Genomic DNA, 57,671 nt, shown 5'->3' on the forward strand with positions numbered 1-57,671 from the left:
ACCCGTCCCTATGTCTATACATGTATAGACATAGGGACGGGTTGTATTTTTTTACCCTAAAATAACTGATGGAGGGTATATAAACCATGAACATACAGGAAATGATTTTAGCGCTTCAAAAACACTGGTCTGAACAAAATTGTATTATTATGCAGGCATATGATGTTGAAAAAGGGGCCGGGACTATGTCACCAATGACTTTGTTACGTAGTTTAGGTCCGGAACCCTGGAATGTGGCCTATGTAGAACCATCTAGAAGACCTGATGATGGGCGTTATGGTGAAAATCCAAACCGCTTGTACCAGCATCATCAGTTCCAGGTAATCATGAAACCATCTCCTGACAATATTCAGGAATTATATCTGGAATCATTGAAAAAACTTGGAATTGATCCACTAAAACATGATATTCGTTTTGTTGAAGATAATTGGGAAAATCCAACATTAGGTGCAGCCGGTCTGGGTTGGGAAGTGTGGCTTGATGGTATGGAAATCACTCAATTTACATATTTTCAGCAAATTGGGGGCTTGGAAGCGAGTCCTGTGGCTGTAGAGTTAACTTATGGTATCGAGCGACTTGCTTCATATATTCAGGATAAGGATAATGTATTTGATTTGGAGTGGACAGACGAGGTAACAGTACACGATATATTTTTCCAACCTGAATTGGAACACTCGACATATACATTTGAGGAATCCAATACAGATATGCTTTTTCAATTATTTACAATGTATGAACAAGAAGCAAAGTCCGCGATGGAAAAGGGTTTGGTATTCCCAGCTTATGATTATGTTTTGAAATGTTCTCACACATTTAATTTACTTGATGCAAAAGGAGTAATTTCGGTAACTGAAAGAACTGGATATATTTCAAGAATGCGAAATCTCGCAAGAAGTATTGCTAAGGCTTATGTTGATGGGAGAGAGAAACTGGGCTTCCCAATGCTGAAGGAGGAGAAATAAATGGCTAAAGACGTTATTTATGAAATTGGATTAGAAGAATTGCCTGCACGTTTTATAGATGATGCTGAGAAACAACTGGCTGAAAAGACAGAAGTATGGTTAAAAGAATTGCGAATTTCCTATGACAGTATTATTTCTTTTTCCACACCGAGACGACTTGCGGTTTTAATAAAGGAAGTATCAGAAGAACAAACCACCATTGAAGAGGAAGCAAAAGGACCAGCAGAAAAAATAGCTAAAGATGCTGACGGAAACTGGACCAAAGCGGCAATTGGATTTACAAAGGGCCAGGGCAAAACAGTCGATGATATTTTTACGAAAGAAATAAAAGGTACAACATATATTTTTGTGAAAAAACGTATCGAAGGTAAATCTTCAATAGATTTGCTGCCTGACTTTAAAGTGATTATTGAGTCGATTCAATTTGGAAAAAACATGCGCTGGGCTACGCAAACACTCAGGTACGCCAGGCCAATCAGATGGCTTACAGCTCTATATGGTGAAGAAGTTATTCCATTTGAAGTGGCAGGTGTTAAAACGGGTAATGTAACATATGGCCATCGTTTTTTAGGTAAAAAAATAATTTTAAAAAATCCCGGGGAATATCAATCTTCATTATTTGAAAATTACGTTGTAGCCGATTCCAAAGAACGGGAAGGTCTAATTCTTGAAGGAATAAAACAGTTGGAAGAAAAGGAAGGATATCAAATACCGATTGATCAGGAACTTTTAAACGAGGTACGGAATTTAGTAGAGTTTCCTACTGTGTTCGCCGGTTCTTTCGAAGAGCGATTCCTGCAGCTGCCTTCAGAAGTATTAATCACATCCATGAAAGAACATCAGCGCTATTTTCCTGTAAGAGCTATTGATGGGGAACTTTTGCCTTACTTTGTTGGGGTGAGGAATGGGAATTCATATGCACTGGATACTGTTATAAAAGGAAATGAAAAAGTACTTCATGCCCGATTATCAGATGCTCAGTTTTTCTATGAGGAAGATCAAAAGCAACCAATCAATCATTATATAAAAAAATTAGAACGGGTTGTTTTTCAGGAGAAATTAGGAACAATCAGTGAAAAGGTAAAACGGGTTGTTAATATAACAGAACAATTAACTAAAGAGTTGAACATGGATACAGAAGATGCTGCCCATGCTGTTAGATCTGCAGAGGTATGTAAGTTTGATTTAATGACTAATATGGTAAATGAATTTACAGAGCTGCAGGGGATAATCGGGGAAAAATATGCTTTGCGCTATGGTGAGGATCAAACTGTTGCAAAAGCTATTCGTGAACACTATTTACCAAAACAGGCAAATGGTAATTTACCGCAGTCTGTTGCAGGGTCAATTGTAAGTATTGCAGATAAGCTGGATACGATTGTTGGTTGTATTTCTGTAGGACTAACACCGACGGGGTCGCAGGATCCATATGGACTAAGACGTCAGGCTACAGGGATTTTACGAATTTTAAAGGATAGACAATGGAATATTTCGATTGAAAAACTTTTGGACATTACCGAAAGCTTATATGTTACGCTGGATATTGAACAGGGAAATCGTGAACAAGTTACAAAAGAGCTTCAGGAATTTTTCAAATTACGTGCTGCTTATTTATTAAAAGAAATGACTATTGAACAAGATGTAATCCAGGCAGTATTGTCTAAAGAAATTGGATTGATAGGATATTCACAAGCCAAAGCTGGTTGTTTATCAGAGAAACGGAATGATGATAAATTTAAATTTGTCCAGGAAGCATTGGTTCGTATTTTGAATCTCGCAAACAAAACAAATCAAACAAAAATTGATCCATCCTATTTTGAAACGGCTTCAGAGAAAGCTTTATATGAAAAATTTCAGACGGTATCAATGAAATATAAAGAAGCTGTTCAAAGCAAAGATGCTCCACAGGCATTAGCGATTTTAAGTGAACTGGCAGAGTCCATCCATGAATTTTTCGAGAAAAATATGGTTATGGCAGAAAATGAAGAGCTTAGAAATAATCGACTTTCATTAGTAAACAATATTGCACAATTAATAATGGACTATGCTGATCTAACTGATATTGAATGGAAGCAGACATTTTAATTAGAGTATATACTAATATTCCATTTTCACTCCAAATAGTCTATAATATTTAGAAGTAGTATGTCATATTGATCGTTGGGTGGTGAAAAGATGGAATTATCGAATAGGCAAGAACAAATCATTGAAATTGTAAAAGGAAATGGCCCGATAACTGGTGAAAAGATTGCTGATCAGTTGGGTTTGACAAGAGCAACCTTACGACCGGATTTGGCAATTTTAACGATGGCAGGTTTTCTTGATGCAAGACCACGTGTTGGTTATTTTTATACAGGTAAAACCGGTTCTGAATTATTAACAGAAAAAATAAAGCAATATAAAGTGCAGGAATTTCAGCATATACCCATCGTAGTGAAAGAAGAAGTATCCGTATATGATGCTATTTCCACTATGTTTTTAGAGGATGTAGGAACGTTATTCGTAGTGGACGACAATTCATGTTTAACTGGTGTGCTCTCACGAAAGGATTTATTAAGAGCAAGTATTGGTCAGCAGGATTTAAATGCTGTTCCTGTACATATCATTATGACAAGAATGCCAAACATTACAGTGTGCAGGAAAGAGGATTTAATTATTGATGTGGCACAGAAATTAATAAATAAACAAATCGATGGAATACCTGTAGTTAAAGACAAAAATGAAGGTCTGGAAGTAGTTGGTCGCGTTACAAAAACGACAATAACAAAAGTGTTTGTTGAATTAATTACAGATGATCAGATATAAAAGAACATCCACTATATATAGAGATATCGGATGAGAGGAGTTTAAAGATGGGTGCTAAGCCAATTGTGTACGTTTTATCTGATTCTGTTGGAGAAACAGCAGAGTTAGTAATAAAAGCAGGATTAAGTCAGTTCAATAATGGGGAATTTAAAATACATCGCATTCCATATGTTGATGATAAAGGGACTATCGATGAATCCATACAATTAGCAAAAGCGGAAAATGGGATTATCGGATTTACGCTAGTTGATCCTGTTCTTAGAAACTACGTAAATGATAAAGCAAAACAAATGAATATTGAGTCAATTGATATTATGGGTCCAATGCTAAGTGCAATGGAAAAGGTTTTCGACGATGCTCCACGTCTTGAGCCAGGTTTGGTTCATAAACTTGATGAAGATTACTTTAAAAGAGTTGAAGCTATTGAGTTTGCTGTAAAATATGATGATGGTCGTGATTCGAGAGGAATTGCTCGGGCAGATATTGTCTTAGTTGGTGTCTCCCGTACTTCCAAGACTCCTTTATCCCAGTATTTAGCACATAAGCGATTTAAGGTTGCAAATGTTCCCATTGTGCCGGAGGTAGACCCGCCTGAAGAATTATATGGTGTTGATTCCGCAAAATGTATTGGTTTAAGAATCAGCCCGGAAAAACTAAATGAAATTAGAAGGGAACGATTAAAAGCATTGGGATTGGGAGACCAGGCTACATATGCCAACCTAGATAGAATCCATCAGGAACTGGAATATTTCGATAAGGTAGTTAATAAAATTGGATGCAAAGTTATTGATGTTTCCAATAAAGCGGTGGAAGAGACAGCAAATAATATTTTACAAATAATCCGCAACTAATGAAAACAAAAGATAAAAAACATTCTACAAGCCAATTGTAGAATGTTTTTTAAAGTTTTATTAAAAAAATATGAAATAAGAAGCGATATTATTAGCATTTTTATTAAAATTGTATTATAATCATTTTTTGTGTAAAGATATAAGTAACGAACAGAACTGGTATTACTATTGGCATATTCTGAAAAATAAAACATTCAAAATTAAGAAGGATTCCAGTAGTATTATGTAGAACTAGATAGATAAGGCTGTTTTAGAAACTGTTTGGAATTTATACAGACAGCTGGGTTTACGTATCATCCGTGAGAGGAACAATAGCTAAGTATACTATAAGAAAATTATCAACAGGAATTATCCTTCGAATCGAATTATATAAGACAGAAGGAAATTTTTTTCGAGTTTTGAAAAAAACTTGTCGAAAAATGAAGGATTTTCTTAAAGAGAAACGAATAATATAGTATGGTGGTGTATATGGCCAATCAAATACCTGAAGAGGTAATCGAAGAAATTCGAAAAGCTAATGATATTGTGGATGTTATTGGCGAATATGTACAATTGAAGAAGCAAGGAAGGAATTTCTTTGGTCTATGCCCATTCCATGGTGAGAAAACTCCATCTTTTTCAGTTACACAGGAAAAGCAAATTTTTCATTGTTTTGGCTGTGGGAAAGGTGGAAATGTAGTTACCTTTCTGATGGAAATGGAAAGCTTCTCATTTTACGAGGCTTTAAAGTTTCTTTCAGAACGTAGTGGTATTGACTTACCTGACTCAGGAGTGAAGCATGAAACTTCCATGTCACTGGAAAACCAAAATATATTATCCGCTTATGAGTGGCTTACGAAGCTTTATCATCATTTGCTAAGATTTACAAAGGATGGAAAAGAGGGATATAGCTATTTTAAAGATAGAGGGGTAATGGACGAATCCATTGATGAATTTCAACTTGGCTTTGCACCAAATGTAAAAGATTTCACTGCGGAATTTCTTGTTAAAAAGGGATTCCACCAACAATTACTCATCAAGGCGGGTTTAGTAACATTAAAAGATGACAATAGTGTAACAGACCGCTTTAGAGGAAGAGTTATATTTCCAATACGAAATCATTTAGGGAAAACAGTCGCTTTTGGAGCCCGTTCTATTACAGATCAAGGTCCCAAATATTTAAATAGCTCTGAAACTGAATTATTTCAAAAAGGAAAACTGCTATTTAACTTTGATTTAGCGAAAAGATATATACGAAAAGAAAGTGAAGCTGTTCTTTTCGAAGGGTATATGGATGTTATATCAGCATATCAGGCGGGTGTGAAAAATGTTGTTGCCACAATGGGGACTGCATTAACAGAATCGCAAGCAAAACTGCTTAAACGCTATGTGGATACCGTAATACTCTGTTATGACGGAGATCGGGCAGGACTTGAAGCAACTTATAAAGCTGCAAATTTATTACGTAGTGTTGGTTGTATTGTTAAAATTGCAAAATTAAATGAAGATATGGATCCAGATAGCTTTATTAAAGAAAATGGAGCCGAAGCTTTTCAAAATGAGGTTATTAAAGCAAGTGATACATTTATCAGCTTCTATATGCGGTTTATGAAACAGGATTATAACTTAAGTGTTGAGGGAGATCGCATAAATTATATAGCAACTATTCTTAATCAACTTGCGATGATTGATAGTCCAGTTGAACGGGAATATTATGTAAAAGAGCTGAGTAATGAATTTGATTTTTCAATGGATACATTGACTGATGAAATCCAAACAATCAGGCAAAAGAAGGGTATTCATAAGGATAAGAGAGAAAAGAACAGATATACTAATAAAACAGCAAGATTTATTCAAAACAAAAAATTACTACCGGCTTTTCATAATGCTGAAAGAAAGCTTATTTCATATATGCTGCAAGATGCTTACATTACGGATAAAGTTCAGACTGAGATTGGTGCAGGCTTTAACTTGGATGAGCATAAAATAATAGCAACCTATTTGTATGCATATTATGAAGAGGGACATCCTGCTGATGTTAGTCTGTTTATTGAAAAGCTGACAGACGAAAGAGTAAAACATTTGGTTATAGAAATAGCTATGAATCCATTACACAATGATATCAGTGATAAAGAAATTGATGATTATATTAAAATTATACATGCTGAGAATGGTGATAAGCATAGTATAAAAACACTGCAAGAACAAAGCAAATTAGCTGAACAGCAAAATGATCCTATAAAAGCTGCGCAAATACTGAAGCAAATAATTGAAATACAGAAACAAATGAAGAACACAAATTGAATGATTAAGTAGTCTGGAAGGAGGGGGACTCATGGCAGAAAAGAAGCCTTCACAAACAAAAGAAAATGAAACAGAGCTAACACTCGAACAAGCAAAGGAACAATTGCTTGAAATGGGAAAAAAACGTGGTGTATTAGCTTATGAAGAGGTTGCGGATCGCCTGTCCAATTTTGTGATTGAATCTGATCAAATGGACGAGTTTTATGAGTACCTGGGAGAACAAGGTGTAGAAATAATTGGTGAATCTGAGGATGATCCAAATATGCAGCAGATTTCTAAAGAAGAAGAATTTAATACGAATGATTTAAGTGTTCCACTTGGCATCAAAATAAATGACCCGGTCCGTATGTATTTGAAGGAAATAGGCCGTGTTGATTTATTATCTGCTGCTCAGGAAATCGAGCTTGCAACCCGTATAGAAAAAGGTGATGAAGAAGCCAAGCGCCGTCTGGCAGAAGCAAACTTGCGACTTGTTGTAAGTATTGCAAAACGTTATGTTGGCCGTGGCATGCTATTTCTTGATCTAATCCAGGAAGGTAACATGGGTTTAATTAAAGCTGTGGAAAAATTTGATTACCGAAAAGGGTTTAAATTCAGTACGTATGCAACATGGTGGATCCGTCAGGCAATTACGCGTGCTATTGCCGATCAGGCAAGAACAATACGTATACCCGTTCATATGGTGGAAACGATCAATAAGTTAATTCGTGTACAACGTCAATTATTGCAGGATCTCGGACGTGAACCAACGCCTGAGGAAATTGGTGAAGAAATGGAATTAACACCGGATAAAGTCCGTGATATTCTTAAAATAGCCCAGGAACCTGTCTCGTTGGAAACACCAATTGGTGAAGAAGATGATTCCCACTTAGGTGATTTTATCGAGGATCAGGAAGCAGTCTCCCCCTCAGATCATGCGGCATACGAACTTCTTAAAGAACAGTTGGAAGATGTACTGGACACTCTTACTGATCGAGAAGAGAATGTTTTACGTCTGCGTTTTGGACTGGACGATGGACGGACCAGAACATTGGAAGAGGTTGGAAAAGTATTTGGTGTAACTAGGGAAAGAATCCGTCAAATTGAAGCTAAAGCATTAAGAAAACTAAGGCATCCAAGTCGTAGTAAACGACTAAAGGACTTTTTGGATTAATAAGCGGCTTCAGTCATTGTACACATATTCTGTGCACAATGACTTTTCTGTGCCTTCTATCTATTGATAGTGAAAAAAATAGTAAGTTTCAGCATACCAGCTGCCGGCGGAGTGAAATCTATGTCAGATAACCGAATCACTACAATTGTTAAGGAAATAAACTACTGGAAGCAACATAATCTGCTTCCTGAAGTTTATTGTGATTTTCTCCTGGCATTATATACGAAAGGGGAAAATGAAGAAGTTCCTGAACCATCGTATACAAAAGCTGGAAAAATTATGTTAATCATTCAACTTATACTTTTGCTACTGTTGTTACCGTTTTCATTTCTTGTTTTATATTTTACGCAATTTCATCTGATATTGCAAATTAGTATATTATTTCTTTTTTTATGCTATTCTTTTTGGATCTATGTATATTTTAAAAAAAGTGAAAATGGATTTTATCACATAGCCCTGATTACAAATCTGATTATAATTTTAATGGCAACCGTTTATCTATGTAAATTATATTTTGATTTAATAAACCTATTATATATTGTCATCATGTTAAATTTTATCTTCTGGCTGTTAGTAAGCTATAAAAATAAGATAAAGTATCTTATGGTATGTAGTGTTTTAGGTATACTATTTACTGTTTCTTATATTGTTTTATAAAAATTCACATCTAAACACTTTAAACTATTTTGTTTTTCGAGTAAAATGAATATAGTCTTTTAACAAATAAGAATATGGGGATTACATAAGGAGGAAACTAAGGTGAAGAACAATGCAGCTGTCCCATATGCAATAATAGCTATTCTTGGGATACTTACAGTAATTGTAATTTCGTTTATTGGTTTAAATCAGCGTGAAGACATTCAGCAGGCTGAAGAAGGCGGCGGTGAACAAACAGAAGAGTCACAAGAAGGAGAAACTACAGGAAATCCTGAAGAAATATTCTCTTCCAACTGTGCAAGCTGTCATGGTGCTGATCTATCCGGTGGAGTAGGTCCAGACTTAACTCAAGTAGGAAGTGATCTTTCAAAAGAAGATATTCAGAATATCATTATTAATGGTCAAGGATCAATGCCTCCTGGACTGGCTACAGATGCTGAAGCAGAGGTACTAGCAAGCTGGTTATCTGAAAAACAGTAATGTATAATGAAATATATTAAAAAGTTAAGCTTTCTGCTATGAACAGAAGGCTTTTCTTTTTCTCTTAAAGGCATTGTAAGTTTTCTGTTCTCGGGCAGATGTTCTTGCTCTTGGGCTGATGAAGACAGCTAATCCACTAAGACAAGCCCTGCGCTAAATGAAGTAAAACTACAGGTTAAAAGTATAGGAAAGTAGAGATATTTATGACGAATTCGATAAAACTATCAAAAAGATTAAGTAAAGTAGCCTCATATCTTCCAGAAGGGGCTTTATTTGCAGATATTGGTTCAGACCATGCATATTTACCGTGCTATGTTTGCTTGCATGATAATACGGCAAAAGCTATTGCAGGAGAATTGAATGTTGGACCATATAATAGTGCTGTTGATACTGTCAATCAACATGAATTATCAAAAGTAATAGAAGTTCGATTGGGAAATGGGCTGCAAATATTAAACAAAGGAGAAGTACGTCAGTTGGTAATTGCCGGAATAGGCGGACCTTTGATCAAAACGATATTAGATGAGGGCATTCAAAAGCTGGATGGGGTTGAACGAATCATTGCCCAACCAAATATTGATGCCGGAAATGTTAGAAAGTGGTTTTACGAAAATGGGTTTACAATTACGAACGAGGCGATACTGGAAGAAAGTGGTCATATTTATGAAATAGTCGTCGCAGATAAAAATGCAGCTGCCAACCCCTTTGAAGCAGATGATTTAGAAAAGCAATTATTATTCGGACCATTACTATTAAAAGAAAAAACAGAAGTATTTTTTTACAAATGGAAAACTGAATATGAAAAATTACAACGTGTAATTGATCAAATGAATAAAGCGACTATAAAAAATGATAAAAAGATACAGCAGTTTCAGAAAGAGTTGAAATGGATGAAGGAGGTTTTAATGAATGAAAAATAAACAAACTAATTCAGATATTTTTAATCTCATGGAAAACTGGGCGCCCAAGAATCTTGCATATGACTGGGACAATGTTGGATTACAGGTAGGCACCTATAATAAACAGGTGAAAAAAGTTATGATAACATTGGACGTCCTAGAGACAGTTGTAGATGAAGCAATTGATAAAGGGGTTGACTTGATCATTGCACATCACCCACTTTTATTTAAGCCACTGAAACAGGTGAATATTGAATCTGTTCAAGGACGCATTATCCACAAACTAATTCAGCACAATATAACTGTATATGCATCACATACAAATTTAGATACAGCTAATGGCGGTGTGAATGATATACTTTGTGATTTGCTGGGAATAGGAAGCAGCAAGGTTCTAGTTCATACTGCTACGGAAAAGCTTTATAAAATTGCTGTTTTTGTTCCAAAATCACATATGCATAATATTCGGGAAGCATTAAGTGAAGGTGGTGCGGGACATATTGGTAATTATAGTCACTGCACGTTCCAATCTGAAGGCCAGGGGACTTTTAAACCTCTTGAGGGGACAAACCCATACATTGGATCCCAGGATGAGTTAGAGCTGGTTGATGAAGTCAAAATCGAAACAATTGTACAGGAGAAAAAGCTTTCCAATGTGATTCGTGCTATGATAAAGGCACATCCATATGAAGAAGTTGCCTATGATATTTTTCCATTACAAAATAAAGGCGAAGCGTTTGGAATTGGCCGTATTGGTAAATTAGATTCTCCGATGTTTATGGAGGAATTTTGCGAACATATAAAAGAAGTTTTGGATGTACCAACCGTTCGCTTCACAGGTAATTTAACAAAAAAAGTGGACAAGGTTGCAATATTGGGTGGAAGTGGAGAAAAATACATCCATACAGCTAAGCAGCAGGGAGCAGATGTCTATATTACCGGGGATATGAGTTTTCATATGGCACAAGATGCTTGGCAGATGGGGCTATCTGTAATTGATCCAGGCCACTATATCGAAAAAGTAATGAAAAAGGCAACAAAACAGTATTTGGATAAAATACTTAAAAAAGATAATGTTGAGGTCATTTTATCAGAAGTTAATACAGAGCCATTTTTATTTATTTAATAATTAATTTAACCAGGCTATATTCTAAAAGGCTGGGACTTTGCACTCAATCGTCCCACCAAAAATTGTATAGCAGTCGTATAAAAACGATAAATTAGATGAAAACAGTCTTACCTAAAAAGGAGTACTATTATATGAAAATAAACAGCTTCAATGATTTTTCATTTGACCAGGAATTAATGGATGTCATAAACCGGTTGAAATTTCGGGAACCAACAGAAGTTCAAAAACAAGTAATTCCTGCAATTTTACAAGGAACAAGTGTTATCGGACAATCACGTACAGGATCCGGAAAGACACATGCATTTTTGCTTCCATTATTTAACCAGATGGATGTAAACAAACGTCAGGTTCAATTTGTCATTACTGCCCCCACAAGGGAATTGGCAACGCAATTACATGAGGAAGTAAAAAAGATCATCCATTATGCAGGCAAAGAGCAGCAGTGGATTTCAAAATTGCTTGTTGGTGGAACAGATAAGCAAAAAATGGTGGACAAGCTTAAAGATCCCCCACATATCATTGTAGGTACACCAGGAAGAATTCTGGATCTTGTGAAAGAGGAAGCAGTTTCTATTTATTCAGCCGCTTCATTTGTCATAGATGAAGCTGACTTAATGCTTGATTTAGGGTTTATTAATGATGTGGATCAATTATTGCTTCGTTGTAAAAAGGAGATCCAATTACTTGTATTTTCGGCAACTATTCCACAACGATTGCAACATTTTTTTAAGAAATATTTAGAAAATCCATTATATGTTAAAGTGGATGATCACTTTTCACCTGAAACAATGGAACACAGATTGATTGATCTAAGACATCGTAATGAAGCAGATATTATTATTGAAATATCAAAAACAATTCAGCCTTATTTGGCCATTATATTTACGAATGGAAAAGAAATAGCCAACAAACTTGCAGCTTCTCTGCAGGAAAAAGGTCTGGACGTTGGTTTGATACATGGCGGATTAACTCCCAGGGAGCGTAAGCGTGTTTTAAAAGATATTCAAAATCTCCGTTATCAATATATCGTCGCAACAGATTTGGCAGCAAGAGGTATTGATATAAAAGGTGTCAGCCATGTAATTAATGCTCAAATTCCAAAAGAAGAAGATTTCTACATTCACCGTGTTGGCAGAACGGCTAGAGCAGGTCTGGAAGGTACAGCTATAAGTATTTATCAGGAACATGATATTAAACTAATTGAAAAGCTTGAACAAAAAGGATTAAGTTTTACTTATACAGATATTAAAAACGGTGAATGGCGCGATGCAAAACCATGGAATGAACGTAATTTACGGACAAAAACAGATACAGATATTGAGAAGGAAGCCTGGAAACGTGTACGGAAATCGAATAAGGTAAAACCAGGCTATAAGAAAAAAATGAAAACACAGCAGGAATTCATTAAAAGGCAGTTATCAAAGAAAAATAAATATAACAAATAGATATTTTTATATAGATGCAATTTTTATAGGGAAAAGGGAGAGATTTATTCATGTTAAAAATCGGATCACATGTTTCGATGAGTGGTAAGAAAATGCTATTAGGTTCAAGTGAAGAAGCTGCTTCCTATGGCGCAAATACTTTTATGATCTATACAGGAGCACCACAAAACACAAGAAGAAAACCCATCGAAGAATTAAACATCAAGGCAGGTAGTGAACATATGGCTGAAAATGGTATGTCAGATATTGTTGTACATGCACCATATATAATTAATATTGCAAATACAACCAAGCCGGAAACCTTTGATTTAGGTGTGAGATTTTTACGAAGTGAAATAGACCGAACCGAGGCATTAGGTGCGAAGCAAATTGTTCTTCACCCTGGAGCACATGTTGGAGCAGGGGTGGAAGAAGGAACGAAAAAAATCATCGAAGGTTTAAATGAGGTACTGGAAAAAGACAAAGATGTCCAGATTGCACTGGAAACAATGGCTGGAAAAGGTACAGAAATAGGAAGAACCTTCGATGAATTAGCCCATATTTTTGATGGCGTAACGCATAATGAAAAATTATCCGTCTGCATGGATACGTGTCATATCCATGATGGGGGATATGATGTTGTAAATGACTTCGATGGTGTATTAAATGAATTTGATAAAATAATTGGTTTAGATCGTCTGAAAGTAATTCATGTAAATGATAGTAAAAATGTACGTGGGGCTCATAAGGATCGACATGAGAATATAGGCTTTGGATATATAGGGTTTGAAGCATTGCATGGTGTTATTCATCATCCACAGTTAAAACATTTACCAAAAATATTAGAAACACCTTATGTTGGTGAAGATAAAAAAAATAAAAAACCGCCATACAAATTTGAAATAGATATGATAAAAGACGGTTCATTTATCTCAGATCTAAAAGAAAAAATTGTTAATGGTTAAACTGGAAGAGGCTGTACAGAATACAGCCTCTTTCTTTTTTTAGTTAAACAGATGCTCTAAACCATAAGTTTTAATTAACTCATAAAATAAGTTCTGCGCTTTTTTTGCTGTTTCTGTATTGGTGATGCCAGCTAGTTGTTTAAACATTTTTTCCTGACTATTTTTATTGAAAGGATCAACGGGATTTCTTCTGACATATGTTGAAATACTTTGTGCTTCTGTTTCTGTAACGGAAAAACCGTATTGCTTCCCATAATAAAGTATTTCTTCAGGTGAAAGCTGTTTTAGTTTGTTTTTTATCATTTCTTTAATAAATATGGACATAATCATACTCCTTTGAAATGGAAACTATTGTAATATATGCAGAGTAAATTAAATCAGATACATAATTAACACCATAAAATCGACTAACATTTTAGAGTTACCAGAAATTAGCATAATTATATGTTTGATTTATCCATAAACTATAACAGCACCTCAACTAGAAGAAAGGGAGGTCTTGTTTATGGATGAATTTCAAAGGTACAAAAATAAAGAAATAGAAGAACCACCAAATCATGGAGAACAAAAAAGAAACAAGGATTTCGTTGGTGTAGAGCCGGACAGCTCCAGAAATGAAGAATTCGCTGCAGAGTTAACGGCAGACGATTATGATGAAGTACTAAATCAGGAAGATACTGATGTCAACAGCACATTTGGTTGGATTGGTTTAGCTTTATCCGTTGTTTCATTTTTCATGATGCCGATTATTCTTGGAGCTGCAGGGATCATCCTTGGTTTTGTTTCCAGAAGTCGTGGAGCAGATACGTTAGGTAATATTGCTATTGCCGCAGGGGCAATCTCTATTATCATAAGACTGTTTATATTACCCTTTGTATAGACTGTGGGAGGCTGTTATTGCAGCCTCTTTCTTTTATTTCATTGTATAGACGGGAAAATAATAAAAAGAGCCTTCTTTAAGGTTATATGGATCTTTTATTTGAGGATTTGCTATGTTGAAATCAGTTAAAATCTGTTCCATATCAAGTAGCTGTATGCTATCATTATTTATTTTTTCAACAATCGAAAGAACCGTTTCCCCTGGTTCGACTTTCATTTGAAGTACAGAAAGTTTTAGTTCAACAGGCATGTTATTTTTTATTTCATCCGGGGTTTCAGGTGTCAAGTCTTTATATATACTTATGATAAAAAGTAGGATAAGACCATAAATAAATAATTTTTTTAAGAAATTCATATTATTTACCCCTTTTTAAATGAAACATTTTATAATGGTAATACGTACATTAAGTAAGTGGGGAGGAGGAAATGATATGGATATATTTAATAACGATTGGATAGGGTTTGTGATCACAGGATTTGCTACATTATTTTTAATTGGAGAGGTCCTGATTAATGCACGTGGAATCTTTGGATTATTAGGGATTGGATTTATTACAGTATACTTTGGTGTCTATGTTGGAACAGGCTCTTTTCTTCTTATGCTTATTATATATTTTGTAGGATTATTACTTATTATTATTGATGGAAAAATAATAAATGATGGAACCCTTGCCACATTGGGGACAGCAGCAATGTTAACATCGGTTGCACTGGCAGCACCCAATTTAACTGCAGGCATGTATGCTGTCATTGGTGTTCTATTAGGGGGAGCAGCTTCTTTCTTCTTCTTAAAGGTATTTAAGAAAAGGGACATGTGGTCAAAAATAACATTAAAAGACCAATTAACAACAGAAGCAGGCTACAGTTCAATGAATCAGGGTTATGAAAAGTTAATTAATCAGGAAGCAGTAACTTTAAATGATTTAAGACCTGTTGGTACAATCAGAATAGATAATAAAGATTATAGTGCTATATCAAATGGACAGTGGATTGCTAAAAATAGTGCAGTTCGGATTGTTCAGGTGGATGGAACAAAGATTCTTGTTGAAAAAATTAATAAGTAAAAGCGGTTGCACCATAATGAAAAAGATAATTCTCTGGAACTTTAATAAGTCCATGGGTATTATCTTTTTTATATTTATAAGAATGAGATTTGTACATATAGGGTAGTTAATAATAGAGAGTAAATTAATTCGAATGTAAATTTAATGTAAATTATTTTTAAAACCCTTTACAAATGATTAATAATGATTTAATAATGGAAAAGGTATGTGACAAATTTCGAGCATTAACGAAGGGATGGTAGTAGTATTGGATATCGATATACAGACACTTATTTTTGAATTTATCGGGGGTCTGGGTATATTTCTTCTGGGTATAAAATATATGGGAGACGGACTTCAGAAATCAGCAGGTGACCGCTTGCGGGACATTCTTGATAAATTTACAAGTAATCCCTTTTTAGGTGTATTAGCAGGTATTATTGTAACGATACTTATACAAAGTAGTTCAGGTACAACAGTATTAACAGTAGGTTTAGTAAACGCAGGTTTTATGACATTAAGACAAGCAATTGGTGTAATTATGGGTGCCAATATTGGGACGACTGTTACTGCATTTATAATCGGTATTGATATTGGAGAATATGCACTTCCAATTATTGCAGTTGGTTGTTTCTTAATATTCTTTTTCAAAAATCAAAAGGTAACTGCAGTTGGACAAACTATCTTTGGTTTTGGAGCGCTTTTCTTTGGTTTGGAATTAATGAGCAGTGGTATGTCACCATTGAGAAGCTTGGAATCCTTTCATGATTTAACAGTAAGTATGAGTGATAATCCTATTCTAGGAGTAGTCATAGGCACTGTATTTACATTAATTGTTCAAAGCTCTAGTGCTACAATAGGTATTCTTCAAGGTTTATTTTCAGAGGGTGCAATTGAACTGAAAGCTGCCATACCTGTGTTATTTGGTGATAATATCGGGACTACAATTACCGCTATTTTAGCATCTTTGGGAGCATCTGTTGCAGCAAAGAGAGCAGCATATACACATGTTATTTTTAATTTAGTTGGTGCCACTCTATTCCTTGTATTATTGGGTATATTTACACAATTCATTTCTTTATTACAAACGCAGTTAGGTTTGAATCCTGAAATGACTTTAGCCTTCGCACATGGTAGTTTTAATATTACAAACACGATCATTCAGTTCCCTTTCATTGGCGCATTAGCGTGGATGGTTACTAAGATAGTTCCGGGTGAAGATACAATTGTGGAATATAAACCAAAACATTTAGATCCTATTTTTATTCAACAATCATCAACTTTAGCTTTAGACCAGGCAAAATCAGAGATAATTAGAATGGGCGAATACGCTTCAAATGGTCTTGAGGAAACAAATCAATATTTAAATACACAACATCAAAAGCATTCTGAAATGGCTATGCAAATTGAGGGTGCATTAAACAATTTAGACCGTAAAATAACGGATTATCTCATAGATATATCTGCAGGTTCATTATCGGAGTTAGAGAGTGCCAAGCATACAGCATTAATGGATACTGTACGTGACATCGAACGTATCGGGGACCACTTTGAAAATATTATTGAACTTATTGATTATAAAATATCGAATAAAGTTCATTTGACAGAACAGGCACAGCAAGACCTTAATGATATGTTTGAACTGACTATCCTAACTGTCAAACAAGCCGTAAAAGCTCTGGAAGCTACAGATCGAGAAGAAGCACTTGCCGTAGTACAAAAAGAGGATCAAATCGACAAAATGGAAAGAACCTATCGTAAAAAGCATATTATACGAATGAATGAGGGGCTTTGCAGTGGTTCCGCTGGTATTGTTTTCGTAGATATTATCAGTAATCTTGAACGTATTGGGGATCATGCTGTTAACATCGCAGAGGAAGTATTGGGAGAATAATCAGATAGGGAGAGGGGAGAAACCCTTCTCTCTTTTATTTTTTTGGTGTTGTTTCATCAGTATTGTACATGTTTATACAATTATTTAACAAAAGTATTGAAATCTAATTTTGAAAATGCTATTATATATATTGTCGCTTAAAGAGCTTACATATTATTCGTTTTCAAATGGTGAAAAAAAGATATTGACAGATTCTGTCGGACATGGTAAATTATATTTCGTGCTCATGCTTTTTAAGGTTTAGATTATTCCACTGCATCTAGCCGTAAGCATCAGAATCGTTCATGTGCAAAAGTGCTAACATCACCGAAAACACTTGCAACACGACGAGCACAGACATGTTAGATTATACTGCCTTGATTAACTTATATTAGATTATTCCACAGTAGCTCAGTGGTAGAGCAATCGGCTGTTAACCGATCGGTCGTAGGTTCGAATCCTACCTGTGGAGCCAATGTGGCGGCGTAGCTCAGCTGGCGAGAGCGTACGGTTCATACCCGTGAGGTCGTGGGTTCGATCCCCTCCGCCGCTACCATAAACAATATATTACGGCGGTCGTGGCGAAGTGGTAAACGCACCGGATTGTGGCTCCGGCATACGTGGGTTCGATCCCCACCGGTCGCCCCATAAATCTCTAATAACTAAATAATATTATTTGAAGGACCCTTAGCTCAGTTGGTTAGAGCTATCGGCTCATAACCGATCGGTCGCAGGTTCGAGTCCTGCAGGGTCCACCATTAATAATCATTAACCATTAAACTTCTCGGAGGTATACCCAAGTCCGGCTGAAGGGATCGGTCTTGAAAACCGACAGGCGGGTCAAACCGCGCGGGGGTTCGAATCCCTCTACCTCCTCCATACATATTTAATGCGTTTCAATGGTTAAGCTAATAGTAAGAAGAACACGACGAACAGAAAACATCTTTGATTAAACATCGAAATAATTTAAACTGCGAGAACAGCATTTAATTTTATACTAATTTATGGCTCGGTAGCTCAGTCGGTAGAGCAAGGGACTGAAAATCCCTGTGTCGGCGGTTCGATTCCGTCCCGAGCCACTTTTAATTTTACAAGCTATAGGCTTGTTTTTTTATGGAAAGATATATAGAACATTAATGGATATCCTAGTCAAAAGATGTTTTAAACTAAAAAATCAGGGAAATAGTATCCAAGTAGGGTTTAAGTTAGCAAAACCATGTTTGGGCATATCATTTGCAAGTGGGATAAAGCTTTGATAACCTTACTTTTAAAGGGTGAATTTTCAGGTCCCTTTTAATAATAAGATTATTAGAGGAGGAATTTTAGTTATGGCAAAATTTGAACTACCAGAATTACCTTATGCATATGATGCACTGGAACCAACAATCGATAAAGAAACGATGAACATTCACCATACGAAGCATCACAACACATATGTTACGAAATTAAACGGTGCTTTGGAAGGACAGGCGGATCTACAAGCAAAATCAATTGAAGATTTAGTTAGTAATCTGGATGCTGTTCCAGAAAGTGCACGTACTGCTGTTCGCAACAACGGTGGAGGACATGCTAACCACAGCCTTTTCTGGAAAGTACTTTCACCAAATGGTGGTGGAGAGCCTTCAGGAGAATTAGCTGATAAAATTAAATCTAAATTTGGCAGTTTTGATGAATTCAAAAAAGAATTCGAAACTGCAGCAGCAACTCGCTTTGGTTCCGGTTGGGCATGGCTTGTATCTAACAATGGAGAGCTTGAAGTAACTAGTACTCCAAACCAGGACAGTCCTTTAATGGAAGGTAAAACACCATTACTTGGCCTTGATGTTTGGGAACATGCATATTACCTTAAATATCAAAACAAACGCCCTGATTACGCTTCAGCATTCTGGAACGTAGTAAACTGGGATGAAGTAACAAAAAATTATAACGAAGCAAAATAAATAGTACTTTGAAAAATGCACACAGACCGTCTGTGTGCATTTTTGTATGTAATATATTCTTTAAAGATAGAGCTTTTTTGTATATATGATACCCATTTGTTTACACTATAAAGGAGACAAAAGGAGTATTTATTTATGCGAAAAAGCTTGCAATTTTATCAGGATAAAATAGACGTAAGTAAGGATTTACTTTTCTTGTTAGTTATAGGAGGTCTCTATTCATTAGGGATTTTTTTATCTAATACATTTGTAAATATTTATTTATGGAAACAGTCCGGTGACTATATTACAATTGCGATGTACAATTTGGCAATATGCTTATTTCAGCCAATCACCTTTATCATAGCCGGTAAACTCGCAAAAAAAGTAGATCGGGTAATTGTTTTAAGACTAGGGGTAATTTTTTTATCTCTATTTTTTTTGAGTGTGTTAATTATAGGTGAAAAATCATCTACCTATAACTTCATGTTGGGGAGCCTGTTAGGTATTGGTTACGGATTTTACTGGCTGGCATTTAATGTATTAACATTTGAGATCACCGAACCGGAAACCAGAGACTTTTTCAATGGCTTTTTAGGTGTCCTGCAATCCTTTGGAGGAATGATTGGTCCATTATTAGCAGGGGTAATCATAGCCAAAATGGAAGCAAACATAGGATACACTACCATTTTTACGATATCTTTTATTTTATTTATCAGTGCTGTTGCCTTCAGTTTCTTTTTAAAGAGACGCCAGGCGGAAGGAAGTTTTTATTTTAGAAGAATACTTAAAGAAAGAAAGCATAATAAAAACTGGGGCAGAATATTATATGCACATATTTTTCAGGGCTTAAGAGAAGGAATATTTTTATTTGTCATATCAATTTGGGTCTTTTTAGTAACAAAAAGTGAATTTGCTTTAGGTATGTTTAATGTATTTTTATCTGGACTGTCAATTGTTTTTTATTTTATTGCTACGAAATTTATTAAACCTCCGTTAAGAAAGAAGGCTATTTTGCTTGGGGGATTAATACTTTTCTTCTCTATCTTTATAATATTATTCGACATAAGTTACATGCTGTTGATGATCTATGCAGTTGTTATTGGGATTGCATATCCAATTATAAGTGTACCTTATGTTTCCATGACTTATGATGTAATTGGAAAGGCTTGGAAGGCAAAGGAAATGCGCGTGGAATACATTGTAGTGAGGGAAGTGTTTGTTAATCTAGGAAGAGTAATTTCCATACTGGTTTTTCTTATCGCAGTCTCCTTCTTAAATCCGGAAAAGATAATTCCGATTTTATTGGTTATATTTGGTTCAGGTCATGTATTTATTTATTTCTTTGTTAAAAATGTTCACCTGGGATCTCAGCCGAAAAAAGAAGTTTTAATAAAAGAACAGATACCGGATGAAAAAAATAGGTAAACCCCCTTAGAATCTTTCTAGATAAATGCTATAATAGAAAAGATATTCGTGAAATTGCATGTAAATGGGGGAGAATAAATGAAAACAAAGAAAAAGAAAAAAGCACAGCTTCCCTTTCGCTTAAATATTTTATTTTTTGTTGTATTTTTATTGTTTTCTGTTCTAATCTTCCAATTAGGGGTTGTACAGATTTTAAATGGTGAAGATTTTCAAAAAGAAATTGATCGAACCATTCAGGATACAACGAAAATCCCTGTTCCAAGAGGAAAAATATATGATCGAAACCATGATGTTATTGTAGATAATAAACCACTATATTCCATTACGTATACGCCGCCAAAAGGAACACAGGCAAAAGAAAGATTGGAAGTGGCTAAAGATCTGGCTAAATATATTTCCATGGACAGTGAAGAGATATTGGACGGTATTACTGATCGAAATAGAAGAGAGTATTGGTATCTGGAAAATAAAGAAGAAGCTGTCGATAGGTTATCCGATGAAGCGAAAGAAAAACTGGATGACACAAAAGAGTATAGTGAGACATTAAAGCTAATAACGGATGAGGAAATTGATGGTTTTTCAAAAGAAGTTCTTGAAGTAATAGCAATTAAAAAAGAACTCGACAAAGCATACTCGTTAACACCACAAACTGTAAAAAATGAAGATGTAACACCAGAAGAGTATGCAAGAGTTGCTGAACATCTTGATGAATTGCCAGGGATCAATGCAACTACAGATTGGAATAGGGAACATCCCTATGAAAGTACATTCAAAAGCCTGCTTGGTTCAATATCGACACAGGAGGAAGGGATTCCTGCTGAAAAGGAAGAATATTATTTAACAAGAGGATACAGTCGAAATGACCGGGTTGGAAAAAGTGGTTTGGAAGAACAATACGAAGAGATTTTGCGTGGAAGAAAGGAACAAATTCAATATACCACTGATAAGAGTGGAAAAGTTATCGATGCTAAAACTGTTGTCCAAGGTGAACGAGGGAAAGATTTAGTTCTGACAATTGATATGGAATTCCAGGAGGAAGTTGATAAAATTGTCCGGGAGGAATTGCTAACAGCACTTGGCAATTATTCAAATCCGTATTTGGAAGATGCGCTTGCAGTTGTTATCAACCCACAAACAGGTGAACTACTGGCGGTATCGGGACAGCATTATGATAGGGAAAATAACGAATATGAAAATGCAGCATATAAAACTTTGTATGATTCGCATCTTCCTGGTTCAATCGTAAAAGGGGCAACAGTACTTGCAGGATATGAATCCGGTGTTATTACACCATGGCAGACTTTTTACGATAGACCTATAATAATAAAAGATTCAGACCCAAAAGGATCCTGGAGAAACCTTGGAACTGTAGACGATCTTGATGCATTAAGAATGTCTTCAAACGTATATATGTTTTATATTGCTATGCGAATGGGGGGGCATTATAATTTCCAGCAACATGATTCTTTAGTATTTACGAATGATAATTATTTCCAGGAAATGCGGAATTATTTCAGACAATTCGGGCTTGGTGTTAAGACAGGTATCGATTTCCCATATGAAGCAACGGGCTTTGTTGGCGAATCAACGGCTGGACAGTTACTGGACTATGCAATTGGCCAGTATGATACTTTTACGACAATGCAAATGGCACAATATGTAGCAACCATTGCCAATGATGGGTACCGTGTTCGACCACATTTTTTAAAGGAAATCAGAGAACCGAATAATGCTGAGGGTGAATTGGGTCCTGTTCGCAAAAGTGTCAGTACAGAGGTATTAAATCGAATCCAAATGAGCAATAGTCATATAGAAAGAGTTCAGGAAGGATTTCGTCAGGCTTTTCAAAGTCCTGGTGGAACAGGGTACAGCTATTGGGCTGATAAGGATTATAACCCTGCTGGTAAAACAGGTACAGCGGAAAATGAGTTTTATGAGAATAGTGTTCAGATAAAAACTGAAAATCTGACACTCGTAGGATATGCTCCCTTTGATGAACCAGAAATTGCGTTTGCAGTAGTTGTTCCCAGACTGGGAACTCAATCACAGCAGCATTCAATTAACCATGCGATTGGTGAGAGAATTATGGATACGTACTTTGATATGAAAGAAGACAGAGATGAAGAGGAGCAAGAGGATACAGAAGAATGATATCGAAAAATATTACCACCCCTGAACTAAAGTTATTTAATTCAGGGGTCTTTTTTTATTCTCAAATTTTTACATAAATTTTACAATAGGTTAATAGGCTATTAACACAACTCGGCTATGATTAATGTAAATGACATTTCAAATTATGTTAATGAAAAGACTGGGGTGGAGAAATGGCAACACGTGACCAATTTCAAAGTGAAATGGAAGAAATTAATGAAGATATTATTGCACTTGCAAACTTATCAGGGAAAGCTTTAAGTGAATCAATCGAAGCACTTTACCATCAGGATATGGAACTGGCCAATCAAATTATCGCTAAAGACATAGAAATAGACAGAAAAGAAATGGAGATCAATGATAAAACTATCCTGCTTATCGCAAAACAGCAGCCTGTTGCAACAGACTTACGAAGATTGATTATTGCAGTCAGAATTGTTACAGACATTGAGCGGATGGCGGATAATGCAAAAAATATTGCGAAATCAACAATTTATTTAGGACAGGATAATAAAGCCCTTATCCCAGAGGGGCTTCAAACAATGCATGATCTTTCCATAGAGATGCTTCAGACAGCGCTTAATGCTTTTAAATATGAGGATATCACAATTGCAGGAAAGCTTTCTGGGATGGATGATAAAGTAGATAAACTATATAAGCTCATTATTAGTGAAATGCTGGGAGAAACAGCAACCAATGCTGATAAAATTCAATATGTTATGCAAATTGCATTCTGTGCAAGATACCTTGAACGATTTGCGGATCATATAACAAATATTGGTGAAAGTATTTTGTTTTTAGTAAAAGGAGAAAACTATAATTTAAATTAAAAAGCTATATGGCAGCATGATTCATTGCTGCCATATAGCTTATTTTGTTATGATTTCAGCTATTTCATAAAAGCTCAAATCGCTCGTTAATTCATATTCGCCAATTTGAATTTTTAAACCGTAGTCCTGGTCATTCAGGTATTGATTAAATTCGTTTGAGTCCTCAATTATCTGATTATCTTCCAAGAGAGAACTTACAGTAGTGGAGGCCATCCCGGACGCTATTGTTAATGTATATGTGATAACTTCATCTTCCTCAGTAGTTTCTTCTTCGGATGTGTCTTCCTCAGTCGAAGCATCCTCTTCTGAAGTATTATCATCTTCCGCGTTATTTTCAGTGTCATTAACTTCTTCTTCTGATTCATCGGCAGCTGTATCTTCCTCTTCAGTATTATTAGCTGCATTATTCTCATCACCCTTAACAGATAATGAAATATATTCCTCCTCGGTTATAACCCGAAATCCCTCTTGTTCAACTAATGGAATCATGTCTTCAACGGTTTTCCCTTCTGCTTCCGGTTCATCTACAAAGTAAAAAGTAACCAGCATTATAATTCCTGCAGTAAGTAGACCAATTGCAAATGAGCGTACTGTTTTTTTCATATTCTTCTCCTTCTCATGATAAGGTTCTTTTCAGATCCTTTAATTCTCTTTTGATGTGAGATCCTGGGGTAGCAATTCTTCTTCCAGTATTTTTATTTTTTTCTTCATTTGATATGTATCCTGCATTGTTGTTATTGATAATTGTTCTAATTGACTCTCCAATTCTTCAAACTTATCATTCATGAAATAGGATAATACAAATAGGACTACCGCAACAGCAATTATGGAAAATATTACATAAATCAACTTAATTCCCTCCAATTCGTGTTCACTATTAGTTATAACATAGAATTGGATAGGAGAAAACAATAATTTTTTACCATAAGAATCTTGATAGTTTTAATAATATCTGCTATTATAATTAAGTCTGAAATGAAATGATACAAGGTTTCTATTAGAAAACTTGGCTTGTCGCCAAGCCTTAATGGCGAAAGCCTTAGTTACACTTATACTGATTTCCTAAAAAAGTTATACTTTCCTATCAGTATAAAGTAAGTTTTTAAAAGTTTGGAGGGAAAATCATGCGCGTTAACATCACTTTAGCTTGTACTGAAACAGGAGAACGTAATTACATCACTACAAAAAATAAACGTACAAATCCTGAGCGTATTGAGCTTATGAAATATTGTCCACGTCTTAAAAAACAAACATTACATCGTGAAACAAAATAATTAAATTTGAATTAGAGAAACTCTTATCATCCTTGATAAGAGTTTATTTTTTTATTTTTGCCAAAAATTGCGTTATACTTCTACTAATAGAGAGTTTGCTTTCGAAGGGGGAAACGGAATTGGATAAACAACAATTACGACAATCTGCAATCAAGACACTTAAAAATTTTTCGGAAGCTGAAAAACAAAATATTGAACGTAAATTAACGGAAAATCTTCTATCATCTGAATTATGGACATATGCAAAATGTATTGGAATTACAATGGCTCAGGGGTTTGAATGGAATACCAAAGCGATTATAGAAGCAGCCTGGAAGCAAAATAAAACGATTGCCGTTCCAAAATGTTCACCAAAAGAAAAAAAACTTACATTTTATAGATTGGAATCCTATGATCAATTGGAAGTTGTTTATTATAATTTGCTGGAACCCAAACCTGTCGAATCAAATGTAGTTGAAAAGGCAAATATTGATTTGTTGGTTGTTCCAGGACTGTTGTTTGATAAAAAAGGATACCGTATCGGTTTTGGTGGCGGATATTATGACCGGTTTTTAATGGGTTATTCTAACGAAACAGTTTCGATCCTTCATTCCAGTCAATTAGTAGAAAACGTACCAGCAGAGCCATTTGATATCCCTGTTCAGCATATGATTACTGAAAAAGAAGTGTATATGAAGGTGAAGTAAGGGGGAGTTTTTAATGGAACAAAATAGATATTCCCGGCAAATATTATTTAACCCTATTAGTGAAGCAGGGCAAGATAAAATAAAAAAAAGCTCTGTACTTGTAGTGGGAGCAGGTGCATTAGGGACAGTTATTTGTAACCACCTGGTTCGTTCAGGTATTGGAAAACTACGGATCATAGATCGTGATTATGTCGAACTAAGCAATCTCCAAAGACAAATGCTCTTTGATGAGGAAGATGTTAAAGAGGCAGTGCCAAAAGCTATTGCAGCCAAAAACAAACTGAAGAAAATTAATAGTACAATTACCGTTGAAGCTGTAATCGGAAATGCTACATATGAAAATATAGAAGAATTAGTTGAGGATGTTGATGTAGTACTGGATGGAACAGATAATTTTGCTACCCGCTATCTTTTGAACGATATCTGTTTCAAGAAAAATATACCCTTTTCCTATGGCGGTGTTGTCAGTTCAAGGGGAATGTCTGCATTCTTTATTCCAGGTGAAACTCCCTGTCTCAGATGTATCACAAAAGAGGGTGGTGATACCGGTCAAACCTGTGATACTGTCGGAGTTATAAATCCAGCTGTTGATATTGTTTCCTCCATGCAGGTGACTGAAACACTCAAGTATCTGACGGGAAATAAAGATCATTTGAGAAAAACGCTGAGAACCTTTGATATTTGGTTTAATAATCAATATGATATGAAATTTCCTAAGCCCAACCCAACATGTCCTACCTGTCAGCAAAAAAAGTTCCCTGCATTACAAAAAACTGCAAAAGCTAACGAAACGGTACTTTGTGGAAGGAACACTGTCCAAATTCATCAGAAATCTCAATTGGATCTTACAAAATGGGAAAAACGGCTTTCTTCTGTAGCGGCAGTTAAACGAACCCCATTTTTAGTAAAGGCACAATTTGATGATGAAATGAATTTTGTTCTATTTCCCGATGGCCGGGTCCTTATCCAAGGTACAGAGGATCAGGTTAAAGCACGAACCTGGTATGATCGATATATCGGATCCTAATGTATAAAATTTATCTATTGGAAGATAACTAATAACACACTAAAAGTAGAAAAAGAGGGTGTTATGATGCGAATATTGGTAGTAATTACTTTTATAATTACTGCAGTTTCACTTATATATAAATGGCGATACCGGGTTATGAACACGATCCTCGCTGTAAGTTTCCTGCGAAGAGCCGCAGTTGCTTTATCGATGAACATGCCAACAATACGAACAAAGATTTTTCCGGGTTTGTTTACAGGAAATGGAAACCAATCCATAAACTGATTATATAGGTAAAAAAAGAAGTTGTTTATGACAGCTTCTTTTTTATTAGACTTTGTAACTTTTTAATTCTCGGAGTTGATGTAAACTGCGACGTAAAATCAATGGTAATAGGTTTAATCCATCGCTCCGGAAATACACTACGCTTTCCGCGGGCGGCTAATGAGCCTCCTCGAGCTGTCGCTCTCCGGGGTCTCATCTAGGCCTCTGCTCCCGCAGGAGTCTCCGTGTATTTCCTCCGCTATAATTGCAAGTATTGGCAATGAACCATATGAACTAATTGATACAAAGCATTGAACACTCCACCAGTTCGGGTGAGCGAAGGGCGGTGACCCCTGCTCAGAATAGCACGTGTCCGAAGACCCCGCAGAGTGGTTTTCTCGAGGAGGCTAAGGCCGTGCCCGCGGAAAGCTTCCGCCCGGAGCGATCCCGGACGGCAGCAATAGCACATATCATGGGAATTTAATCTTAATTTACTTCGCAGTATATATTTTTTTATGACAAAACACAAACTCTTTTTGGTAGGCTGGCACTATGCAGTCTCAATCTTTTAGAAAAGAGTTTTCTTTTAAGAAGAAAAACCCCAATAAATTTGGTATGATTATGTCCTGGGGGAGGATAATGTATGTATTTAGAGGAACAGTTTACGATGTATAAAATTGCTAACCATTTGGTACAAAACAGCCAATATGAAGTGCTTCATATAAATGATAAAGATGAGGAAATCTGGCTGGAGAAATATGAGAACAAAACATCCAGGCTGATTCGAATTGCACATCAGGGATTTGATTGGAAAAATCACTTAAAAAAAGATATAGCACATGTATTTCAGAAGGCAAAGGCTATGAGCCGCTTGCTTATAGGAAAAAACATCGAATTACATAATGTTTATATTGCTGCACATCCTCCTGTGGACGACTGGGAAGTATTAAAAAAACCGATGCAGCTAAAAGAGAAAAATCCAATTAAAATGAAAATATATTATTTAGCAGAAGATGAATTTACAGAAGAAGAGACAAGGTTTTATGAGGCTGTAGGGTCAACATCCCCTAAAACTGCAGAAGATGTTCCTGAAAGTGTTATGGAAGAAAAAGTTCAATTCTATAAAAAATCATTAACTGAAGCACAGCAAAGCAAACAAAAAGAAGTGGAAAACATTTTTTCGTTCGGAAAGCCTTTTTTAATCTATCTTTTATTAATCGTAAATGTTTTCATGTTCTTTTTGCTGGAAAGAAATGGCGACAGTCAGTCTATCGAAAATTTAATTGAATTTGGGGCTAAGTATAACCCGGCGATAATTGAAAGAGGGGAATGGTGGCGGGTTATCAGTTCCATGTTTCTGCATATAGGCTTCTTGCATTTATTTATGAATATGCTGGCAGTATATTATTTAGGATCATTAGTAGAACGGATTTATGGGTCCTGGCGTTTTCTCATCATATACTTTTTAGCCGGAATAGGTGGGGGTTTAGCCAGCTTTGCCTTTTCCTCTCATGTATCTGCAGGAGCATCCGGAGCATTATTTGGATTGTTCGGTGCATTGTTATTTTTCGGAGTAATTCATAAGAAAGTATTTTTTCAAACAATGGGTAAAAATATCCTCTTGTTAATCGGGATTAATATTGTTTTTGGATTTACTATTCCACAAATTGACATGGGTGCCCATCTTGGCGGATTGATTGCAGGCTTTATTGCTTCAGCAATCATTCACCTTCCATCAAATAAAGATTTACCGAAGCAATTAATCGCATTTGCGGTTTATCTTGTAATGATCGTGGGATTAGTGATATTTGGCATAGAAAACAACATGAATAGCCAGGCATATAATCTGATGAAAATTGAAGAACTCAATCAAGAGAATAAGTATGAAGAGGTAGTGGATATTGCTACAACTGCATTGGACAAACGAGGTGACCTGGAAGGACCATTGTTATTTCAACGCTCATATGCCTATATCGAACTGGATCAAATTGACTTAGCAATTGAGGATTTAGAAAAAAGTATTCAATCTGACAATGAGATACCTGAAGCTTATTATAATTTAGCTCTGCTTTATTTTAATACCGGTGAAACAGTAAAAGCAGAGGAAGCCATCATAAAAGCATATGAGATGAAACCTGAGGATGAAGGTTTCATAAATTTATATGAACAAATTACTGGAGAAGAAGTTCAATAATAATGTTAAAACGTGTCCAATCAACTGACTGGGCACGTTTTAATTTGCGTATTGCTGTATCAATTTGTATTTTTTGGCGTTTAATTCAAACAGTACGAGCAAATGCTGATTTTGTTTATCGAATAAAATAATTGGTATATAACTTTGAAGCTGATTATTCTCTGTATTTACTGCTGGAATAATATAGTTTTTATATAAACCTTCCCATAGCTGCCCCATGATCTTGTTCGTCTCATCTCGAGTCATAGTTGGAAGGGGCTCATTATTATATTTATGCAGTGAAGTGAGTGGGACTGATAAATAGGACTCACCGGAAATGTCGAAATATGTAAACAGTCGATTCCAATGATAAAGCAATTGCTGCTTTGTTGTTCGATTTAGAAGGTTCTTCCATTCTGATTCAAACTCGTTTTCAGGTGTTTTAAAGGCATCAAGTGATGTATTTGGAGAATCAATTACATATAAGTGGTCGGCAGACATCTGACGAATACTTTTGATTTGTTCATTCGGATAATGAATTTCCCCATGATGAAAAGAGATTACCTGAAAGAAGCTGCTATCTTCACTAACAAGCTTTTCTTCTATTTGAATATGATCTGTGTCCTGTACCCATTTACTGCGAACACCCCTTAACCTTCCGTTATCAAATAATAATGAAGCATCCTGACGTAAATACATTTCCTTATCACTCCTGGAATCCGTTGTCCATGCAAGCTGATAAGAGTCATTCCCTTTTGGCAGAAAAAGTTCCAGATTGGAATTTGCAGAAGTAAAAGAGCTATCTTCATCATCTGGGAAATATGTAATTGCCGGAGCGGTATTGATGCCTAATATAAAAAATATACTAAAACCCAATATAATAACACTCAAAGAAATAAATAAGCCCTTATTCATGAATTTTGTCATCCTTTAATCAGCCTGTCTTTTTAAAAATATATGATGATTGGTTCCTATTTATGTTTCCTCAAGGATTGTTGCATAAAATTGTTCACCCTGCTAAAACTAATAATTATTATTATAGAAAATTCAGGTGACTAAATGGAAAATAATAAACAGACTTTATATTCTTCTTTTAATAAAAATGTAGACTATGTAAAAGAGAGATTAGGTGTAGAGGAGAGCTTTGACTTAATACATCTGGATCTGGAATATGCAGGAAGAAAGATGGCTTTATTTGTCATTGATGGTTTTGCAAAAGACGATATTTTACACCTCTTAATGAAATTCCTTGCAAAGATTGAGCCTGAGGATTTAGAACCGGATCCGTTAACCAAGTTATTAAAAACGTATATTCCGTATATTGAGATAGATCAGGTGGATGATCTGAATGAAGCATCAGATCTTGTACTTGGTGGACCTGCAGCTTTAATTGTAGAAGGAATCGACAAAGTAATTATTATTGATGCACGAACATATCCCGTAAGAGCACCTGCAGAACCGGATTTGGAGCGTGTGGTAAGAGGTTCAAGAGATGGATATGTTGAAACAATTGTGTTTAATACATCATTAACACGGAGAAGAGTGCGTGATCGTTCGTTAAGAATGGCATATCTTCAAATTGGCAGAAGGTCCAAAACAGATATTGCTATTTGTTATCTGGCTGATATTGCAGATATGGAACGAGTAGACCATTTAAAACATGTATTAAAAAAGATTGATACAGATGGTCTCCCAATGGCAGAAAAAACGATAGAGGAGTATATCAGTGGACGTCATTGGAATCCATATCCAACCGTCCGTTATACAGAAAGACCCGATACTGCCGCAGCACATTTATATGAAGGGCATGTACTGATAATTATTGATGGTTCTCCGAGTGTTATGATAACACCAGCGACTTATTGGCATCATCTGCAACATGCAGAGGAATACCGGCAAAAGCCATTAGTAGGTGCGTATTTACGGATGGTTCGTTTTTTCGCGGTAATTGCATCTATATTTATTTTGCCACTATATTTCCTGCTTTCTGCGAATCCTGATCTCCTGCCGAAGGGATTAGAGTTTATTGGTCCAAATGAAATGGGAGCAATTCCGTTGATAGTACAGTTTCTGCTTGCGGAAATAGGTATAGACATGCTGAGACTGGCCGCAATACACACCCCTTCTTCTTTAGCAACTGCACTTGGATTGGTTGCAGCAATCATGATTGGTCAGGTTTCAGTAGAGGTGGGTTGGTTTTCCAATGAAGTAGTTCTTTATCTGGCAATAGCTGCTATTGGATCATATGCTACACCTAGTTATGAGCTCAGTCTTGCAAACCGGTTAGTGAGGATATTCCTGCTATTAACAACAGCTTCATTTGGAATTATTGGTTATGTTGCAGGGATAACGCTTTGGATTCTTTATATAACAAGTATGAAATCCTTTAATATTGCTTACTTTTGGCCCTTTTTACCCTTTTCCTACCGTGCATTCCGTGATATCTTAATTAGATCACCTATCCCATTAAAAAATAGAAGACCGACATTTTTAAACCCACAGGACCCAGATCGTTGATAGACGATCTGGGTTTTATATAGGTTGCTAAAAAAGTGTAGGAGATTTAATGTTATAATTTATTATTAATATAAGTCTGGTCCCGCTCGACGTGGATTAGTTTAGGAGCTATAATTACCTGATCAGCATAACATTTGCTATAATATAGATTGGTGATTTTATGAAAACTATTTACGATGTTCAACAATTATTGAAAAAATATGGGACCTTTATCTATACTGGTGACAGAATTGGGGACCTGGAGCTTATGAACATGGAGATTAATGAATTATTTCAATTAAAATTCATTCATAAAGAAGACTACATACAGGCTAAATTACTTCTAAGAAAAGAAATAACACGATTGAGTAATGAAAAAAAGGGGCGCATTTCTCATGAATAAAATGATAATTGGTATTGATGTTGGCGGAACTACAGTAAAAATAGGACTATTAAGTAAAGACGGAGAAATAATAAAAAAATGGGAGATCCCGACAGATACGTCCAATTACGGACTTTCTATCGTAGATGATATATGGAAATCGATAAAAACTGAATTAGAAGAGTCAAAAATTAAAAAAGATAATATAATGGGAATCGGTATGGGTGCACCTGGTTTTATTGATGGAGAGACCGGCTATGTATATGAAGCTGTAAATATTGGCTGGAAAGAATATGGATTATCCAAGGAACTAAAAGCCAGATCCGGTTTACCGGTATTTGTTGGAAATGATGCAAATATAGCAGTGCTTGGCGAAAACTGGCGTGGTGCAGGTAAAAATGTCAGAAACCTTATTGCAATTACTTTAGGTACAGGAGTTGGCGGTGGAATCATAGCAAATGGGGATATTTTAGATGGTGAAAATGGGATGGCAGGAGAAATTGGTCATATTACCATTGATCCAGGTGGCTATAGATGTAATTGTGGTCGGAATGGATGTTTGGAAACCATTGCATCTGCAACCGGTATTGTGCGTCAGGCAATGGATATAATTGAAAGAGACCAGGAAAGCATGCTAGCTGAACATTTTCAGGAGACGGGGTCAATTACAGCAAAGGATATTTTTGATTTAGCTAAAGAAGGGGACTTAGTTAGTGAAAACATCATAAAATATACTACAGATATTCTTGGTTTAGTTATAGCGAATATGGGTGTTTCCATTAATCCGTCCAAAGTATTGATTGGGGGAGGGGTATCAAAAGCGGGAGATCAGTTACTCCTTGCAATTCAACAAGCTTTTGGAAAATATGCGATACCCAGAGTTAAAGAAATTTGCGAGATACGGCTAGCCCAATTAGGAAACGATGCCGGCATTATTGGTGGCGCATTTCTTGTAAGACAAAAGATAGAGAGTATTACATTCTAGTATATGCTAGTGAAAAAAATAATAATCTATGAAACTTTTAACTAAGATAAAACGTCATATAGTATAACGGCAAATTTTACAGGAAATACACTTTGTGTTTACATGACCATAATAACGGGAATTTAAAAATGAGAATATAAATGAATGATGATGAATAAATTATTTAATTAGTCATGATCTATTTGCTGTAAAATGGATAGGAAATATCAGGAGGAAATGATTATGCGGAATTTAAATCAAGGTAAAATACCGTTATATATTATTGCGACTTTATTATTTGGAGTTAAAACATATATCGTGTATCGATTTATGTTTCATATTGATTTGGAAAACTCAATGCAGGAGTTAATCTTATTTATAAATCCTTTCGTGTCAGCTTTTCTAATCTTTGCATTAGCTGTATGGTTTAAAAAGCACTCACGTCAAATGAAATTTTTAAGGTATACCGCATTAATTGGGACACTGATTGTGTTTGCTAATTTAGTGTTTTATCGTTCGTTTACAGATTTTATTACAATACCACAACTGTTCCAGGCAAGTAATGCAGCAGATCTTGGAACAAGTATTTTAACATTGATCAAGCCATATGATGTGTTGTTATTTGCAGATGTTATTATTATTTGGTATCTAAGCAAGAAGAAACAGAAAGTGATGATAACTGATTACCCTCGAAGTGGAAAGGTCTTTGCGTTAGCAATGTCCTTTGTGTTGCTTGCAGGTAACTTTTTTCTCGCTGAAATGGAAAGACCGCAACTATTTACACGTGCATTTGACCGTGAGTATTTAGTGAAAAATATTGGATTATTTAATTACCATGCTTACGATATTGTGATTAACACAAAAGCAAAAACTCAAAAAGTATTTGCAGATGGAAATGAATTACCTGAAATTCAGGATTATATTGATGATCAGGTTAGAAGCAGTGAGCAATCAGAATTGTTTGGTGTTGCAGAAGATAAAAACATTATCTTTATCAGTGCAGAATCCATCCAGAGTTTTGTTATTAATAATAATGTAAACGGACAAGAGATTACACCATTCCTGAACAGTTTGACAGAAGACGAGGACACGTATTATTTTGAAAACTTCTACCATCAAACAGAGCAGGGGAAGACATCTGATTCTGAATTTTTAGTGGAAAATTCGCTTTATCCATTATCAAGGGGTGCAGTGTTTTTTACCCAGGGTCAAAATAAATTCAATGCAATGCCGGAAATTCTAAAAGAAAAGGATTATTATTCAGCAGTATTTCATGCAAATAATAAGAGCTTCTGGAACAGAGATCAAATGTATGAAAGCCTGAATTTTGATCATTTTTACGGAGAAGAGGCATATGAGGTAAATGATACAAATTCGATTGGCTGGGGATTAAAAGATAAACCATTCTTTGAACAATCGATTAAATACCTCCAAACACTGGAACAACCATTTTATTCAAAACTTATCACGTTAACAAATCATTTTCCATTTGAGCTGGATGAAGAAGATAAATCTATCGAACCTTATGATTCTAATTCAAATACACTGAATAATTTCTTTCCAACAGTGAGATATATGGATGAAGCGATTGAACAATTCTTTAATCAGCTAAAAGATGCCGGGCTGTATAAAGATTCCATCATTGTGATTATGGGTGATCATTATGGAATCAGTCAAAACCACAATAAGGCGATGAGTATGTATTTAAATAAAGAAGAAATTACACCATATGATCATGTCCAACTGCAGCGAGTACCTTTCTTTGTTCATATACCTGGTCATGGAGATGGTGAAGTGAAATCCAAAGTCTCAGGTCAGATTGATGTGAAGCCGACATTGCTGCACATGGCGGGAATCAAAACAGATCAAGACATTTACTTTGGTAATGATTTATTCCATGATGACAGAAAAGGATATATTGCTCTTAGAAATGGTGATTTTATAAGTGATGAATATATTTCTACAAGAGGAATATGTTATGATCGACAAACAGGTGAACCAATAGAGGTTGATGAGGAAGAGGATCAATCAGATTCAAATACAGCGTTAAAAAATGCCTGTGATCCAATTACCGAAAAAGTAGAAAAAGAACTTGGATACTCTGATGATTTGATTTATGGAGATTTATTCCGATTTGTAGACTTTGATAAATTAAATAAATAAAAAGGAAAGAAGCTGCCTCAATTAATGGGGCAGCTTTTTTATGGAAAATATTAGAAAACTTGGTTGTCACCAAGCCCTTAGGTGACGGCCTTAGTTGCACTTATGCAGTAAGGAAGTATTTTATACTTCCTTAACTGCTAAAAAACCAACCTTATAAATAAAAAGTTGGTTTTATGGTAGATTATAAATAATTTTATTATTATCCGGAAATCTCAGAAATTAAAGTTGCAATAGCGAAAAAACCAAATGTTAAGGCTGTAACCGCTGAGAATCCTAGGGCAAAAATATTTTTGAATTTTAATTGACGAATTACTGATACAACCGCAACCAGTGCTACTAGCAAGAATAGAATCGCTAATATGATATGCATGATTTCATCCTCCTTGTGTTCTTTCCCAATCTGTTCTGATTGATTTAAAAATTACATTTGTATTATTATGTAACTAAGCCTTTATATTATTTATTTTATAGTATCAAATGGCTTTTGTCGAGATATATCATAGTTATTTTGGAGGTTTTTAAGAATGAATATTAAAAGTATGTCTTTAGGTCCATTAGGTACAAATTGTTATATTGTTTATAATGATCAAACTGCTTTGATTGTTGATCCTGGTGGAGAGTCGAATTTAATTATCGACTTTCTGGATGAAAGAAGATTATCTGCAGCGGCAATTTTATTAACACATGCTCATTTCGATCATATAGGTGCTGTTGATAAACTCCGCACATTTTATGATATAGAAGTCTACTTACATGAAAAAGAAGCTTCATGGCTTGAAAATCCAAGTTTAAATAGATCTGTATTTTTCACAGGAGATGAAATTAAAACAAAGTCACCTGAACACATTTTAAAGCCGGGATGGATGGAAGTAGGTCCATTTGCATTTGAAGTAATTCATACCCCCGGGCATTCGCCAGGGAGTGTAAGTTTTGTATTCGCTGAAGATTTGTATGTCATTAGTGGTGATGTGTTGTTTCAACAGGGAATAGGGCGTACTGATTTACCCGGTGGGGATATGAAGCAGTTGGAATTAAGTATTAGAAACCATTTATACAAGTTGGATGATTCGTTTGCAGTTTATCCAGGCCATGGTCCGAAAACCAATATAGCATTTGAAAAGCAGCATAATCCTTTTTTTAAAGAACAATAAAAAACCCTTCTTTTGAAAGAAGGGTTTTAGGGGGGATGTGCTCTACTTTTGTTGGTTAGGGATATAAGTTAAGCTACACTTTATACTATAAATGGTGTTTAGCAACATGTCAATAGTGTTAACTTAAAAATCTAATAATTTATAAAAGATAAAAAAGAACTCTGCATTATTTTTATGTAAGCAGAGTTCTTTTTTGTCTTAATGTCCGAAACCAGGTACCAGTATAAATTCGGAATACCATGTAAAGCCAATCATAAAGACTGTACAATACGCTCCAAATAAATACATATACATACGTTCAGATAATTTCAAATAACCAACTGTAAGGAAAAACGCCGTTTGAACCAGGAATAATAGTGCTGTTTTTTGCATATCTCCAACATAAAACATTACTGTAAATATACCCGTCCAAAAGGCTAGCATACGAAACACACGATCCATGCATTTCCCCCTCCTTTTTAGGTAAGCTTATCATTGTTATTATAAACCAGGAATAACATCTTGTAAATGAATCTTGCTAAACAACTGAAAGTTTTGCGACATAAATGCAGCTTTCACAGCCTTGAAACATGTTTTCTTCCTCTATTAAATCAACATTTGTAAATAGAACCTCAAACATTCCTTTTAAAAACGCATTGTGCATATTGCAAACCATTGTGTGATTGTTTGTAGCGATTTCTTTAAAAGGGCAATTATTAATTTTGAACTTAATACTTTTATTTTCCGGGTTGTACTCGAACTTTGGATACATTCCCAACATTGTTCCGGCATCTTCAAGAATATGGATTTTTTGTTCAATGGTTAGATCCTGAGAAACAGGAATTGCCTGATAATGTTCCATTACTTTCATTCCATATTTTTTACCAGTATTATATAATGCGATTTTACCTGGTTCGCCTAATTCTACAAAGGATTCGAGTGCGATAGTAGAGAGGAGCTTGTAATCACGATGTGGAAAGTTAAGTTCAATTACTTCATTGGAAAGGCGATATATTCTGCTTGGTCTCCCACCCTTTCCAGTTTTTTTGGAATAGGAAACAACCATTTTAATGTCCTCTAACTTTGATAAATGCAATCTTGCAACATTTGGATGAATCTCAAACTGTTTTGCGATTTCTATTACATTTACTTCCCGGTGTTCTTGGATAATATACTGGTAAATATTATATCTGGTTGGATCACTTAACACATTTGTAACCTTTAGTGTCTGTTCCACCTTCATTCACCTCTGTTATATTTATTACCTTAATTATAATAAATATCCATATATAAATGTGTGAAAAGTGATGTTTGTTGGAAATTATACACATCTTACTCTATTACAGGTATTTCATTCTCTGCAATTAAATAATTTGTAATTAAATAATTGGAATCGTTATTTGTTTCCAGGAAGAAATCCAGTTTAGATCTCCCGTTTGTTTCGGAAGCTATTTTGATTTCTACAGTTCCTTCAGGAAATATATAGGTAACTTTTTCAATTGGGGTTTGCTCTTTTTTCAATTCCTCCAGTAATGATGTGCGCCCCATTTGGAACAATGTTTCTATTTTCAATTGTTCCATGTGACTTTCTGTTATATGGATATCATTCCTGTAGCTATTAATATTGGTTGTGATAATAATAAAAACCAGTGATATGATAAACAGGACATAGGGCAGAAAAAATCCTTGTTCATTACTTATAGAAAATAATTGTTTTTTCATAAATTTCCCCTTGTTGTGATATAACGGTTGTACGTATTCCGTTGGGCACTTCTTCAAATTTCAAATCCTGTATATTCTGTAAATATAGATCGTGCCCTTTCCAATCTATCCGTCTGCGAACTTGAACCCCTTTATATGTTTCAATTGTAGCTGTTTTATTATTTTCCAAATCAAGATATAGTATTGTGGGACTTACCCTGTAGTCAGTTGCAATCATCACGTCATCCCGCAAAAATTTAAAAAACTGCTGAATGGATAATTCATCATAATTAGAATCGTAGCTGGCTGATTTAATTAAAATGGCAGCAAAGGGTAGTGAAACGGCTAAGACTGTAATAATCAATAGCATGGATATAAATGTAAACGCCCGTTCATTTTTGAGGGAGACCATATAGACAAAATGATTCATCTTTCTTTTTGACATTTTCCCATGTTACACATCCTTTGATATAGTCATTTTCTTTTGTAAAATGAAATGTTGCATTTTTATTTTGTATCGTTTCATGAAAAAGAGAAGGGGAAGAAAGGTTTTCTTCCCATATATATGGCTGCAATTCATCATGCAGCCGGTATGCGAGTACTCGGCGGTCACTTAAAATCTGCTGTTCCTCGTTTAGTAAAACAATAATAGGAACAATAACAGATACTGCAACCATAAGAATACTTGTTGCAACCAGAACCTCAATTAAAGTAAACCCATTATTCTTCAGCAATATAAAACCTGCCTTTTCCAGGTTGAAAAACAGCGATATACTTCTTGTCTTTTACCAAAAATTCCAGTGTACCTGCTTCACGTATTGTGCCACTTTGTGTAAAGGACATTTTTCTATTAAATTTCTTTTCGATTATTTCCAATCCAGGAGGAAATGCTCTTTCAATAGAACCTTTGTGAGGTCCCTGTAAAATTTCATATTTGTCCTGACGAAATCTGATTATATAAAAATCCTCCGTTGTGGTTGATGCCAGCGATTGGATAAATAAAAAATCTGATTCCAATGTTTCAAAAAAATGATTTACCCGCTGTTTTTCAAGATTGGATATATTTAGTGATGCACTAAGCAGCAATAATATGGATAAAATGCTTAGTACAAAGAGCAGTTCAATTAAAGTAAATCCGTTTTTATCATTCATCTTCAGGATTTGGGTTATTTACTATTCCCTCCGACTCAAAAGTTATTGCATCTCCACTAGGACATTCTTTTTGCTCGTTAGAAATATAATCTTTTTCCACCAAATCGTCTATAGTTGCAGGGTAACTGCCTTCATCCAAATAATACAAATCCACCTGTGCCTGGACCACTTTAACCAATGCATCACAGCCCGTTTCATGGACACCTTTACTTTTTCCACTAAGATTAGGAACAATAAGTATGATCAATACAGAGATGATCATTAGAACAATTAACATTTCTATCAGGGTAAAACCTTTATTATTTTTAAACATAGAAATTCTCTCCTCTAAATAGTATTAATTAACTCAAACATTGGCCACATCAATGTTATATAAATGAAAATAATGAAACTTGCCAGAATTAGAAAAAACACTGGTTGAATATATGTGAATAGTCGAATAATTTTCCGCTGTATTTCCTCCATTAATAACTCTGCATACACCGAGAGGTCTTTTTCGAGTGCATCTGTATCTGTATTCTTTTGGAAAATAGCTGCTAATTGTTTTTCAAAGAGAGTGAATTGTGATAGCAGGTATGTTATATGGAGTCCCTTCGTTAATTCTGCAGTCATTAGTCTGGAATAATGAGCTATGATCGGCAATTTCTGTTGTTTGGCCATTTGATGCAGAATTTCTTTGAAGGACATACCAGTTTTCAAAAGTGTATTGAAATGCATTGCAAAGAGAAAGGAGGTTTGAAGTCTTAAAAACTTGCGGTAAATCGGTATAGTACTTAACAATTGAATTTGTCTTTCGGAATCCATTTTATGTTTCATAAATCGCCACATAATAAAACCTGCCAGGGTCACCGCAATGATCAGGATCCCTAAAGCACCTAAAAAATCAATAATGTTTATGGAGATCCGTATTGTTGCTGAAGCGTCCGTATTCTGAAAAATCTCTGCAAATGATGGAAGTACAGATTGCTTTATAAAATATAGCAATAGGGAGAAGATAACGAATAGAATGAGTGGATATCTGGCAATTTGCTGGAACTTTTTCGTATAATTCATTCTGTGCTCGTACATCTCTATGCATTTTTTAATACTTCCTTCGAGGTCTCCATTAGATCGAACAAAATATAAATAAGATGTGATCGTATGATGGAATAGCCCCTCTTCAAATGCATGGTCTACGGTACTTCCGTTTTTTAAACATGTTATGATTCGGGTCGCAGGGCGAATTAATTGATTATCCCATTTCATGATCTCAAGAGCAGATAGTAGTGGGTAACCATTTGCCAATAATCGATGGAGTCTTTGCAGGAAACGTAATTGAATTTCATTTGCAGGTTTTTCTTTACGAATTGTTAAGAGTCTCCTCAGATAAATAACCATATGCGAAAGCCTTCTTTCTTAAGTGATCAAAAGAGTGGAAGGTATTCATATCAGAACCGTCATCTCCTTTTAACGCATTATCAAGTGCATTCCCATCCAATAGCTCTAATATTGCTGCTCTTCGTTTGATTGTTTGATTAATTTGAATGGGAAGCAGCTGTAAGGAAGCTACTGCAATAAGTGATTGTTGCAAATCAATTTCTTTTAATCCCATTTCAAGTAAACGATGGATTGTTCCGACGGCATCTTTGGCATGTAATGTACTCAAAACAAGGTGGCCTGTTAGTGAGGCATCAAAAGCAAATTTTGCTGTATGCTTATCACGTATTTCTCCAATCATAATAATATCTGGATCATGTCTTAATGCCGCTTTTAACCCGGTTTGATATGTTATGCCTGCCTTTTCATTTACCTGTACCTGCAGGATATCGTGTATTTCTTTTTCAATGGGGTCTTCAAGTGTGATGGTTTGATACGACTTTTCTTTTAAAATTGCCTGTAATAATGCATACAGGGTTGTTGTTTTTCCACTTCCGGTTGGACCAGTGAACAAGATGATTCCAGCACGATTTGAAATCCATTCCTTTATTTTTTTAAGTTGGTTTGGAAACAAAAAAAGTTGATCAAGGGTAAGGTTTTCTTCCTGAGGCAGGATTCGAATTGCCAGGCTTTCTGTGTGGTTGACGGGAAGTGTCGATAATCGAAGCGAAAATAGTTGTGACGGATCCTGATGAGTAATTGTGCCATTTTGCGGTTTTCTTATTTCACCGATATCCATTTCTGATGTGAATTTATAATATGTGAGTAATAATTCGTATTGGGAAGTTAAAATGGATTTGTAAAATATTCGTTTTCCATGGATACGAAAATAAATATTTGTTTGCGTGGAAAATGGATAAAAGTGAATGTCCGATGCTTGTGCTTCGAAGGCAGTTTTTAAAAGCTTACTTGAAAGTGCTGCAGCAGGGTTCAAAATAATTCACCTCCTTAAATAATCTGCAACAACTACACTATTCGACATGTTTTGATAAACTCCTTCTTTATTCAGAAAGTATTTTAAAAACTTTTGAAAAAATATCATGAATAGTCGAAAGCCTTTTTGTTAAAGCTATAGATAAGACTAAACAGTATGAGGTGATCGTTATTTCAGGAAATGATTATATAAAGTTTATGACGGAGCAGGTTGTAGCATATATTGATTTACCTTCTGATGAAAGAGATGAAAGAAGAAAAAGAAAGGAAGAACAAAAGGAGGAACAGCGGATATATACAAATAAATGGCTTGGTGTTTTGCCATTTGCCTTTCGAATATTCATAAAGAAAACAAAGGTAGCAGGGAGATCTTCTTGATCATACCTGCTACTTTTTTACATATCAAAAATCCCTCGTCAGATAAAAAATTCCTCCATTAATAACCTCATAGGTAATACGTGGTTCGAAGCGCTCGGTTATTTCGTTTATTTCTTTTTCCATTTGTTCCTTTTCCTCATCTGTATCCCCAACGTAAAAATGTTTAAGCATCTGTATTTCATTATCCAATGTATTTATTGAATCTTCGGCCCATGAATGACTTTGATTTTCAATATAATTGTCGATTACTGATTCAATCCGACGAAAGCCGCTTTTAAGTTTAATTATTGGAGAGATGGTGTAGCAGTAGTCGGAAATGGTCGTTTGCAGCTGTATTGGTTCAAGTAAATTCATCATCTCCAGCTTCATAGCACCATTTACCAGATGAAGCCCAATTGAAATAAGCTCATCTTTCTTTTGTTTTCCTTTGTAACTGATCTTGATATTGGTGACCAGCCATGGATACAGTGGCGTGTTCTGGCTTGTATTCATTTGCTGGAATAATCTGGTATGTTTTTCGTTCTGCTTCAGGTGATTGATTATTTGTTGTAAACGGGGGCTTCCAAAGTGTATCCACTCCCCGTTTATTTCTCTTTTATCGGGATTTGTAATAAGAGTAAGTTGCTTTGGTTCTCCCTGTTGCCCGATTTTTTTAATGTAATGCCAATAAAATGGACGATTCATCAGTACTCTATCCATTTCCTCAGTGAGCTGTACGGATAAAACTCCCTCTTTATTAAGAGGGGTTTTACAATGATGTGCTTTAAAATAATCCTGTAAAAACATATTTAAATTAGTTATGGCCATATTGTTGTTCCCCGCTTACTGAATGATCATTGGTATATTTAATAATGGAAGAAAGGTTATTCAATTTAATTTTTGCCTCGCCAGTTGATGAGGATTCATTAAATATGTTTTTAATTTCCGACTCAATGTCAGGTATATTTAATTCAGCCAGTATATCATCAAGGTGACCAATTACCTGTTCGAATAAATTAATCTTTTCGTATAACAATTTCATAATATGTTCTTCAATTGTGTTACGGATTGCTAAATTGTAAATATGAACATCTTTTTCCTGACCATAGCGATGGATACGTCCAATTCTCTGTTCCAATCGCATAGGGTTCCATGGAAGGTCATAATTAATCATATAACTGCAAAATTGCAGGTTAATTCCTTCTCCGCCAGCTTCCGTTGCAATTAAAACCTGTGCATGGTTCTCAAACAGTTGCTTCATCCAATCTTTTTTCCCGCGTTTAAAACCACCTCTAAATGGGACTGAAGAAATTCCGTGCTGCTGCAGATACCATTGCAGATAGAGTTGCGTTGCCCGATATTCTGTGAAAATGATAACTTTCTCATCGCCAATATTTTTAATTAATTCAATGACTTTATCTGCTTTAATGTGATGTGGCAATTGTTCGATTTTCGCCAGTAGGGATTGAATTTCCTCTTTTGCTTCATTATTTTCAATTTTTTTAAGTGATAAATAACACGCTTCACGTGATGAACATATTTCTCTCAAATAGGTTATCTTTGAAAAGGTAGAAAGGGCTTCTGTCATACTATCGATTTCATTGTATACTTCCTGCTCTTCTTTTGTGAAATCAATATATACGGTTTCAATCCTTCGTTTGGTATTATTCATATCAGTATTTTGCCTTGTATTACGAACCATTACTTTTTGAATTAGTTGTTTTAAATAAATATCCTGCTTAATTTTTTTTCGGTCTTTTCCATATTGCTCCAAAAAGGAATCATAATTGCCTAAATGGCCTGGTTTTAAGATGGAAACAAGATTGAAAATTTCGATGAGACGATTTTGCACAGGTGTTGCAGTTAAAAGCAGACAATATTTTTTTTTGAGAGCACGGACAAATTCGTAATTTTTTGTTTTATGATTTTTAAGCTTGTGTGCCTCATCAATTAATATAAAATCATATTCTATATCCAATATGTTTTCACGATGTGGGGAGCGTTTTGCTGTGTCAATAGACGAAATAATTATATCTCCCTGCTCCCATGCATAGTTTTTTCGGTGAGGAACTGCTGGAATATAAAATTTTTCATTTAATTCTTTTGCCCATTGGTTGACCAATGAAGCTGGAACTAAAATGAGTGCTTTCTTTACTAATCCTCTAATCATATATTCTTTTAATATCAGTCCGGCTTCTATGGTTTTACCTAATCCAACCTCATCAGCCAAAATAGCTCTTCCATTCATTGTTTCAATAACCTGCTCGGCACAATTCACCTGATGCTCTAAAAAGTCTACATGGGGCAGGTATTCCAATGCACGTAATCCATTGAATTCCGGTGTCATTGTAGTTAATTCAGCTTGATAGGCCATTGAAAAAAGATCCCAGGAAGAATACTGCCCATTCTTTTCCATCACAGTGTGAAGCTGATCGATAAATGCAGTATCCTTTACTATTTGAATCGACTTCATCATATCCTTCCTTTGTCTGAAAATTTTAGATTAAATGTAAATGGCTATATTCCATTTTGTTTCTATGATATAATAATGACGAGAAATGGATTTTTCATCGATTGATACATAGTATAACCAAATAGAATATTTTCATAAAAGCGAATGAATACAAGGGGAGAGTTTGCACCATAGGTTTTTGTTTTGAAAGAAAGGATATGTTTATTCTTCTTGTGAACAAATTCCTGGATTGTAACGCCGAAGGAGCAAGCTAAAAGCGAATCTCTCAGGCAAAAAGACTCTTGTAGGACGCATCTCTGGAGAGTGCTTACCTTTTGGTGCATGTTTACCCAACCACTTTGGCAGGCCACCCACGAAGCAAGTATTTGTATTGCCGGATAAACCGGGTTAATATAAATACGCAACTTTCTGGTTTAAGGACAGGGGTTTCACAACTATCGGTGGAATCTCTGTTTTTTTGCATTTTTTCAAGCTTTAAAATGGAACAAGTTCTCTAAGTAATTTATTTTAAATGAAAAGGAGTGGATGGAATGACTGAGTTAAGGAAAACACCGTTATTTCCAGAGTATGAAAAGTTCGGCGCAAAAACAATCGATTTCGGCGGCTGGGATCTCCCGGTACAATTTACCGGTATCAAACATGAACATGAAATAACTCGAACAAAAGCTGGGTTATTTGATGTATCACACATGGGTGAAATCACAGTAAAAGGACCAAAAAGTTTGGAATTTTTGCAAAAGCTAACAACAAATGATGTATCAAAATTAACCCCGAAACGTGCACACTATACCTTTATGTGCTATGAAGATGGTGGAACAGTAGATGACTTTTTAATCTATATGATGCAGGAAAATGATTATTTATTAGTGGTAAATGCTGCGAATGCAACAAAAGACTTTGAATGGTTAACAAAAAATAATGATTATAGTAAAGAAGATGTAACCATAACCAATGTTTCAGACGACTATGTGCAACTGGCATTACAGGGACCACTTGCTGAAGAAATCCTACAAACAATTACAGAAACTAATTTAAAAGATATCAAATTTTTCCGATTTGAAGATAAGGTTGAATTTTCCTCCATTACAGCACCTGCAATTGTTTCAAGGACAGGTTATACAGGTGAAGACGGCTTTGAAATTTATATTGATAAATCAAGTGGTCGTGACCTGTGGAACAAAGTACTTGAGGCAGGAAAAGAAAAAGGTTTGGAGCCGATTGGGCTTGGAGCAAGAGATACGCTGCGCTTTGAAGCAAACCTTGCACTCTACGGACAGGAGCTTTCCAAGGACATTACGCCAATTGAAGCAGGCATGAAGTTTGCTGTGAAAGTGAATAAAGAAATAGATTTTATTGGAAAAGAAGTATTGAAACAGCAAGTAGAAAACGGACCTGGTAGAAAGCTAGTCGGAATTGAAATGATTGATAAAGGCATTCCGAGAAATGGCTATGCGGTTTATAGTGGGGAAGAAGAGGTTGGGTATGTTACATCTGGAACACAATCTCCTACACTTCAAAAGAATCTGGGATTAGCACTGGTGAAGCCTGAGTTTACAACCGAAGGTACAGAATTGTATGTTCAGGTACGTAAGCGCGAATTAAAGGCCGTTGTAGTAAAAAGACCATTTTATAAACGAGAGAATTAGGGAGGGTTAAGTAATGGAATTTCGTTATTTACCAATGACTGAAACCGATAAAAAAGAAATGCTAGATAAAATCGGAATATCATCCACAGAAGAACTGTTTTCTGATATTCCGAAAGAAGTTAGACTGGACAGGGAATTAAACCTTAAAAAACCGGCTAGTGAATATGAGTTGAAAAAAGAACTAACAGAAATGGCAAGCAAAAATGCGAATTTAACAGAATATCGTTCATTTTTAGGTGCGGGTGTTTATGATCATTTCATTCCATCAGTTGTCGATCATGTTATTTCAAGACAAGAATTCTATACATCTTATACACCTTATCAGCCGGAAATGACACAAGGTGAACTGCAGGCTATGTTTGAATTTCAGACAATGATTTCTGAAATTACCGGCATGCCTATTGTTAACTCTTCATTGTATGATGGCGGAACAGCTGTCGTTGAAGCTGTTTACTTGAGTGTTGTTCAGACAAAGAAAAAGAAAATTCTAGTTTCAGCTGCATTGCATCCGGAATATCGTCAGCTCGTTTATACTGCTTCAAAAGGTAAGGGACTTGAAATTGTTGAAATCGGTCACAAAGACGGTCAAACTGATTTAGAGCAGCTAGAAAAAGAGCTGGATGAAGATACAGCTTCAGTTATTGTTCAATACCCTAACTTCTTAGGTCAGATTGAACCACTTGAAAAAATTAATGAATTAATTAAAAAACAACCTAAAACAATGTTTATCGTTTCAAGCAATCCACTCTCACTTGGTTATTTAACACCGCCATCTGAATTTGGTGCGGATATTGTTGTTGGTGATACACAAGTATTTGGCATCCCTGCACAACTTGGTGGGCCGCACTGTGGTTATTTTGCAACAACTCAAAAATTAATGCGTAAAGTACCTGGACGTTTCGTTGGTGAGACGGTAGACGAAGAAGGCGAGCGCGGTTTCGTTTTAGCACTGCAAACGAGAGAACAGCATATCAGACGTGAGAAAGCGACATCAAACATCACCTCTAACCAGGCGTTGAACGCGGTAGCAAGTTCAGCTGCAATGAGTGCGCTTGGTAAACACGGAGTAAAAGATATGGCTAAATTAAATATGCAAAAAGCAAGATATACAAAAAAACAGTTGGAAGAAGTTAATTTACCAGCTGCATTCAGCGGATCATTTTTCAATGAATTTGTAGTTAAACTTTCAAAACCCGTATCTGAGGTTAATGAAAAGTTATTTGAAAAAGGTTTTGTCGGCGGGTTTGATTTAGGGAGAACATATCCAGAACTAGAAAATCACATGCTGATAGCTACAACTGAAATCCGTTCGAAAGAAGAAATTGATGCATTTGTTAAAGAAATGGGGGATATCAATGGCTAAAGAAAACTTTCCATTAATTTTTGAACGAAGTAAAGAAGGCAGATCAGGACATAACCTGCCGGCACTTGATGTTCCAGAAGTTAATTTAGAAGAAGAACTTGATGATGCTTATATCCGTAAAATAGATGCAGAACTTCCTGAAGTTGATGAATTGGAATTAATGCGTCACTATACAGGACTATCTAACCGTAACTTTGGTATTCTATCTGGATTTTATCCACTGGGATCTTGTACAATGAAATACAATCCGGTAATTAACGAAGATGTTGCCAGACTTCCAGGATTCAGTCATATTCACCCATATCAAGATACGAAAACAATTCAAGGTGCGCTTGAATTAATGTATGATCTACAAGTACATCTTGAAGAAATTACAGGGATGCAGGAAATCACATTACAACCGGCTGCCGGTTCACAAGGTGAGTGGACAGCATTAATGATATTCAAGGCTTTCCATGAGGCAAACGGTGAATCGCATCGTAATGAAGTTATTGTACCTGACTCGGCACACGGTACAAACCCGGCATCTGCAGCAGTTGCCGGATTCAAAGTTGTTGAAGTTAAATCAAATGAAAAAGGTTTAGTTGACGTAGAAGATTTAAGAAGAGTAGTAAACGAAAATACTGCAGCACTTATGTTAACGAACCCTAACACTCTCGGTCTGTTTGAAACTGAAATTCTTGAAATGTCGGAAATCATTCATGAAGCGGGCGGGAAAATGTACTATGACGGTGCTAACCTAAACGCTATCATGGGTTACGCGCGTCCAGGTGATATGGGCTTCGACGCTGTTCACTTAAACTTGCATAAAACTTTCACTGGTCCACATGGCGGTGGCGGTCCAGGATCTGGTCCAATCGGCGTTACAGAAGAACTTGCGCCGTTCTTACCTAAACCAGTTGTCCGTGAAAAAGATGGCATGTATGATTTTGATTACGATCTTCCACAATCGATTGGTATGGTAAAAGGTTACTACGGTAACTTTGGAATTAACGTGCGCGCATATACTTACATCCGTACGATGGGGGCAGAAGGGCTTAAGAAAGTCAGCGAATATGCTGTGCTTAATGCAAACTACATCATGCGCAGTCTTGAAGAAAAATATGAGCTTCCATTTACACAACATTGTAAACACGAGTTTGTTATATCGGGTAATAAGCAGAAGGCACAGGGCGTAAGAACATTGGACATTGCTAAACGTCTTATGGACTTCGATATTCACCCGCCAACTGTTTACTTCCCACTAATTGTGGGTGAAGCACTCATGATAGAACCGACTGAAACAGAATCAAAAGAAACGTTGGATCATTTCATTAAGTCGATGATTCAAATAGCTGATGAAGCTGAAAACAATCCGGAAATCGTTCAGAAAGCACCTTACGAGACAGATGTAAAACGTTTAGACGAAACAAGAGCTTCTCGTAAACCTGTTTTGAGCTTTCAAAAACAAATTGAAAAAGAAGCATAAGAGAATCTAGAATCATTTAAAAAGCACCTTATAATACGGTGATTGACCATCTTGATGAAACAACAGCAGCAAGAAAACTGATATTAAGATATTACAAATAAGAAAAAGGCCCATAAATTTGGGCCTTTTTTCTATATACTTTATTTAGCTTTAATTTTGCCAGTCCATTTCTTGAATCCGCCTTTTAACTGGTTTATATCCTTATAACCTTTTTTGTGTAGAAGCTGTGCAGCCCGTGCCGACCTTGATCCGCTTTGACAATAAAGATAAACTGGTTTATCCTTACGCATTTCAATTAATCGTTGACGCATTTGTGTAACTGGTATGTTTCTGGAACCAAGAATATGACCTTTTTCAAATTCTTGTGGCTCCCTGACATCTATTAGCTGTGCTTTTCGATAGCCTTCACGAAATTGCTCCTCTGTTAACACCTTCAAATAATTACGTTGTCTAAAGTATCGAAATATACCAATCGCTACGATAGCTACTACTGCTATTACTAAAAATTCCATTATATTTCCCCCGTCTTTCACACATTAGTTCATATTCTATTATATGGTGAATGAAGGATTTTTTCAAAGTTTTTTTCTTTCTATTTATACTTTCTACTGCTATTATGGGTTTCTGTAGAATAGTGTCGAGCAATATCAAACTATTTTATATTGCAAATGATAAAATAATGGATTTTCTGATTAAAAAGTTGTATATGCTTTATTTCCCTTAGATTAACTGTTAAATTCATTGATTATCTATTGTTGACAAAACGGAGTTCATTCGTTCAAATCACCATATATGGTATTTATATCTTTTTTGAACACAATATGTTGTTTGTAACTCTGTTGTTGTGGTATGGTATTAGTAGAAAAAATATATAAAAAAGATAGTGCAAAGGAGAGATCAGATGTCGTTTATTGTAGAAACTAGGGAAGAAATTGATGTTCAATCACTTAATCAGGACATTAACCTGTTTTCACAAGTACATCCAATTACAGAAGAAATGAAGCTCACACATAAGGGAGTATCTCGATTGGTTATGCTGGATCGTTATGCTTTCAAGGATACAGAAAAGAAAACATTAAAGCCAGGGGATTTTGTTGTTTTAACTGTAAAAGCAGATCCGAAATTTCCAGCAAGGGGATATGGCTTTGTAAAATCAATCGATTGGGCAACCAAAGAAGCAGAAATTAAAGTTGCTCGGGAATTTATTTCCGTATTGGATAATGAAGAAGAGGCATCTACAGGAATCATAACCCGCAGTTTAGATGTTATTGATAAACCATTGGAGGTTTATTATGAACAAATTGCACAAAGAAATGCCACTGGTCTTTCAAGTGTGGAAAAAACGCAGGAGAAACAACAGGAATGGTTTAAAAAGTTTAATGATGAATTAAAAGATTTAAATTTTATCCCAGCTGGCCGGGTACTATATGGTGCTGGAGCAGATACTGATGTAACGTATTTTAATTGTTATGTAATGCCTTATATTAAGGATTCACGTGAAGGAATTTCCGACCACCGCAAACAAGTAATGGAGATAATGTCAAGAGGTGGAGGGGTTGGAACAAACGGCTCTACACTTAGGCCTCGTAACACACTTGCAAGAGGGGTTAACGGAAAATCATCCGGATCTGTTTCATGGCTGGATGATATTGCTAAGTTGACACATTTGGTTGAGCAGGGTGGATCGAGACGTGGTAAAAAGTAGTGCCTCGTCTATAAATAAACCTCGTGAATTGCTGGAAACTCTTTAGATTTCATCTTTGTTAATACACCTAAGTATTTTAATTATTACCTGAGGTGAATAAAATGAAATCATATAATGCAAAGAATCCACAGGAATGCAAAATCTGTGGGTATAAGCTTTCCCATAATAAACAAGGTCGTTTTACACAACATTTAAAAGAACATAATTTTACTCTTGATAGCTATTTAAGCAAATATTATTATTCATATCAGGATTTAAAATGTAATCGTGATTCATGCAACAATATGGTTAGTCTTACAAGAGGGATCCCAAATAAGTTTTGTAGTAGCTCATGTAGACAAAAAAAACCTCCTTTAATATGTGCAGAGTGTGGATCAGATTTTGAAGCAAAAAATAGAAATACAAAAACATGTTCTAGTGTATGTGCCAAAAAAATTAAATCAAAAAAAATTACTCTTTGGCATAAGGGCATGCATCCTGATGAAAAACAGAAACATTTTAAAAGAATAATAACTAAAACTGCAGCCACGAGAAGGAATAATAATACTCCTTCTTGGAATAGTGGAAAAAAGGGTATTTATAGTGAAACGACCATTAATAAAATTCGCCAAGCCACACTAAAACAAATGAAAGAAAAAGTCTTTCGCAAAACAAATATCGAAATAATAATTGAAAAGTTTTTAATGAAAAATAAAATTAATTATCGATATTCATATATATTGGAAAACAGACAATTCGTTTTTTTGCTTATAGACTATAAAATTATTATTGAATGTGATGGCGATTATTGGCATGCTAATCCAAAATTTTATCCTTTCCCTAAAGAATGGCAGGAAGAAAGAATCAAAATAGATCTAATTAAAAATGGGATAGCTATTACAAACGGGTATAAAATTATCCGTTTTTGGGAAGATGACATATTAAATAATCTTCAATATGTAGAACGCATTATATATGACTTGTTGGCTACAACGTAACTGGAAACGGTAAACGTGAATGCTTAATAACAACAAGGGGATAAAGACAATCAGCAGCCAAGCTTCGTACAGAAGAAGGTTCAACGACCATCGAAAACACGTCTTAAGACGGAAGTGAGTAGAGTAGAAATCAAGTGATTTCGAAGTGCGAGGACACATTAATAACATGTGTAAGATATGGTCTGATCTCTATGGTGACATAGAGAGTTGGTGTAGCGAATCAACGTAACGTAATTGGCTCAAATGATCATGCTAGTAGATTCTCATCCAGATATCATTGAATTCATTATTTCAAAAATGCAAAACTCAAGGATTCTTAGATATTTAATTGAAAATACAGAGGATGAGCAAATTAAACGACTGGCAGAAGAAAAACTAAAATTTACACCTTTAACAGAAACTGAAATGGATCTATATCAGGGAATTGTAAACTATAGAACGATGCCAGGAACAGGTGGCTTCACCCAGGCAGCAATCCGTGAAGCTGAAGATAAATTAAGAACTGGCGGAACTTATGATGTTCATAATTCTGAATTTTTAACAGGAGCAAATATTTCGGTTTGTATAACAAAGGATTTTATGGACGCTGTTGAAAATGACGAAATGTATGAGCTTCGCTTTCCAGATGTTGAAAGTTATACGAAAGAACAGATGGAAGCATATAACGAAAACTGGCATGATGTTGGCGATGTCCGTAAATGGGAAGAAATGGGATATGGTGTAAGGGTATATCGTCGCATTAAGGCAAAGGAATTATGGAATTTAATCAATGTTTGTGCTACTTACTCAGCAGAGCCTGGAATATTCTATATCGACAATGCAAACGATATGACGAATGCTAAGGCTTATGGAGATCAAGTAGTAGCAACGAATCCGTGTGGTGAACAACCACTCGCACCTTATTCAGTCTGTAATTTAGCTGCTGTTAACCTAGCAGAAATGGCTGATAAGAAAACGAAGGAAGTAAATTTTGAAAAGTTGAAACAAACAGTACAAACTGGTGTGAGAATGCAGGATAATGTTATTGATGCAACACCTTACTTCTTAGAAGAAAATAAAAAGCAAGCTTTAGGAGAACGCCGGGTAGGACTTGGTGTTATGGGTATGCATGATTTACTGATTTATTGTGACACAGCTTATGGTTCAAAAGAAGGTAATGATTTAGTAGATAAAGTATTTGAAACAATTGCAACGACTGCTTATCGTACTTCTATTGAAATTGCTAAAGAAAAGGGGAGTTTTCCGTTTCTTGTAGGCGAAAATCAAGATGAAACAAATGATTTAAGAGAAGCATTTATTAACACTGGCTATATGAAAAAAATGCCTGATGATATAAGACAGGATATTTTAAAATATGGAATTCGCAACTCCCATTTATTAACAGTTGCTCCAACTGGCAGCACTGGGACCATGGTTGGCGTTTCCACAGGATTAGAACCATATTTCTCATTCTCTTATTACAGAAGTGGAAGACTTGGTAAATTTATTGAGGTTAAAGCAGATATTGTACAGGAATACCTGGATAGAAATCCGGATGTAGATCCTGATAACTTACCTGAATGGTTTGTAACTGCTATGGAATTAGCACCGGAAGCACATGCAGATACACAATGTGTTATCCAGCGTTGGGTAGACAGTTCTATTTCCAAAACGGTAAATGCTCCAAAAGGGTATACTGTTGATCAAGTAGAAAGCGTTTATCAAAGACTGTACAATGGCGGAGCAAAAGGTGGTACGGTATACGTTGATGGAAGCCGTGACACACAGGTTCTTACACTAAAAGCAGAAGAGAATACATTTGGTGAACAAACAGAGTTATTTAATGAAACAGAGAAACCAAAAGTTGTCTTAATGGATACTATTCAGGAATTAGATAAAACAAATGTAACAATCGGTTCTGAAATAGGTGATACTTGTCCGGTCTGTAGAAATGGACATGTTGAGGACATTGGTGGCTGTAATACATGTATAAGCTGTGGAGCACAACTTAAATGTGGAATTTAAAATAAAAAATTATTTATTCGGGGAGCAAACTGTAATACTCAGTCTGCTCCTTTTTTTAACACTATTACTTGTCTCTTCAGAGAAATTACGGTATCCTCATAGATAGAAACACTTTTGCACGAACTAAAAATTTTTGAAATGAGGAGATCTAATGCCTACACCAAGTATGGAGGACTATATTGAACAAATTTACATATTAATTGAATCAAAGGGATATGCCAGAGTATCTGATATCGCAGAAGCATTAGAAGTCCATCCATCCTCCGTTACAAAAATGGTACAGAAATTAGACAAAGATGAATACCTAAATTATGAGAAATATAGAGGGCTTATTCTTACCGAAAAAGGTAAAAAGATAGGTGAACGGTTAGTATTCCGCCATGAATTATTAGAGCAATTCCTGGAAATAATCGGGGTTGAAGAAGAAAATATATATGAAGACGTGGAAGGTATAGAGCATCACCTAAGCTGGAATTCGATTGATCGGATTGGTGATTTAGTAAACTATTTCAAAGCGGATAAAAACCGTGTGGAGAAGTTAAAAGAAACGAAAACACAAAATCAAAATAATTAAAGATCATCCACACATTATTCAAAATATAATCGTGTGGATTTTTAATGTTGAAATGAGTTCTATTTCCCCCCCTTCATGCTTAAAAATATACAAAGAGGCATAAGGGGAGTGCTTATGAAGATAGATGCAGTGTTTTCCGGTGGCGGGGTAAAGGCTTATGCGTTTGTAGGTGCATTGGAAAGTATTGAAGAAAAAAAACTGCAGATTGAACGTGTTGCAGGTACGTCAGCTGGTGCAATTGTTGCTTCTTTCCTGGCGGCAGGCTATCGTTATGAGGAAATAAATAGCCTATTAAACGAATTGGATTTAAAGAAATTTTTAGATCCACCAGCTTTAAGTAAAATGCTTCCTTTTACAAAATGGTTTTTTTTATACTTTCAATTGGGAATATATAAAGGAGACAAATTAGAACAATGGATACAGCAACAATTAACTAAAAAAAATCTGAATACGTTTACTGATCTTAAACCAGGTTATCTGAAAGTAGTGGTAAGCGATTTGTCATTAGGTAAGATGGTAGTTATACCGGATGACCTGCAAAATAATTATGGCATTGATCCAAACTATTTTCCAATTGCTAAGGCAATACGTATGAGTGCGGGTTTTCCGTATTTTTTTATGCCTAAGAAACTGCCAGGGAAGAGCCAGAAGAAAAGTATTATTGTAGATGGTGGTTTGTTGAGTAATTTCCCTTTATGGGTATTTGAAAATGGGGAGAACAAAAACAATCGGCCTATTTTGGGTGTTAAATTAAATGAATCAATCAAAGGCCAGCATCAGCAAAAAAATATTAGGAATGCTTTTGACATGTTCCATGCACTTTTTTCTACAATGAAACAGGCACATGATGCGAGATATATATCGAAGTCGCAAAAAAACAATATTATTTTTATACCTGTGGAGGGTGTGGGAACAACAGATTTTCAGCTTACAAACGAAACAAAGGAAAATTTAATAAGCACTGGTAAAAGTAGGGCAGATGAGTTTTTAAAGTACTGGCCAAAATAGCTAACGGGATCCGGTCATGATCTTTATTAGAGATATACTTCAAAATTTTATACCTTTACGCAAAAAAGAAAAGACCTGAGCTCATTATAAACTGGCTCGGTCTTTTCTTTTGGTTTTATTTCCATCGATCACCCGTAAATGGGATGCACGCTTGCTTACTTTTTTCTTCGGTGGTACAGGTTTTGATTTTTTAGCTGCTGCATTATATGACTGGCTTGTTGCTTTTGGGTTTTTATATTTTGCCTTCGATTGTTTAACGGCCTTTTTATATTTAGTCATGTCATTGGAAGGGGCTCTGTTTCTGAGAAAAACAAAATAGATTACCGCAAAAATAGCAACACCGATACCAATCATAACAAATAAATTAGTTATGAAATTAGCTGTATTCGTAAAAAGCTGTGTTACTAATCCCACTAGTGCCAAACCTATGATTATATAAATCAAGAGAGAAACTTTTTTACGAGCCATCTGAATTTCCTCCTTTCTATCAAAAGGTATTTATTTCACCTTATATAGTTATATACCACTATTAACAGATTTTATAGCATCATTTTTTATAATTTTGGAATCTATCTTTAATTCTTTCCTTCTTCCTGGGAGAATATTCAATAAGTGCATTAATTCTTTTTCTTTTGCAACCTTTTTAGTCTGTCACTTCTATTCTACTGGAAAAACAAAAATTTAACTACTGAAAAAATTAAATGATTGGTTTTGCACCAATTGGCTATAATAAAAAAATGGAGGTGACTGTTATGAAAGAGGAAAAACAATTAGAACAAAATAAACGTGAGAACCCAATGACATTGTTAACCAGAGCGCTAATTACAGGCTTAATTGGTGGGATGTTCTGGAGCCTGTTTGGGATATTCATGTATTACTTCAATTTTTCAGAGGTTGCTCCAAAAACCTTTTTACTGCGGTCATGGCTGAGGACAGAATGGACGAGCGGATGGTTAGGTGATCTCGTTTCAATTGTCCTGGTAGGTGTTTTATCCCTATTAACAGCATTAATTTATTATGGACTTTTTAAAAAAGTGAATTCAATGTGGATGGGGGTAGCATTTGGTATCATTCTTTGGGGAATTGTTTTTTATCTGCTGCAACCAATATTTTTAACCATACCTACACTTATAGAATTAAATAAAAATACGATTGTGTCAACCATTTGTTTATTTATTTTATATGGAACATTTATTGGATATTCGATTTCGTATGATTATCATGATACCAAATTAAAAGAAAAAGAGCAGAATTAACAGGGTTTGAAGACTTATAATTGTGCGTATATCATTATTCAAATGATTTTGTTTATGATAAACTTAAAAAACAACCTGTTTGAAACAACATATCCATAAAGAAAAAAGGGGATGAAGATATGGAGAAACTTACAAAACTGCGCAACGCATTAGAGGCAAATGATATGGACGGAATTTTAATTACTAGTCCAATTAACAGAAGGTATATTACTGGTTTTACCGGTACTGCCGGAGCAGTTGTTGTTAGCAAAAATGATGCACGTTTTATTACAGATTTTAGATACACAGAACAAGCGAAAGAGCAGGCAGATGGATTTCAGGTAGTTGAACATAAGCAATTGATAGAAAATGAGATCAGGGAACAGCTGAAAGACATGAATATTAAACGCCTTGGTTTTGAGAAAGACCATATAACTTATAGCCTGTTTGAACAATACAGGAATGTTTTCGAAGTAGAACTAATTCCGGTTAGTGGCATTATAGAGGAACTTCGTTTAATAAAAACAAGTGAAGAGCTTCGGGTTATGAGGAAGGCCGCTATGATCGCAGATGATGCATTTGAGCATATTCAGGGTTATATTAAACCAGGAGTAAGAGAAATTGATGTTTCCAATGAGCTTGAATTCTTTATGAGAAAACAAGGAGCAGTGTCATCAAGTTTTGACATTATTGTTGCTTCAGGATTCAGGTCCGCTCTTCCACATGGCGTTGCATCAGATAAAAAAATTCAATCCGGTGAACTTGTTACACTGGATTATGGTGCATTATACGAGGGGTATTGTTCTGATATTACCAGAACGTTTGCCGTTGGAGAAATAAACGATGAATTAAGAAAGATTTATGATACCGTGTTGGAAGCCCAGCTCAGAGGGGTTGCAGGGATTAAGCCGGGTATTACCGGAAAAGAGGCAGATGCCATCACTCGGGATTATATTACTGAAGCAGGCTATGGTGACTATTTTGGTCATTCAACAGGTCATGGATTAGGACTTGAAGTGCACGAGGGGCCGGGCTTGTCTTTCCGATCAAATAAAAGATTAGAGGCTGGTATGGTTGTAACTGTCGAACCCGGAATTTATGTACCCGAAATTGGTGGATGTAGGATTGAAGATGATATTCTTGTAACAGAAACAGGAAATGAAAAGTTGACATTTGCACCAAAAGGACTAATAACTTTATAGGATAGTGTGCGTTAAGGGAGGATAAACAGATGATTTCAGTAAATGATTTTAAAACAGGTTTAACGATCGAGGTAGATAATGATATCTGGCAGGTTTTGGAATTTCAGCATGTTAAGCCAGGCAAAGGTGCTGCTTTTGTTCGTTCGAAGCTTCGAAACCTGCGTAACGGAAACATTCAGGAAAAA

58 protein-coding genes, 6 tRNA genes, 2 pseudogenes, 1 riboswitch and 1 other annotated feature (2 of these 68 running past the window's edge) are annotated in these 57,671 nt (G+C 35.5%); of the genes and pseudogenes, 47 read left to right on the forward strand and 19 right to left on the reverse strand.

What is annotated here, in order from left to right:
- Nucleotides 1–13, forward strand: a binding site (T-box leader); it begins 156 nt to the left of the window's first position.
- Between the two features lie 73 nt (nt 14–86).
- The 12 genes from glyQ to CIL05_RS13815 all read left to right on the forward strand — a co-directional run bounded on the left by glyQ (nt 87) and on the right by CIL05_RS13815 (nt 13,608).
- A complete protein-coding gene (gene glyQ, locus CIL05_RS13760; RefSeq protein ID WP_095656127.1) occupies nt 87–962 on the forward strand; it encodes a glycine--tRNA ligase subunit alpha in 876 nt (291 codons plus the stop codon).
- Complete coding sequence (gene glyS, locus CIL05_RS13765; RefSeq protein ID WP_095656128.1) at nt 963–3,047, forward strand: glycine--tRNA ligase subunit beta; 2,085 nt, start codon at nt 963–965, stop codon at nt 3,045–3,047.
- 90 nt (nt 3,048–3,137) lie between these two features.
- Entirely contained in the window at nt 3,138–3,767 is a 630-nt protein-coding gene (gene ccpN / locus CIL05_RS13770) for a transcriptional regulator CcpN (protein WP_095656129.1), read from the forward strand.
- 47 nt (nt 3,768–3,814) lie between these two features.
- Nucleotides 3,815–4,618 carry a pyruvate, water dikinase regulatory protein gene (locus CIL05_RS13775; protein ID WP_095656130.1) on the forward strand — a complete coding sequence of 268 codons (804 nt, stop codon included), beginning with the start codon at nt 3,815–3,817 and terminating at the stop codon, nt 4,616–4,618.
- A 468-nt stretch (nt 4,619–5,086) separates the two neighbouring features.
- Nucleotides 5,087–6,901: a DNA primase gene (gene dnaG, locus CIL05_RS13780; RefSeq protein WP_095656131.1), complete on the forward strand. Its 1,815-nt coding sequence runs from the start codon at nt 5,087–5,089 to the stop codon at nt 6,899–6,901.
- A gap of 31 nt (nt 6,902–6,932) precedes the next feature.
- The gene (gene rpoD / locus CIL05_RS13785; RefSeq protein WP_095656132.1) at nt 6,933–8,054 is read left to right on the forward strand and encodes an RNA polymerase sigma factor RpoD; all 1,122 of its coding nucleotides are present in this window, start codon (nt 6,933–6,935) and stop codon (nt 8,052–8,054) included.
- A gap of 120 nt (nt 8,055–8,174) precedes the next feature.
- The gene (locus CIL05_RS13790; protein WP_095656133.1) at nt 8,175–8,711 is read left to right on the forward strand and encodes a hypothetical protein; all 537 of its coding nucleotides are present in this window, start codon (nt 8,175–8,177) and stop codon (nt 8,709–8,711) included.
- A gap of 102 nt (nt 8,712–8,813) precedes the next feature.
- The gene (cccA, locus tag CIL05_RS13795; RefSeq protein ID WP_095656134.1) at nt 8,814–9,191 is read left to right on the forward strand and encodes a cytochrome c550; all 378 of its coding nucleotides are present in this window, start codon (nt 8,814–8,816) and stop codon (nt 9,189–9,191) included.
- A gap of 203 nt (nt 9,192–9,394) precedes the next feature.
- A complete protein-coding gene (locus tag CIL05_RS13800; protein WP_095656135.1) occupies nt 9,395–10,111 on the forward strand; it encodes a tRNA (adenine(22)-N(1))-methyltransferase in 717 nt (238 codons plus the stop codon).
- Nucleotides 10,101–11,216 (forward strand): Nif3-like dinuclear metal center hexameric protein, encoded by a 1,116-nt coding sequence (locus CIL05_RS13805; RefSeq protein ID WP_095656136.1) that lies wholly within the window; start codon nt 10,101–10,103, stop codon nt 11,214–11,216. Before CIL05_RS13800 ends, CIL05_RS13805 begins: the two co-directional genes overlap by 11 nt.
- A gap of 134 nt (nt 11,217–11,350) precedes the next feature.
- The gene (locus CIL05_RS13810) at nt 11,351–12,664 is read left to right on the forward strand and encodes a DEAD/DEAH box helicase (protein WP_095656137.1); all 1,314 of its coding nucleotides are present in this window, start codon (nt 11,351–11,353) and stop codon (nt 12,662–12,664) included.
- A 50-nt stretch (nt 12,665–12,714) separates the two neighbouring features.
- Complete coding sequence (locus CIL05_RS13815; RefSeq protein WP_095656138.1) at nt 12,715–13,608, forward strand: deoxyribonuclease IV; 894 nt, start codon at nt 12,715–12,717, stop codon at nt 13,606–13,608.
- Between the two features lie 39 nt (nt 13,609–13,647).
- On the opposite strand, the gene CIL05_RS13820 is transcribed toward CIL05_RS13815, so the two are convergent.
- Nucleotides 13,648–13,932, reverse strand: a complete 285-nt coding sequence (locus tag CIL05_RS13820) for a DUF2624 domain-containing protein (protein ID WP_095656139.1) — start codon at nt 13,930–13,932, stop codon at nt 13,648–13,650.
- 181 nt (nt 13,933–14,113) lie between these two features.
- On the opposite strand from CIL05_RS13820, the gene CIL05_RS13825 reads away from it, so the two are divergent.
- Nucleotides 14,114–14,488 carry a hypothetical protein gene (locus CIL05_RS13825; protein WP_095656140.1) on the forward strand — a complete coding sequence of 125 codons (375 nt, stop codon included), beginning with the start codon at nt 14,114–14,116 and terminating at the stop codon, nt 14,486–14,488.
- 33 nt (nt 14,489–14,521) lie between these two features.
- Here CIL05_RS13825 and yqfZ read toward each other — a convergent pair whose 3' ends face one another.
- Nucleotides 14,522–14,842, reverse strand: a complete 321-nt coding sequence (yqfZ, locus tag CIL05_RS13830; RefSeq protein ID WP_095656141.1) for a protein YqfZ — start codon at nt 14,840–14,842, stop codon at nt 14,522–14,524.
- Nucleotides 14,843–14,918: 76 nt separating this feature from the next.
- Between yqfZ and CIL05_RS13835 the strand changes: the two genes are divergently transcribed.
- The 12 genes from CIL05_RS13835 (at nt 14,919) to phoU (ending at nt 23,731) form a co-directional block, all read left to right on the forward strand.
- Nucleotides 14,919–15,551: an NfeD family protein gene (locus tag CIL05_RS13835; protein WP_095656142.1), complete on the forward strand. Its 633-nt coding sequence runs from the start codon at nt 14,919–14,921 to the stop codon at nt 15,549–15,551.
- Between the two features lie 247 nt (nt 15,552–15,798).
- The gene (locus CIL05_RS13840; RefSeq protein ID WP_095656143.1) at nt 15,799–17,424 is read left to right on the forward strand and encodes a Na/Pi cotransporter family protein; all 1,626 of its coding nucleotides are present in this window, start codon (nt 15,799–15,801) and stop codon (nt 17,422–17,424) included.
- 379 nt (nt 17,425–17,803) lie between these two features.
- Nucleotides 17,804–17,878: transfer RNA gene (locus tag CIL05_RS13845), tRNA-Asn, on the forward strand.
- A gap of 4 nt (nt 17,879–17,882) precedes the next feature.
- Nucleotides 17,883–17,959: transfer RNA gene (locus CIL05_RS13850), tRNA-Met, on the forward strand.
- 16 nt (nt 17,960–17,975) lie between these two features.
- Nucleotides 17,976–18,051, forward strand: a tRNA-His gene (locus tag CIL05_RS13855).
- 33 nt (nt 18,052–18,084) lie between these two features.
- Nucleotides 18,085–18,161, forward strand: a tRNA-Ile gene (locus CIL05_RS13860).
- A gap of 28 nt (nt 18,162–18,189) precedes the next feature.
- Nucleotides 18,190–18,282, forward strand: a tRNA-Ser gene (locus tag CIL05_RS13865).
- A 127-nt stretch (nt 18,283–18,409) separates the two neighbouring features.
- Nucleotides 18,410–18,482 (forward strand) — tRNA-Phe (locus CIL05_RS13870).
- A gap of 249 nt (nt 18,483–18,731) precedes the next feature.
- On the forward strand, nt 18,732–19,343 hold the full coding sequence (locus CIL05_RS13875; protein WP_095656144.1) for a superoxide dismutase: 612 nt from the start codon (nt 18,732–18,734) through the stop codon (nt 19,341–19,343).
- A gap of 135 nt (nt 19,344–19,478) precedes the next feature.
- A complete protein-coding gene (locus tag CIL05_RS13880) occupies nt 19,479–20,750 on the forward strand; it encodes an MFS transporter (RefSeq protein ID WP_095656145.1) in 1,272 nt (423 codons plus the stop codon).
- 78 nt (nt 20,751–20,828) lie between these two features.
- Nucleotides 20,829–22,901 carry a peptidoglycan D,D-transpeptidase FtsI family protein gene (locus CIL05_RS13885; RefSeq protein WP_095656146.1) on the forward strand — a complete coding sequence of 691 codons (2,073 nt, stop codon included), beginning with the start codon at nt 20,829–20,831 and terminating at the stop codon, nt 22,899–22,901.
- Nucleotides 22,902–23,074: 173 nt separating this feature from the next.
- Entirely contained in the window at nt 23,075–23,731 is a 657-nt protein-coding gene (phoU, locus tag CIL05_RS13890; protein WP_095656147.1) for a phosphate signaling complex protein PhoU, read from the forward strand.
- 39 nt (nt 23,732–23,770) lie between these two features.
- On the opposite strand, the gene CIL05_RS22425 is transcribed toward phoU, so the two are convergent.
- Nucleotides 23,771–24,334, reverse strand: a complete 564-nt coding sequence (locus CIL05_RS22425; RefSeq protein WP_095656148.1) for a hypothetical protein — start codon at nt 24,332–24,334, stop codon at nt 23,771–23,773.
- Between the two features lie 39 nt (nt 24,335–24,373).
- Complete coding sequence (locus tag CIL05_RS13900; protein ID WP_095656149.1) at nt 24,374–24,580, reverse strand: hypothetical protein; 207 nt, start codon at nt 24,578–24,580, stop codon at nt 24,374–24,376.
- Between the two features lie 275 nt (nt 24,581–24,855).
- On the opposite strand from CIL05_RS13900, the gene rpmG reads away from it, so the two are divergent.
- The 5 genes from rpmG (at nt 24,856) to CIL05_RS13925 (ending at nt 29,158) form a co-directional block, all read left to right on the forward strand.
- Nucleotides 24,856–25,005, forward strand: a complete 150-nt coding sequence (rpmG, locus tag CIL05_RS13905) for a 50S ribosomal protein L33 (protein WP_095656150.1) — start codon at nt 24,856–24,858, stop codon at nt 25,003–25,005.
- Between the two features lie 119 nt (nt 25,006–25,124).
- The gene (locus CIL05_RS13910) at nt 25,125–25,691 is read left to right on the forward strand and encodes a 5-formyltetrahydrofolate cyclo-ligase (RefSeq protein ID WP_095656151.1); all 567 of its coding nucleotides are present in this window, start codon (nt 25,125–25,127) and stop codon (nt 25,689–25,691) included.
- A 13-nt stretch (nt 25,692–25,704) separates the two neighbouring features.
- Nucleotides 25,705–26,718 carry a ThiF family adenylyltransferase gene (locus CIL05_RS13915; RefSeq protein WP_095656152.1) on the forward strand — a complete coding sequence of 338 codons (1,014 nt, stop codon included), beginning with the start codon at nt 25,705–25,707 and terminating at the stop codon, nt 26,716–26,718.
- Nucleotides 26,719–26,781: 63 nt separating this feature from the next.
- The gene (yqgO, locus tag CIL05_RS13920) at nt 26,782–26,985 is read left to right on the forward strand and encodes a protein YqgO (RefSeq protein WP_240510199.1); all 204 of its coding nucleotides are present in this window, start codon (nt 26,782–26,784) and stop codon (nt 26,983–26,985) included.
- A gap of 622 nt (nt 26,986–27,607) precedes the next feature.
- Entirely contained in the window at nt 27,608–29,158 is a 1,551-nt protein-coding gene (locus tag CIL05_RS13925) for a rhomboid family intramembrane serine protease (RefSeq protein WP_095656154.1), read from the forward strand.
- Nucleotides 29,159–29,197: 39 nt separating this feature from the next.
- Here the strand turns inward: CIL05_RS13925 and CIL05_RS13930 are convergent, their stop codons facing one another.
- Nucleotides 29,198–30,052, reverse strand: coding sequence for a hypothetical protein (locus tag CIL05_RS13930; RefSeq protein ID WP_095656155.1), 855 nt, complete (start codon nt 30,050–30,052; stop codon nt 29,198–29,200).
- Nucleotides 30,053–30,196: 144 nt separating this feature from the next.
- On the opposite strand from CIL05_RS13930, the gene CIL05_RS13935 reads away from it, so the two are divergent.
- The 4 genes from CIL05_RS13935 to CIL05_RS13950 all read left to right on the forward strand — a co-directional run bounded on the left by CIL05_RS13935 (nt 30,197) and on the right by CIL05_RS13950 (nt 35,142).
- On the forward strand, nt 30,197–31,654 hold the full coding sequence (locus tag CIL05_RS13935) for a spore germination protein (protein WP_095656156.1): 1,458 nt from the start codon (nt 30,197–30,199) through the stop codon (nt 31,652–31,654).
- A 160-nt stretch (nt 31,655–31,814) separates the two neighbouring features.
- Nucleotides 31,815–32,036 (forward strand): YqgQ family protein, encoded by a 222-nt coding sequence (locus CIL05_RS13940; RefSeq protein WP_095656157.1) that lies wholly within the window; start codon nt 31,815–31,817, stop codon nt 32,034–32,036.
- Nucleotides 32,029–33,000, forward strand: coding sequence for an ROK family glucokinase (locus CIL05_RS13945; protein WP_095656158.1), 972 nt, complete (start codon nt 32,029–32,031; stop codon nt 32,998–33,000). The genes CIL05_RS13940 and CIL05_RS13945 overlap by 8 nt, the downstream gene beginning before the upstream one ends.
- Before the next feature lie 222 nt (nt 33,001–33,222).
- Nucleotides 33,223–35,142, forward strand: a complete 1,920-nt coding sequence (locus CIL05_RS13950) for an LTA synthase family protein (RefSeq protein ID WP_439144841.1) — start codon at nt 33,223–33,225, stop codon at nt 35,140–35,142.
- 199 nt (nt 35,143–35,341) lie between these two features.
- On the opposite strand, the gene CIL05_RS13955 is transcribed toward CIL05_RS13950, so the two are convergent.
- Nucleotides 35,342–35,512 carry a DUF2759 family protein gene (locus CIL05_RS13955; protein ID WP_095656160.1) on the reverse strand — a complete coding sequence of 57 codons (171 nt, stop codon included), beginning with the start codon at nt 35,510–35,512 and terminating at the stop codon, nt 35,342–35,344.
- A 154-nt stretch (nt 35,513–35,666) separates the two neighbouring features.
- Here CIL05_RS13955 and CIL05_RS13960 point away from each other — a divergent pair, with 154 nt between their 5' ends.
- Nucleotides 35,667–36,293 carry an MBL fold metallo-hydrolase gene (locus tag CIL05_RS13960; protein ID WP_095656161.1) on the forward strand — a complete coding sequence of 209 codons (627 nt, stop codon included), beginning with the start codon at nt 35,667–35,669 and terminating at the stop codon, nt 36,291–36,293.
- Nucleotides 36,294–36,491: 198 nt separating this feature from the next.
- Here CIL05_RS13960 and CIL05_RS13965 read toward each other — a convergent pair whose 3' ends face one another.
- The 9 genes from CIL05_RS13965 to comGA all read right to left on the reverse strand — a co-directional run bounded on the left by CIL05_RS13965 (nt 36,492) and on the right by comGA (nt 41,475).
- Nucleotides 36,492–36,734, reverse strand: a complete 243-nt coding sequence (locus CIL05_RS13965) for a DUF2626 domain-containing protein (RefSeq protein WP_095656162.1) — start codon at nt 36,732–36,734, stop codon at nt 36,492–36,494.
- A 76-nt stretch (nt 36,735–36,810) separates the two neighbouring features.
- Nucleotides 36,811–37,509 carry a helix-turn-helix transcriptional regulator gene (locus CIL05_RS13970; RefSeq protein ID WP_095656163.1) on the reverse strand — a complete coding sequence of 233 codons (699 nt, stop codon included), beginning with the start codon at nt 37,507–37,509 and terminating at the stop codon, nt 36,811–36,813.
- A 95-nt stretch (nt 37,510–37,604) separates the two neighbouring features.
- The gene (locus CIL05_RS13975) at nt 37,605–37,994 is read right to left on the reverse strand and encodes a hypothetical protein (protein ID WP_095656164.1); all 390 of its coding nucleotides are present in this window, start codon (nt 37,992–37,994) and stop codon (nt 37,605–37,607) included.
- On the reverse strand, nt 37,966–38,418 hold the full coding sequence (locus CIL05_RS13980; RefSeq protein WP_095656165.1) for a ComGF family competence protein: 453 nt from the start codon (nt 38,416–38,418) through the stop codon (nt 37,966–37,968). Before CIL05_RS13980 ends, CIL05_RS13975 begins: the two co-directional genes overlap by 29 nt.
- Entirely contained in the window at nt 38,366–38,707 is a 342-nt protein-coding gene (locus tag CIL05_RS13985) for a type II secretion system protein (RefSeq protein ID WP_165769131.1), read from the reverse strand. The genes CIL05_RS13980 and CIL05_RS13985 overlap by 53 nt, the downstream gene beginning before the upstream one ends.
- Nucleotides 38,694–39,125 carry a competence type IV pilus minor pilin ComGD gene (gene comGD / locus CIL05_RS13990; protein WP_095656167.1) on the reverse strand — a complete coding sequence of 144 codons (432 nt, stop codon included), beginning with the start codon at nt 39,123–39,125 and terminating at the stop codon, nt 38,694–38,696. The genes CIL05_RS13985 and comGD overlap by 14 nt, the downstream gene beginning before the upstream one ends.
- Complete coding sequence (gene comGC, locus CIL05_RS13995) at nt 39,118–39,438, reverse strand: competence type IV pilus major pilin ComGC (protein ID WP_095656168.1); 321 nt, start codon at nt 39,436–39,438, stop codon at nt 39,118–39,120. The genes comGD and comGC overlap by 8 nt, the downstream gene beginning before the upstream one ends.
- Before the next feature lie 14 nt (nt 39,439–39,452).
- Nucleotides 39,453–40,502: a competence type IV pilus assembly protein ComGB gene (gene comGB / locus CIL05_RS14000; protein WP_095656169.1), complete on the reverse strand. Its 1,050-nt coding sequence runs from the start codon at nt 40,500–40,502 to the stop codon at nt 39,453–39,455.
- Nucleotides 40,465–41,475 carry a competence type IV pilus ATPase ComGA gene (comGA, locus tag CIL05_RS14005; protein WP_095656170.1) on the reverse strand — a complete coding sequence of 337 codons (1,011 nt, stop codon included), beginning with the start codon at nt 41,473–41,475 and terminating at the stop codon, nt 40,465–40,467. Before comGA ends, comGB begins: the two co-directional genes overlap by 38 nt.
- Nucleotides 41,476–41,645: 170 nt before the next feature.
- On the opposite strand from comGA, the gene CIL05_RS14010 reads away from it, so the two are divergent.
- Nucleotides 41,646–41,852, forward strand: coding sequence for a YqzE family protein (locus CIL05_RS14010; protein ID WP_095656214.1), 207 nt, complete (start codon nt 41,646–41,648; stop codon nt 41,850–41,852).
- Between the two features lie 24 nt (nt 41,853–41,876).
- Here CIL05_RS14010 and CIL05_RS14015 read toward each other — a convergent pair whose 3' ends face one another.
- Nucleotides 41,877–42,659 carry a YqhG family protein gene (locus tag CIL05_RS14015; protein WP_095656171.1) on the reverse strand — a complete coding sequence of 261 codons (783 nt, stop codon included), beginning with the start codon at nt 42,657–42,659 and terminating at the stop codon, nt 41,877–41,879.
- A complete protein-coding gene (locus CIL05_RS14020; protein ID WP_095656172.1) occupies nt 42,646–44,304 on the reverse strand; it encodes a DEAD/DEAH box helicase in 1,659 nt (552 codons plus the stop codon). The genes CIL05_RS14015 and CIL05_RS14020 overlap by 14 nt, the downstream gene beginning before the upstream one ends.
- A 144-nt stretch (nt 44,305–44,448) precedes the next feature.
- Nucleotides 44,449–44,595, forward strand: a riboswitch (glycine riboswitch).
- Between the two features lie 239 nt (nt 44,596–44,834).
- Between CIL05_RS14020 and gcvT the strand changes: the two genes are divergently transcribed.
- From gcvT to gcvPB, 3 genes are read left to right on the forward strand one after another with little or no spacing between them, the layout of a single operon-like run.
- Nucleotides 44,835–45,950 carry a glycine cleavage system aminomethyltransferase GcvT gene (gene gcvT / locus CIL05_RS14025; protein ID WP_095656173.1) on the forward strand — a complete coding sequence of 372 codons (1,116 nt, stop codon included), beginning with the start codon at nt 44,835–44,837 and terminating at the stop codon, nt 45,948–45,950.
- Between the two features lie 13 nt (nt 45,951–45,963).
- Nucleotides 45,964–47,313, forward strand: coding sequence for an aminomethyl-transferring glycine dehydrogenase subunit GcvPA (gene gcvPA / locus CIL05_RS14030; protein ID WP_095656174.1), 1,350 nt, complete (start codon nt 45,964–45,966; stop codon nt 47,311–47,313).
- A complete protein-coding gene (gene gcvPB / locus CIL05_RS14035) occupies nt 47,306–48,781 on the forward strand; it encodes an aminomethyl-transferring glycine dehydrogenase subunit GcvPB (RefSeq protein WP_095656175.1) in 1,476 nt (491 codons plus the stop codon). Before gcvPA ends, gcvPB begins: the two co-directional genes overlap by 8 nt.
- Nucleotides 48,782–48,921: 140 nt before the next feature.
- On the opposite strand, the gene CIL05_RS14040 is transcribed toward gcvPB, so the two are convergent.
- On the reverse strand, nt 48,922–49,293 hold the full coding sequence (locus tag CIL05_RS14040; RefSeq protein WP_095656176.1) for a rhodanese-like domain-containing protein: 372 nt from the start codon (nt 49,291–49,293) through the stop codon (nt 48,922–48,924).
- 389 nt (nt 49,294–49,682) lie between these two features.
- Here CIL05_RS14040 and CIL05_RS14045 point away from each other — a divergent pair.
- From CIL05_RS14045 to CIL05_RS14065, 5 genes and pseudogenes are all read left to right on the forward strand, one after another.
- Nucleotides 49,683–50,477: pseudogene (locus CIL05_RS14045) on the forward strand (ribonucleotide reductase barrel domain-containing protein); the annotation flags it as partial.
- A gap of 110 nt (nt 50,478–50,587) precedes the next feature.
- Nucleotides 50,588–51,463, forward strand: a complete 876-nt coding sequence (locus CIL05_RS14050; RefSeq protein WP_095656178.1) for a putative endonuclease domain-containing protein — start codon at nt 50,588–50,590, stop codon at nt 51,461–51,463.
- 237 nt (nt 51,464–51,700) lie between these two features.
- Nucleotides 51,701–53,467 (forward strand): annotated as a pseudogene (locus tag CIL05_RS14055) (vitamin B12-dependent ribonucleotide reductase); the annotation flags it as partial.
- 151 nt (nt 53,468–53,618) lie between these two features.
- A complete protein-coding gene (gene mntR, locus CIL05_RS14060; RefSeq protein ID WP_095656180.1) occupies nt 53,619–54,041 on the forward strand; it encodes a transcriptional regulator MntR in 423 nt (140 codons plus the stop codon).
- Nucleotides 54,042–54,155: 114 nt separating this feature from the next.
- Nucleotides 54,156–55,049: a patatin-like phospholipase family protein gene (locus tag CIL05_RS14065; protein WP_095656181.1), complete on the forward strand. Its 894-nt coding sequence runs from the start codon at nt 54,156–54,158 to the stop codon at nt 55,047–55,049.
- An 84-nt stretch (nt 55,050–55,133) separates the two neighbouring features.
- Here CIL05_RS14065 and CIL05_RS14070 read toward each other — a convergent pair whose 3' ends face one another.
- Nucleotides 55,134–55,517, reverse strand: coding sequence for an SA1362 family protein (locus CIL05_RS14070; RefSeq protein ID WP_095656182.1), 384 nt, complete (start codon nt 55,515–55,517; stop codon nt 55,134–55,136).
- Between the two features lie 284 nt (nt 55,518–55,801).
- Here CIL05_RS14070 and CIL05_RS14075 point away from each other — a divergent pair, with 284 nt between their 5' ends.
- From CIL05_RS14075 to efp, 3 genes are all read left to right on the forward strand, one after another.
- Nucleotides 55,802–56,305, forward strand: coding sequence for a YqhR family membrane protein (locus tag CIL05_RS14075; protein WP_095656183.1), 504 nt, complete (start codon nt 55,802–55,804; stop codon nt 56,303–56,305).
- A gap of 119 nt (nt 56,306–56,424) precedes the next feature.
- Nucleotides 56,425–57,486: a M24 family metallopeptidase gene (locus tag CIL05_RS14080; RefSeq protein ID WP_095656184.1), complete on the forward strand. Its 1,062-nt coding sequence runs from the start codon at nt 56,425–56,427 to the stop codon at nt 57,484–57,486.
- Nucleotides 57,487–57,515: 29 nt separating this feature from the next.
- Nucleotides 57,516–57,671: the 5' end (the start) of an elongation factor P gene (efp, locus tag CIL05_RS14085; RefSeq protein ID WP_095656185.1), read on the forward strand. The gene runs 405 nt beyond the window's last position; only the first 156 of its 561 coding nucleotides appear in the window; the start codon lies at nt 57,516–57,518; its stop codon lies off the right edge, out of view.

It is taken from the genome of Virgibacillus profundi, assembly GCF_002287375.1.
Classification (GTDB): Bacteria; Bacillota; Bacilli; order Bacillales; family Amphibacillaceae; genus Virgibacillus_K; species Virgibacillus_K profundi.

Coding starts and splice junctions, on each gene's coding strand:
- glyQ (WP_095656127.1), top strand. CDS start 87: ATGAACATACAGGAAATGATTTTAGCGCTTCAAAAACACTGGTCTGAA.
- glyS (WP_095656128.1), top strand. CDS start 963: ATGGCTAAAGACGTTATTTATGAAATTGGATTAGAAGAATTGCCTGCA.
- ccpN (WP_095656129.1), top strand. CDS start 3,138: ATGGAATTATCGAATAGGCAAGAACAAATCATTGAAATTGTAAAAGGA.
- CIL05_RS13775 (WP_095656130.1), top strand. CDS start 3,815: ATGGGTGCTAAGCCAATTGTGTACGTTTTATCTGATTCTGTTGGAGAA.
- dnaG (WP_095656131.1), top strand. CDS start 5,087: ATGGCCAATCAAATACCTGAAGAGGTAATCGAAGAAATTCGAAAAGCT.
- rpoD (WP_095656132.1), top strand. CDS start 6,933: ATGGCAGAAAAGAAGCCTTCACAAACAAAAGAAAATGAAACAGAGCTA.
- CIL05_RS13790 (WP_095656133.1), top strand. CDS start 8,175: ATGTCAGATAACCGAATCACTACAATTGTTAAGGAAATAAACTACTGG.
- CIL05_RS13800 (WP_095656135.1), top strand. CDS start 9,395: ATGACGAATTCGATAAAACTATCAAAAAGATTAAGTAAAGTAGCCTCA.
- CIL05_RS13805 (WP_095656136.1), top strand. CDS start 10,101: ATGAAAAATAAACAAACTAATTCAGATATTTTTAATCTCATGGAAAAC.
- CIL05_RS13810 (WP_095656137.1), top strand. CDS start 11,351: ATGAAAATAAACAGCTTCAATGATTTTTCATTTGACCAGGAATTAATG.
- CIL05_RS13815 (WP_095656138.1), top strand. CDS start 12,715: ATGTTAAAAATCGGATCACATGTTTCGATGAGTGGTAAGAAAATGCTA.
- CIL05_RS13820 (WP_095656139.1), bottom strand. CDS start 13,932: ATGTCCATATTTATTAAAGAAATGATAAAAAACAAACTAAAACAGCTT.
- CIL05_RS13825 (WP_095656140.1), top strand. CDS start 14,114: ATGGATGAATTTCAAAGGTACAAAAATAAAGAAATAGAAGAACCACCA.
- yqfZ (WP_095656141.1), bottom strand. CDS start 14,842: ATGAATTTCTTAAAAAAATTATTTATTTATGGTCTTATCCTACTTTTT.
- CIL05_RS13835 (WP_095656142.1), top strand. CDS start 14,919: ATGGATATATTTAATAACGATTGGATAGGGTTTGTGATCACAGGATTT.
- CIL05_RS13875 (WP_095656144.1), top strand. CDS start 18,732: ATGGCAAAATTTGAACTACCAGAATTACCTTATGCATATGATGCACTG.
- CIL05_RS13880 (WP_095656145.1), top strand. CDS start 19,479: ATGCGAAAAAGCTTGCAATTTTATCAGGATAAAATAGACGTAAGTAAG.
- CIL05_RS13885 (WP_095656146.1), top strand. CDS start 20,829: ATGAAAACAAAGAAAAAGAAAAAAGCACAGCTTCCCTTTCGCTTAAAT.
- phoU (WP_095656147.1), top strand. CDS start 23,075: ATGGCAACACGTGACCAATTTCAAAGTGAAATGGAAGAAATTAATGAA.
- CIL05_RS22425 (WP_095656148.1), bottom strand. CDS start 24,334: ATGAAAAAAACAGTACGCTCATTTGCAATTGGTCTACTTACTGCAGGA.
- rpmG (WP_095656150.1), top strand. CDS start 24,856: ATGCGCGTTAACATCACTTTAGCTTGTACTGAAACAGGAGAACGTAAT.
- CIL05_RS13915 (WP_095656152.1), top strand. CDS start 25,705: ATGGAACAAAATAGATATTCCCGGCAAATATTATTTAACCCTATTAGT.
- yqgO (WP_240510199.1), top strand. CDS start 26,782: ATGATGCGAATATTGGTAGTAATTACTTTTATAATTACTGCAGTTTCA.
- CIL05_RS13925 (WP_095656154.1), top strand. CDS start 27,608: ATGTATTTAGAGGAACAGTTTACGATGTATAAAATTGCTAACCATTTG.
- CIL05_RS13930 (WP_095656155.1), bottom strand. CDS start 30,052: ATGAATAAGGGCTTATTTATTTCTTTGAGTGTTATTATATTGGGTTTT.
- CIL05_RS13935 (WP_095656156.1), top strand. CDS start 30,197: ATGGAAAATAATAAACAGACTTTATATTCTTCTTTTAATAAAAATGTA.
- CIL05_RS13940 (WP_095656157.1), top strand. CDS start 31,815: ATGAAAACTATTTACGATGTTCAACAATTATTGAAAAAATATGGGACC.
- CIL05_RS13945 (WP_095656158.1), top strand. CDS start 32,029: ATGAATAAAATGATAATTGGTATTGATGTTGGCGGAACTACAGTAAAA.
- CIL05_RS13950 (WP_439144841.1), top strand. CDS start 33,223: ATGCGGAATTTAAATCAAGGTAAAATACCGTTATATATTATTGCGACT.
- CIL05_RS13955 (WP_095656160.1), bottom strand. CDS start 35,512: ATGCATATCATATTAGCGATTCTATTCTTGCTAGTAGCACTGGTTGCG.
- CIL05_RS13960 (WP_095656161.1), top strand. CDS start 35,667: ATGAATATTAAAAGTATGTCTTTAGGTCCATTAGGTACAAATTGTTAT.
- CIL05_RS13965 (WP_095656162.1), bottom strand. CDS start 36,734: ATGGATCGTGTGTTTCGTATGCTAGCCTTTTGGACGGGTATATTTACA.
- CIL05_RS13975 (WP_095656164.1), bottom strand. CDS start 37,994: ATGAAAAAACAATTATTTTCTATAAGTAATGAACAAGGATTTTTTCTG.
- CIL05_RS13980 (WP_095656165.1), bottom strand. CDS start 38,418: ATGTCAAAAAGAAAGATGAATCATTTTGTCTATATGGTCTCCCTCAAA.
- comGD (WP_095656167.1), bottom strand. CDS start 39,125: ATGAATGATAAAAACGGATTTACTTTAATTGAACTGCTCTTTGTACTA.
- comGC (WP_095656168.1), bottom strand. CDS start 39,438: ATGTTTAAAAATAATAAAGGTTTTACCCTGATAGAAATGTTAATTGTT.
- comGB (WP_095656169.1), bottom strand. CDS start 40,502: ATGGTTATTTATCTGAGGAGACTCTTAACAATTCGTAAAGAAAAACCT.
- CIL05_RS14015 (WP_095656171.1), bottom strand. CDS start 42,659: ATGGCCATAACTAATTTAAATATGTTTTTACAGGATTATTTTAAAGCA.
- CIL05_RS14020 (WP_095656172.1), bottom strand. CDS start 44,304: ATGAAGTCGATTCAAATAGTAAAGGATACTGCATTTATCGATCAGCTT.
- gcvT (WP_095656173.1), top strand. CDS start 44,835: ATGACTGAGTTAAGGAAAACACCGTTATTTCCAGAGTATGAAAAGTTC.
- gcvPA (WP_095656174.1), top strand. CDS start 45,964: ATGGAATTTCGTTATTTACCAATGACTGAAACCGATAAAAAAGAAATG.
- gcvPB (WP_095656175.1), top strand. CDS start 47,306: ATGGCTAAAGAAAACTTTCCATTAATTTTTGAACGAAGTAAAGAAGGC.
- CIL05_RS14040 (WP_095656176.1), bottom strand. CDS start 49,293: ATGGAATTTTTAGTAATAGCAGTAGTAGCTATCGTAGCGATTGGTATA.
- CIL05_RS14050 (WP_095656178.1), top strand. CDS start 50,588: ATGAAATCATATAATGCAAAGAATCCACAGGAATGCAAAATCTGTGGG.
- mntR (WP_095656180.1), top strand. CDS start 53,619: ATGCCTACACCAAGTATGGAGGACTATATTGAACAAATTTACATATTA.
- CIL05_RS14065 (WP_095656181.1), top strand. CDS start 54,156: ATGAAGATAGATGCAGTGTTTTCCGGTGGCGGGGTAAAGGCTTATGCG.
- CIL05_RS14070 (WP_095656182.1), bottom strand. CDS start 55,517: ATGGCTCGTAAAAAAGTTTCTCTCTTGATTTATATAATCATAGGTTTG.
- CIL05_RS14075 (WP_095656183.1), top strand. CDS start 55,802: ATGAAAGAGGAAAAACAATTAGAACAAAATAAACGTGAGAACCCAATG.
- CIL05_RS14080 (WP_095656184.1), top strand. CDS start 56,425: ATGGAGAAACTTACAAAACTGCGCAACGCATTAGAGGCAAATGATATG.